This is a genomic window from Type-E symbiont of Plautia stali, from assembly GCF_059731115.1.
In genome coordinates this window covers 2127306-2184976 of record NZ_AP035906.1, presented here as the reverse complement: position 1 = coordinate 2184976, position 57671 = coordinate 2127306, and the positions used below count along the sequence as shown (strand labels likewise).

Genomic DNA, 57671 nt, shown 5'->3' with positions numbered 1-57671 from the left:
CCGGCCACGGCTGATCTTTCACCATCCACACCGGGCAAGGGCATTTGCGTAGTAGATGCCAGTCTGTCGGGGTAAAAATCACTGCTTCCAGGCGATCGTGCTGATGGGCCATTTTCAACACCAGGTCGTGCTGGTGCGCCATCACTTCCTGAATGATCGCTTCATAAGGGCGGTTATGCCACACCACTTTAATTTCAATATCAACACCGGCCTCAAGATAGGCGTGGGCCTGTTGACGAATCCATTCAGTACGCTGACTGATCACACCTTTACGCATGTTGGATCGCTCATCAGGCGACAACAAGGTGGTCATTTCATAGGAGAAGTCGTAGATAGGCAGGAAAGCTTTGATTTTTCCGCCGATACGTTGATTCAGATACACCGCACGACGCAGCGCGGGTTGATCGTCCTGTTGGGCGTCAATCGCCACCAGAATATTTTGGTACCGGGACATAAGGCAATCTCCTCAAACCAAAGCAAGTTGGATTAAAGATAGCCTAAGTTGGCGCAGGGCAGAAGGGGAAAAGTTGTTGCCGGATCAATAAACTAACATTTATCGACCCGGCATAGAATCACGCAGCTTGTTCAGTCTGACCCGCCAGTTCCGCCAGCAACGCATGGTTCTCGATAGTGATATATTTGCCTTTAACGGCCAGCATGCCACTTTTCTGGAAGCGGCCCAGCAGACGGCTAATGGTTTCTACGGTTAGTCCCAGGTAGTTACCAATGTCACCACGCGTCATGGTCAGGCGGAATTCGCGTTGTGAGAAGCCACGTTGACCAAAGCGGCGTGACAAATTCCAGACAAAGGCCGCCAGACGCTCTTCCGCGTTTTTCTTGGAGAGCAGCAGGATCATATCCTGATCGCCTTTAATCTCACCGCTCATCAGACGCATCATCTGCTGGCGCAGTGCCGGCATTTTACCGGAGAGATCGTCGAGAGTTTCGAAAGGAATTTCACACACCATCGCTGTTTCCAGCGCCTGAGCAAAACTCGGGTGGTGCGCGCCGACAATCGCATCAAAGCCCACTAAATCCCCTGCCAGATGGAAGCCGGTAATCTGCTCGTCACCCTGTTCAGTAATGGTATAGCTTTTGATGGTGCCGGAGCGGATAGCGTAAAGCGATTTCAGTTCATCACCGGCTTTGAACAACGTCTGACCTTTCTGAATCGGCTTTTTGCGCTCAATGATATTGTCCAGCTGATCCAGCTCATGCTCGTTCAGTGTGAAAGGGATACACAACTGGCTGATACTGCAATCCTGACAGTGAATGGCACAACCGCCAGACTGAATACGTCGAATGCTGCGTTTTTCCGGGATCATATAGGTACGCTCGATGATTATTGACTGCCGTCAATTTTAACATTTTTACGCGTTAAGGGAACTCATCCGAGCAGTAATTCCCCTTAAACCCCCACTAACGTAGGGTATACCTGAGTTTGCGCAAGGTTTACCTGACATTATTTTTTGACCTGGAACGTTTTGTTGCCATATTTACATCTGGTCATAACTTGTCTCAGCGCAAAAAGTGACAGATGTGATGCCAAAAATCCTTTGCTACTATTTTGTTTTTGAGCGGCAACTTGCGCTCAGCTAACCACCAGGCGTGAGAAAACACCATGAACCTAGACGATGAAGACCTTTTCCGGGATGCCATGGGCGATGTGACGCCACTGAAAGATTGTGCCAATACCCAATGGTTGCGTTCCCCTTCGACCAAAGCGCCGCGCCCGACGCAAGCCAATGACGAACAGGAAAATTTCCTCACGCGGGGCTTTCTTGACATCATCCCGCTGACGACACCGCTGGAATACAAAACAGAAGGGATTCAACAAGGTGTGTTGGACAAGTTGCGGCTGGGGAAATATCCCCTGGACGCCAGCCTGAACCTGCTGCGTCAGCCGATAGAAACCTGTCGAAAGTCATTGTTCAGTTTCATGCTGCAGGCACGCAAGCAGGGGCTACGCAATCTGCTGATTATCCACGGTAAAGGCCGTGATGATGAAGCCCATGCCAATATCGTACGCAGTTATCTGGCACGCTGGCTGACGCAGTTTGACGAGGTGCAAAGCTTTTGCGTGGCGCAGCCCCAGCACGGAGGTGCCGGGGCACTGTATGTCAGTTTAAGAAAAACGGATCAGGCGCGGCTGGATAATCGTGAGCGCCACGCCAAACGCAGTCGCTAATCAGGTGTGAAATTTGCGAATGGTCGCCAGCAACACTTCGGCACTCAGGCTGAGATGACTGCCGCTGCGGGTGATAATCCCCACCGGCTCTCCCGGCCCAGGGGAGTTAATTGGCAGTGCAATAACGGCATTATGGCTAAGATCTTCCTTGATAGCGCCTGAGGGGACAAACCACACATAGTCATAACGCAGGGCCAACTGACGCGCCAGCGAAGTGGATGAGGTTTCAACACAATTCGCGGGAAGCGCACAACCTTGCTCGTCCAGCATATGTTGAGCGATACGACGCGGGGCGGTGCCCTCCGGCGATATCACCACCGGCCACTGCATCGCGCGCGATAACGTGACGTTGTCACTGAGGAGTGGGTGTTCCGGACGTACCACCAGTTTAAGCGACTCAAGGAATAGCAATTCATAACTCAGACCCGCCATCATTTCACTGTCGGCCATGCGCCCAATGCCAATATCAAACTCACCCGCGCGCAATCCGGCCAGCAGAACATTATTATGTAATGTCGCCACTTGTACCGTGGTGTTCGGTTGTTGCTCGTGAAAGCGATCGAGAATCTGTGGCAGCATACCCATTGCCGCTGTGGTGAGTGCGCCGAGGCGAATCACGACCGGTCGGCCGGGTTGTGGGGTGTTAAAGCTTTGGCCTGCATGGTTAAGCGCATCCAGCACTTTTACCGCATGGACAAGAAATTGCTCGCCGAGCGTCGTTAACTGGGCACCGAGACGACCACGTTCAAACAGACGCGCGCCAGCCAGTTCTTCCAGCTCATTCAGGGTTTTTGAGAGCGCAGGCTGGCTGAGATTGAGTGTCTCTGCCGCGCGCCCCAGCGTGCCTTGCTGCGCGACCGCAACAAAGGTGTGTAAATGGCGCAAGCGAATGCGCTGATTGAAAAGGGAATTTTTGTCCATAGCCTCAAACATAATGACTTTTACCTGATGGCGGCAATGGGAAAACTGGAATTATGTTAACTTCACTGCAAAATTATATTAACAAAATCCCTGGTATTGCTAACCTGATGTTTTAAAAAGAATTAGTAAAAATCAGCGCCAATGCAAAATTATCACCTATTGCAATATCAAGCGCTTAATCTCGCATAATTTGAATAATTCTCACTTACACTTAAAAATCCTGCCCGTTATTGTTAACGATGAGCTATCATTAGCGCCGTTTTTTTTACCAAAACTGATGATTAAACGATGAATGTGCAGGAGTTGATCCGTGACCACCGTTGAAGCCGTAGATGTTCGCCAGCTGATTAATCAGAGTGCGCTTAGCCGTTGGCAAAAACGCCTGATTGCGCTGTGCTTCATCGTTGTTGCGCTGGATGGCATGGACATCGCGCTGATGGGCTTTATCGCTCCTACATTGAAAGCCAGTTGGGGCGTCACTAATCATCTGCTTGGCATGGTGATCAGCGCTGCGCTGATTGGCCTGGCCTTAGGTGCCATGGTGGCAGGGCCATTGGCCGATCGCTACGGGCGGCGTGTGATGATACTGCTCAGCGTGGGTTTTTTTGGCTTGTGGACGCTGGCCACCGCCATGGCGCAAAACATCGATCAAATGATGTTATTCCGTTTTCTCACCGGGCTTGGCCTCGGTGCAGCCATGCCAAACGTTGGAACGCTGGTAGTAGAGTATGCACCAGAGCGTCGACGTTCATTCATTATCACCGTGGTGTTCTGCGGTTTCACCTTTGGTGCCGCATCGGGCGGATTTGCAGCTTCCTGGCTGTTGCCTCGCTATGACTGGCACTCCGTGATGTTGATGGGTGGCGTCTTGCCGCTGATTGTTTTGCCTTTCCTGCTGCGCGGCTTACCGGAATCCGTGCGCTTCCTGATTAGCCGTCGCGCACCTGCTGCACGTATACATGCCATTTTGGATCGCATGCTGCCTGGCGTCGTTGAGCCGAACAGCCATTACCAGTCCACTGAACAGGTTGTCGTGCGGCGTGGCGCAGTGGCGACGGTGGTTTCCCGGCGATATCTCTTCGGCAGCCTGATGTTATGGGGCGGCTACTTTATGGGGCTGTTCCTCGTCTATCTGATTGGCAGCTGGATGCCCTCGCTGATCAACACGCTGGGAATGTCGGTGACGGAAGCCGCCATCGTTACGGCGATGTACCAGGCGGGCGGCACGGTAGGTTCGCTGTTTGCGGGCTGGCTGATGGATCGCATTAATGCCAATATCGCGCTGGCGGTGATCTACTTCTGTGGCGGCATTGCGATTGTCGCGCTCGGCTTCTCCCCGGCGGAAGTGGGATTAATGAGTGCCATCGCCTTCTTTAGCGGCTTCTGCTTTAACGGCGCCAATACCGGCATGAATGCGCTGTCCGCCAGCTATTACCCTACGCACGCGCGTGCGACCGGTTCCAGCTGGATGCACGGTGTGGGTCGTGTCGGTGCGATTATGAGTGCTTTTGTCGGCGCAGAGCTTCTTTCGCTCGGGTGGTCGTTCAGCCAAATCTTCCTGTTGCTGGCGATTCCAGCGGTGCTCACCACGATCATGCTGGCCCTGAAATGTCGCTTTGGTGACCCGTCAGACCGGGCTGAGTGACAGGGCGGTCACAGTTCCACGAAATTCCTCCACGGCGATAAAGGGTTGATCTACATTAGCAACAACCCTTAACGCCGAGGTGATGACCATGGAAAACTTTCTCACCAGCGATGCGATTCGCACGCTGTTCTCACAAGCGATGTCCAGTATGTATCAGCAGGAAGTGCCGCAATATGGCACCCTGACGCAACTGGTCACGGCCGTGAATGAACGTACGCTGGAAGCACAACCCGCTTTAAAAAACCGCCTCGCTGCCGCCGATGAACTGGACCGTCTCAGCGTGGAACGTCACGGTGCGATTCGTGTGGGAACGGCAGAAGAACTCAGCACGCTGCGCCAGATGTTTGCGGTGATGGGGATGGAACCGGTGGGATATTACGATCTCTCCCAGGCGGGCGTGCCGGTTCACTCCACCGCTTTTCGTCCGGTTACGGACAGCGCATTGCGCCGCAATCCGTTCCGCGTGTTTACCTCTCTGTTACGTCTTGAACTGATTGATGATGCCGCGTTGAGAGAGAAAGCCGCCGCGATTTTAGCCGCGCGCGATATTTTCACGCCGGGTTGTCGCGCATTGATCGCGCAACACCAACAGCAGGGCGGTTTAAACGCTGCGGACGCGGCGCTTTTTGTCAAAGAGGCGCTGGAAACCTTCCGCTGGCATGCCCACACCACTGTGGACAGCGTGACCTACCGCGCACTGAGTCAGCAACATCGATTAATCGCCGATGTAGTGTGCTTCCAGGGGTGCCACATCAACCATCTGACCCCACGCACGTTGGATATAGATCGCGTGCAAACCTTAATGCCCACGCGCGGCATCGATCCTAAAACCCTCATCGAGGGCCCCCCCCAACGTCAGGTGCCGATCCTGTTACGTCAAACCAGCTTTAAAGCGCTGGAAGAGGCAGTGCATTTTAATGACGGCACCCCCGGCACACATACTGCGCGCTTTGGTGAGATCGAGCAGCGCGGCGCGGCGCTAACCCCCAAAGGTCGCACACTCTACGACCGTCTGTTGGCGGAAGCGGGCACCGGCAGTGATAACCAGCATCATCAACAGCATCTGAGCGCGGTGTTTCGCGATTTCCCAGATGATGAAGATACCTTGCGCGAACAGGAACTGGCGTGGTTCCGCTATCGTTTGACCGCTAAGGGCACCCAGCATCCTCCGCAAACGGGAGAAACTCTGGTTCAACTGCTTGCTGAAGGGCGCGTGCTGGCAGAACCGATAGTGTATGAAGATTTTCTGCCAGTGAGCGCAGCGGGGATATTTCAGTCTAATTTAGGCGACGAAACGCACGCACGTAGCGCGGGCAATGCCAGCCGGGCGGATTTTGAAGCCGCGTTAGGTGCAGCGGTGCAGGATGAGATGGCGTTGTATCAGCAGATGCAGCAGCGCAGTCTGGCTCGTTGCGGGATACGTTAAGGGCATAAGAAAACCGGTCTGTGAAGTGGCATCAGCACTTCAGCAGACCGGCTTCATTTCTTTTGATTTTTATTGCAAGCGCGAATCACGCACCAGCGTGTACTTCCCGGCACCCAAGAACATGATGGCGAGTGCGCCCAGCAGATAAAGCGCCTCTGTTTCCAGAGACCAGGCGCCAACATCTGTGCGATGCCAGACTGCGCCCATTTTTACCAGCAAGGTCGCAACAACCATGTTCACCGCAATAATGAAAGCCGCAGGGCGCGTCATTAAACCGATGATCACCATGACAGGTGCCACTATTTCCCCGATGTAAGCACCGTAAGCGATGAAACCTGGCATGCCTTTAACGGCCAACATATGAGCGATCCAGTCGACGCCATGCATCACCTTGAATTCGCCATGAAATAACAGCAGGCCGCCAAACGTCAGACGTAACAGCAGTTTACCGAAGTCCGGGTGATCGCTCATCCGATTGAACATCTGGTTGATACCACCAAACATCGCGCTTCTCCGTCTCGCCAGGTTAACTTGTAACCTTAATGCAATTCGCCATGCCAGGGTTAGCCAAATAATTTGATGGAGATGTTCAATGGATCGAAAGCATATTCGGCTTAATCTGCAAATGCTTTCAGAACATGGACATTCGCTCAAGGCCTGCAAATAATGGAACCAAGCTTGATCTGGGAACCCGAGATGAAAAACGAACGACGTCTGAGGATCATGACCGCAGAGGGTGAACTCAGAGGCCTGATTGACGATGATCTTTTTGTCTTCAAGGGAATACCTTACGCCGCGCCACCTGTGGGCGCACTGCGCTGGCGTCCGCCACAGCCGGTTGCACACTGGCAAGAAGTACGTGAAGCCACGCAATGGGGTGATGCCAGCTGGCAAAACCGGGATTATTGCGTGGCAGTGGGTGGCGGCGATCCGGGCCGGTTCAATGAGGATTGTCTGTACCTGAATATCTGGACCCCAGACGTTGAGCCCTCCCGTCCCTTGCCGGTGATGGTGTGGCTGCACGGCGGAGGCTTTACCATCGGCGCGGGTAGTCTTGATCCCTATCGTGGCAAAGCCTTAGCCGCGCAGGGCGTCGTCGTGGTCACGCTCAATTATCGTCTTGGCCATTTTGGCTTTTTCGCCCATCCGGCGCTGGATGCTGAATACCCGCAAGAAGCGGTGGTAAATAACTTTGCCTTGCTGGATCAAATCGCTGCGCTGCAATGGGTTCAACGCAATATTCCCGCCTTTGGCGGCGATCGCCACAATATCACACTGTTTGGCGAATCATCGGGGGCGCGCAGCGTGTTGTCTTTGTGCTGTTCTCCGCTGGCTGAAGGGCTGTTCCACAAAGGTATTGTCCAGAGTGCATACAGCTTGCCGGATGTGCCGCGCAGGAGGGCGCAACAGATCGGTAAACAGGTTGCAGCGCATTTTGGCCTGCCGGATCACGCCTCTGCCGAACAGCTTCGTCAGTTACCTGCCGATCAATTCTGGCCGCTGCAACGTCCACTGGGATTAGGTCCGGTGGCAATCAGCGGTGATGCAGTGCTCCCCAAACCGATGCTCGAAACCTTTATGGCCGGCAAACAGCATCGGGTGCCGTTGATGGTGGGAAGTAACAGTGATGAAGCCAGCGTATTGGATTATTTTGGTGTTGATCCTGCAACGGTGTTACAACAAATTCGTCGCAAAAATCGCCTGAGTTATGGCCTGATGAAATGGCTATACGATATTCACGACGATACCTTACTGGGCCGGGCAGTGGCGCGAGACATGGCGTTTACCGTGATCCCGTTACTGGTGGCGCAGTCTCAACACAGTATTGGCATGCCTGCCTGGCGATACTGGTTCGACTATGTGTCAGAAAACGCCCGCGACCTCTATCCACATGGCACCTGGCACGGCAACGAAATCCCCTATGTATTCAACACGCTGACCTCACTGAAACCGCTGCCTGAACGGGATTACACTGCCGCAGACAAGCGCTTCGCTGACATGGTCAGTACTTATTGGGTGACCTTCGCCCGGGATGCCAGTGAGTTTAGCTATCGGCTGCAGGGCAAAATCGACTGGCCAGTGTGGCGTCCCCGTGAAGACCTGACATTAGCCCTCGGTGATCAGGGTAAACCGCAAGCGGTGTTGAAGGCGCGTTTTATGCGTGGGCGGCTGCGTTTGTTCCGTCTGATGATGCGCAGTCACGTTAAGCTTTGATGAGCAGGCTAATAGTGAAATTGCGCAAATGAATTTATAAGGCAAATTTTCGGCTAATCCATTGATTTTCAGTAATAACATTTCCTATCCGGCTTAAGCAGACAGCAATTAATTAGCTTATTAAACCGTTACATTTTCCCAATCCACTGCCGATAAACGCAATATGCCCGATTTTATCGGGCCTCCTACGCGTTTCACACCAAGGGATTATGTATGGGAATCTTAAAAAACTTCACTATCCGCGCCGTCATGCTGACTATTCTCGGGCTGTTCTGCCTGCTGTGGTGCGGTGTCGGATTATTTAGCGTGCACTCGCTCAATGCCCTCGGCGAAGGGAATGAGATAGACCGTGAGCTGGTTAATCAGATGACGGTACTGAGTAAAGGCAACGATCAATATTTTCGTGTGGTGACGCGTCTATCCCGCGTGATGGAAGGGCGTGCATCGGGCGCGGCAGTGAGCGCGGATGCCTTCGCACCGGTGCAACAGGCGCTGGAGAGTATGAAAGCGCAGCTGGTGCAATTCAAAGCGATGGCACCTGGCCCGATGGACAGTGAAACGGTTAACAGCGTTATCGCCAGCTGGCAGAAATTGCTGGATGAGGGGATCGCGCCGCAGGTGTCGCTGGCACAGCAGAGCACCGTTGAAGCTTACCGCACACAGGCTAATAACGTGACGCCCGCCCTCAGCCGCGCCTTTGGCACCAGCGCGGAGGCGTTTAATAAAGCCGCAGGCATTAAGCTGGATGAAACCCGTGTCACCGTCGATAAGCTCACTAACATTACTAAGGTGATTATTTTGGTTGCTGTGGTGTTCGGTCTGGTGATTTTGCTGTTCACCGACCGTTATCTGGTAGCGATGCTGGTGAAACCACTGGAGCGCGTACGTAACCATTTTGCTGTGATTGCCCAAGGCGATCTTAGTCAGCCCGTGGAAGATTTCGGCCGCAACTGTGTCGGCAAACTGGTACCGCTGCTGCGTGCGATGCAGGACAGCCTGCGTGAAGCCGTGAGCGCCATTCGCAGCGGAACCGAGAATATCTATCGCGGCGCGGCAGAAATCTCATCCGGTAACAACGATCTCTCCTCCCGTACCGAAGAGCAAGCGGCCGCGCTGGAGCAAACTGCGGCCAGTATGGAGCAGCTCACGGCAACGGTGAAATTCAACGCCGACAACGCCCGTCAGGCCAGTTCACTGGCAGAAACGGCTACCGGCACCGCGCAGCAGGGCGGCCGTCTGGTAGGGGAAGTGGTCACCACCATGCAGGGTATTTCCGGCAGTTCAAAGAAAATCGCTGAGATTACCAACGTAATCAACAGCATTGCTTTCCAGACCAACATCCTGGCGCTTAACGCCGCCGTTGAAGCCGCGCGTGCGGGCGAACAAGGCCGTGGTTTTGCGGTCGTGGCCAGTGAAGTGCGTAATCTGGCACAGCGCAGTGCCGGGGCGGCGAAAGAGATCGCCACGCTGATTGAAGATTCCGTCCAGCGCGTGGATAAGGGCTCTGCGTTGGTTAGCAGCGCAGGCAGCACCATGAACGATATTCTGAAGTCGGTGCAGGATGTGAATGAGATCATGAAGCACATCGCGGCCGCCTCCGAAGAGCAGAGCAAGGGCATTTCGCAAGTTGGCACCGCCGTCACGGAAATGGACAGCGTGACTCAGCAGAACGCCTCGCTGGTGGAGCAGGTTTCTGCGGCGGCCAGTGCGCTGGAGCGTCAAACGGAAGAGTTGCAGGCTTCTGTCGCGAAATTCCGTCTGTCGGACAGTGCGCCGTTAGGTAAAGCTCAGGCCGCGCCAGCCAGCACCGTTCTGCGCCGTCCGCTGTTAACCAGTACGCCTGTCGTTCAATCGAAGTCGGCCAGCGCCGATGAGTGGGTTTCATTCTGAGGCTGACACAACCACGCCACCAGATCCGGCAGGAACGGTGGCGCATCCTGTTCTGCGCACTGTAAAAGGCTGTACGCTGCCCCGGTGGCCACGCTGTCGGCAAACGGGGCAATCAAGCGACCATTCGCCAAATCATTTTGCACCAGTGTCACATCCGCCACCGTTGCACCAAAACCCTGAATCGCCGCGCTGATGGCCAGATCCATAGTAGCAAAGTGCTGATTGCGTGCCATCGGCACAGTGGCCGCTTGATCCGCCAGCCACATTTGCCAGTCGCGGGAATCATTGGTGGGATGCAAAAAAGTAAACCTCGCCAAATCGCTGATGCCCACGGGTGGCGTGATGTTGCTGCCCAGGACCGGTGTCAGTCGCTCATCAAATAAACGAATGGAACCGGCAGGCGGCGTGCCAAACACAATCGCCGCATCATAATTTTCCAGCTGTGAAGCGTGGTCCAGCGTGGTGGTCAGTGCCACATGGATTTCCGGCCGCTGTTGCTCCAGCGCCACCAAACGTGGCACGAGCCAGCGCATGGCACAGGTGGGCGCTTTCAGGCGAATTGAGGCATTGCTGCGGCTGGCTTTCTCGGTGGCATTCACCAGCATGGCATAACCTTGTTGCAGTTCGGGCAACAGCGCCGCGCCTTGCTCGGTAAGATGCAGACCACGCGCATGGCGTGCAAACAAGGGAAATCCCAGCCAGCTTTCCAGCGTGGCGATTTTACGGCTCACCGCACCCTGCGTAATGCATAATTCGCTGGCGGCGCGCGTCAGGTTAAGATGGCGTGCGGTGACCAGAAAAGCATGGATGGCATTCAACGGCAGGGCGGAGCGGGACATAACGACCTCAAGCTATGATTTTTAATCATGGCTATTATGACAACAATTCGCTTGTCGACTCAAGCGTCTCACCGTTGAATAGAAATCTACTTTCCTTACGTGGTTATGCAACCTTGTGGAGCAACGATGACCTTGAATAGCAGTGTTAACATCTCTTCCAAACAGCCCGATGTCGGCACGACGATTTTCAGCGTCATCGGCCAGCTGTCAGCACAACATACAGCCATCAACCTGTCGCAAGGTGCGCCGAACTTCCCGTGCGATCCGCATCTGGTGGAGCTGGTCAGTAAAGCCATGCGCGAAGGTCATAACCAATATGCCTCTCTGACCGGTTTACCGGCGCTACGTGAAGCGCTGGCTGAAAAAGTCGAGACGCTTTATGGCCAGCGCTATGATGCGGGCAGCGAAGTGCTGATCACCGGCAGCGCCAGCCAGGGTATTTACATGACGATTTCGGCGCTGGTGCATCCTGGTGACGAGGTGATCTTCTTTGAACCGGCGTTCGACAGCTATGCGCCGGTGGTGCGTTTACAGGGCGCAACCCCGATTGGCCTGAAGTTGCAGGTGCCGGATTTTGCGATCAACTGGGATGAACTGCGCGCCACCATCACGCCGCGCACCCGTATGATCATCATCAACACGCCGCACAACCCAAGTGCGCAGGTGCTGACGCCAGCCGATTTGGAGCAGCTGGCGGCCTTAACCCGCAACACGGATATCGTGGTACTGTCCGACGAAGTGTACGAACACATCCTGTTTGATGGCCGTGCCCACTGCGGCATGGCAACCCATCCGGAACTGGCACAGCGCAGCGTGATCGTGTCTTCATTCGGCAAAACCTTCCACGTCACAGGCTGGCGCGTCGGTTATGCGTTGGCACCGGCCGCGTTGATGGAAGAAATTGTGAAGGTGCATCAGTTCATGATGTACGCCGCCGATACGCCAATGCAGGTAGGTTTTGCGCACTATCTGCAGAATCCGCAAAACTATCTGCAGCTGTCACCGTTCTATCAGGAAAAACGCGATCGCCTGCTGTCATTGATGCAAGATTCGCCGTTTAAGTTGCTGCCAAGCGCAGGTTCCTTCTTTATGTTGGCCAGTTACGGACATTTCAGTGACGAAAGCGACAGTGAAATGGTAAAACGTCTCATCGTCGATCACGGTGTGGCCACCATTCCGTTGTCGGCGTTTTATATGGACGGCACTGACAATAAATTAATTCGCCTGTCATTCGCGAAAGACGACGCAACACTGCAGGCTGGCGCGGAAGCGCTGTGCCGGGTTAAAGGGTAATTAGGGGAAGAATAATGAAAAAGTTAAACGCACTGTTTGTGGCGCTGGGTATGCTGACTTCTGCACACGCACTGGCACAGGAAACCTTACGCTACGGTCTGGAATCACAATATCCGCCGTTTGAAAGCCGCAACGCACAGGGCGAGCTGGAAGGTTTTGATATCGAACTGGGTAAAGCGATTTGCGAAGTTGGCAAATTCGACTGTAAGTGGGTGGAAAGCAGCTTTGATGCGCTGATCCCGGCACTGCAGGCGAAAAAGTTTGATGCGATCAACTCGGCGATGAACATCACCGAAGCGCGTGCCAAAAGCATCGATTTCACCAAGCCCATCTACCGTATTCCGACCATGCTGATCGTGAAAGAGGGCGAGAAAGTCCTGCCAACGGCCGAGTCGCTGAAAGGCAAAAACATTGGCGTGCTGCAGGGTTCAATCCAGGAAACCTACGCTAAGAAGCACTGGGAGCCGCAGGGCGTGACCGTGACCTCTTATCAGGACCAGAACCAGGTTTATAACGACATGGTGGCGGGCCGCCTTGACGGCACGCTGGTGATGTCAGCTGCGGGTCAGTCTGGTTTCCTCGATAAGCCACAGGGCAAAGGTTTCGCCTTTGTTGGCAAGCCGGTTGAAGATGACACCATCCTCGGTTCCGGTATCGGTTTCGGCCTGCGTAAGGGTGATGCCAAGCTGAAAGGTGAACTGGATGCGGCTATCACGAAAGTGCAGGCTGACGGCACCATCACCAAGCTGGCGGCGAAATTCTTCCCTGGCATTGATGTGACCGCAGCGAAATAACATCAAGCGCTACTCTGGCGCGCTGCGCCGTGAAAACCGGATTAAATTAAGGCTGCCATTGTTCATCTATGGCAGCCTTTTTCGTTTACGTCGAAGTGGGTGGCATTACCTCCCAACGGTTGCCGGGCCATCCCTGTGCCTCTGACAGCATTAAGATCTGCCGGTAAATTTCTTGCTTATTTCGCCGCCAGATAACACAGCGCTTCGGCCACCTGATAGGATTTCACAAACGAGGGCACCGGCAAAAACTCGAAGCGTGAATGGAAATTGTGTGCACCGGTAAAGAAGTTCGGTGTCAGCAATCCTTTTGCCGATAAAGCCGCACCGTCTGTGCCGCCGCGCATCGGGATGACTTTCGGCTCCACACTCACTTGTTCGAGCGCCGCAAATATCAAGTCAATCGCACGACGGTCTTCCCCAATCGCATTGCTGATGTTGCTATAGGTATCGTTGATGGTGAGTGAAACATGCCCGGTGGGATAAAGCGCAGCAATCTCATCAGCCACTTCCACCAGCTGCTGTTTTTTCTGATCGAAACCCTGTAAATCAAAGTCGCGAATCGAGGCTTTCAACACCGCACGGCTGGCGTTGGCATTGATATCGTTAAACCAGATATAGCCTTCGCGTCCTTCGGTATGTTCTGGCGTGGCCAGGCGATCGAAACGTGAAATAAAGTCGTGCGCCATCAGGAGCGGATTCACCAGCACGCCTTTACCGGACATCGGATGCGCCGGCACGCCGGTAAACACCAGTTCCGCCGCCGCCGCATTGAAGTTCTCATACACCACTTCGCCCAGCTCACAGCAGTCGATAGTCCAGGCAAAATCAACGTTAAAGCGTGTCTCCAAATCCAGCGCTTTGGCGCCGCGCAATCCAATCTCTTCATCCGGCACAAATGCCACCACGATGTCGCCATGATCGCCTTTGAGGTTTTCCATCAGCGTCATGACCACCGTCACCGCCGCTTTATTATCGGCGCCGAGCACGCTGGTGCCATCGCTAAAAATAATCTCCTGGCCGTGATAGGGAGCGATCTCCGGATGTTCCGCTACGCGCAGCCAAATATCTTGCTGCGCGTTCAGACACAAATCATCGCCGTTAAACGTCAGGGTTTGCGGGTGGATATCCGGTGATAAACCCACGTCAACCGTGTCGATATGGGTAATAAAGCCAATGCGCGGTGCATCAGGCCGATTGCCCGGTTTTACTGCGGTCACCGTGGCATGCTGATCGATGACGATATCCTGCAGCCCAAGCTCACGCAGTTCCTGCGCCAGCAGCTCCGCCATCGCATGTTGTGAAGGGGTGCTGGGCAGCGTGGTGGATTTAGCATCGCTCTGGCTGGAAACCGCCAGATAACGGTAAAAACGTTGGGTCAGTTGGCGCGCGAGTTGGTCTGTCATCACATTTCCTTATTAGCTTTGCGCGATGTGCATTACACACCTCGGATAAATCGTGTTATTTATCAATACATACCGATGCGGGCTCATGGAAGTCAACAAAAACGAGGATCACAATGAAAAAGATGATGGCAAAGTTCACACTCAGCGTGTTGTGTTTAGCGGTAGCAGGCGGGGTATCGGCAAAAACGCTGGTTTACTGTTCTGAAGGTTCGCCTGAGAATTTCAACCCACAGCTGTACACCTCGGGAACCAGTGTGGATGCCAGCGCAGTGCCGATTTTCAATCGCCTGGTAGACTTCAAGCCCGGCACCACAGAACTGGTGCCAAGCCTGGCTGAAAGCTGGGATATCAGCCCGGACGGCACGGTATACACGTTTCACTTACGCAAAGGGGTTAAATTCCAAAGCAACAAACTGTTTAAACCCTCGCGCGACCTGAATGCCGATGATGTGATCTTCTCGTTTATGCGTCAGATGGATCCCAAAAACCCCTACCACAACGTCTCCGGTGGCAACTACAGCAATTTCGATAGCCTGGAACTGGCGAAGCTGATCAAGAATATAGAGAAAGTGGATGACAATACGGTGCGCATCACGCTGGCGCATGCGGAAGCGCCGTTCCTCGCGGATTTGGCCTGGTACTTCGCCTCCATTCACTCTGCGGAGTATGCCGATCAGATGCTGAAGGCCGGTACGCCAGAAAAAGTGGACATGGAGCCGATCGGCACCGGGCCATTCGAGCTGGTGCAATATCAAAAAGACTCCCGCATTCTCTACAAAGCCTTCCCGGATTACTGGCAGGGCAAAGCGAAACTGGATCGCATTGTCTTTTCCATCACCCCAGATGCCTCAGTGCGCTATGCCAAGCTGGAGAAAAACGAGTGCCAGATTATGCCGTTCCCTAATCCGGCCGATCTGGAAAAAATGCGCACCAATCCTGACCTGACGCTGGAACAGAAATCGGGACTCAACACCGGTTTCCTGTCGTTCAACACCACTAAAGCGCCGCTGGATAACGTTAAAGTCCGCCAGGCGCTGGCGATGGCGATTAACAAGCAGGCGATTATTGACGCGATCTTCAAAGGCACCGGCACGGTGGCGAAAAATATTCTGCCGCCGGATGTCTGGAGCGCCGACAAGGATCTGAAAGATTACGATTATGATCCGCAGAAAGCCAAAGCGTTGCTGCAGGAAGCGGGCATCAAACCCGGCACCGAAATCTCACTGTGGGCGATGCCGGTACAGCGTCCTTACAACCCGAATGCGCGACGAATGGCGGAGATGATTCAGGCCGATTGGGCGCAGGTGGGCATCAAAGCCAATATCGTTAGTTATGAGTGGGGTGAATACCTTAAACGCGTGAAAGGCGGCGAGCACCAGGCAGCACTGATGGGCTGGACCACGGCGACCGGTGACCCGGATAACTTCTTCGGCCCGCTCTACAGTTGCACCTCGGCAAACGGCGGTTCCAACTCCTCCAAATGGTGCTATCAGCCGTTCGAGAAGATCATCACCGAAGCGCGTGCTGAGCAAAACCATGACAAGCGCGTCACCCTGTATCGCGAAGCGCAGCAGATGATGCATGACCAGGTGCCTGCCGTGATGATCGCCCATTCGACAATTTTCGAGCCGGTGCGCAAAACGGTGAGCGGATATACCGTCGATCCGTTTGGCAAACACATTTTCTATCCGGTCGATATTAAGAATTGATGATGGCAGCGGGCAGTCCAAAACGGCCCGCTAGATCGCCAAAATCCTGACGATTAAGGCTTCCAGCGTTGATGCAACGGCTCTTCCAGCGCGTTCATTTGCTTAAGCAAAAACGTCATAAACACATTCAAGGCGGCACTGCGAGGTCGCCCTGATTGCGCCTGTAGCTGCAGGTTGCGCTGACTCAACTGATCAATCCCCACAGAACGTAATATCAAGCCGTGCGTTTCCGCCTCTTGCAGCACGGTAAAGGCGCTGCAAATGGTCAGGGCCAGCGGTGTACGTAGCAGGAAGTGGAACAGCGTTGAGAATGTATCGCAGGTGATCACCGGTTCAATCAAATTGCCGCTCATATGGCTCGCCAGCTCAAACAGCTGGCGCACCGTGGTGTTTTGTTGCGGCAACGCCAGCGGATAGTGGCTGACATCGTTCAGGGTCACGTGTGTTGCGCTAGCCAGCGGATGGCTCTGATGCATCACCAGCAGCACCGGCGCTGGCCAGGAACCGATCACCTCCACACCGCGTTCAGCGTGCAAGCTGAATTGCAGTGCCAGATCGCATTCACCACTGCGCAATAACTCGGCGACACCTTGCGTACTCGCCACTTTGATATCAAACAGCACGCCGGGATTATCCTCACGGAAGGCGGCAATCATGCGCGGCAGCAGCGTAAAGGCCAGCCCATCGGTACAGGCCACGCGAATCTGCGTGCGTCGAACGGCCTTTAATCCTTTGATTTCTGCCAGCGCGTATTCCATCTCCAGCATATTTTTGCGCACGTGATGGGCGTAAATTTCACCGGCTTCATTCAGCACCATACCGCGCGCATGGCGATCGAACAGTGGTACGCCGACCTGATTTTCCAGTCGCTGGATCTGCCTGCTGATGGCCGACACCGCCACAAACAGCTGTTCACTGGCCGCGCTGAGCGAACCGGTATTGGCGACAGCCAGAAAATAGCGGATCTCGTTGCTTATCATGCGAATGCCTCATGCTGGTGCATGCCTCGAAATCGGGCAGTGGAGCTTTGCCAAAAAAGCAAATCATACTCGATAAATTGATAATTGTGGCAAAGCAAGGTTTCCGCAAAGATGACAAAACCAAAATACCAATAAAAGACATGCAAACATGACAGCTCAAGAAGCGGTACAACAAGCCACCGCCTGGTTTGACAGTGGGGAATTTCAGGAAACATTGGCCCGCCGAGTGGCGCAACGTACTGAAAGCCAGCGCCAGGATCGTGACAACGAATTACAGCGTTATCTGCAGGATGAAATTGGCCCACAGCTGATTGCGCTGGGGTTTACGCTGCACTTTATCGATAACCCTGAAGCCGCCCATCGTCCGTTCCTGGTGGCGGTGCGCATCGAAGATCCGGCACTGCCGACCTTGCTGAGCTACGGCCATGGCGATGTGGTGTTCGGCGATGACGAAAACTGGCGCGAAGGCCTATCGCCGTGGCAGTTGGTGCAAGAAGGCGATCGCTGGTACGCACGCGGCAGCGCGGATAACAAAGGGCAGCACTGTGTGAATCTGGCTGCGCTGGAGCAGGTGTTTAAAGCGCGTGGTGGACGACTCGGATTCAACTGCAAAATGCTGTTTGAGATGGGTGAGGAGATCAGCTCACCGGGTCTGGCTCAGCTGTGCCAGCACCATGCAGAACTGCTGAAAGCCGATCTGTTTATCGCTTCCGACGGCCCGCGTCTGAATGCGGTACGACCCACATTGTTCCTCGGCTCTCGGGGCGCGGTAAATTTCCGTCTCACCGTTACCGCGCGTGACAACGCCTATCACTCCGGTAACTGGGGCGGTTTATTGACTAATCCAGGCACGCAGCTGGCCAACGCCATTGCTTGCCTGGTGAACGCAAAGGGCGTGCAGCAGGTCGAGGCACTGAAACCCAACTCTCTTACTCAACAAGTGCGCGATATCCTCAGCGACATCGAAGTCGGCGGGATGCCGGGCGATCCAGAGATTGATACTACCTGGGGCGAGCCGACGCTCTCTCCGACAGAACGACTTTACGGCTGGAATACGCTGGAAGTGCTGGCGTTCCTGACCGGCAATCCTGCACGTCCGATGAATGCCATTCCCGGTGAAGCCACGGCGGTGTGCCAGCTGCGCTTTGTGGTCGGCACCGATTGGGAAAACCTCGCACAGCATGTTAGCGAGCACCTGGCGCAGCACGGTTTTGGCTACGTCAAAGTGGAGTTTATGCGCGGCTCACCAGCCACGCGTCTCGATCCCACCGATCCGCTGGTGGATTGGGTGCTGGCGAGCATGGCAGAGACCAGCGGCAAAAAACCGGCGCTGCTGCCGAATCTGGGCGGTTCACTGCCCAACGAAGTGTTCTCAGACATTCTCGGCCTGCCAACCTTGTGGGTGCCGCACTCTTATCCGGCCTGCGGTCAGCATGGCGTCAACGAACACATGCTGAAGTCGATCGCGCGTGAAGGTCTGCAAATCATGACCCGACTGCTGTGGGATCTGGGCGAGCAGGGCAGCGAGCTGGTGGCTAAACACCGGAAGCACGCCGGAGGTGTCGCATGAGTACGCTTAACACGGCTGCCCCATTGAGTAGCACCAAACCGAATCTGCATAAAACGCTGTTTGCTACCTGTATTGGCAACGCTCTGGAGTGGTTTGATATTGCGGTGTACGGCTTCTTTGCCAGCTACATTGCGCATGCGTTTTTCCCCACCAGTGATCCCTCGGTCTCTTTGCTGCTGACCTTTGGCAGTTTCGGCGTCTCCTTCCTGATCCGTCCGCTGGGCGCGATTGTGCTGGGTAACTATGCCGACCGCCACGGGCGTAAAAAGGCGCTGCTGCTGTCGATTAACCTGATGATGCTGGGCGGCGCGGTGATCACCTTTATGCCGAGCTATGGCACTATTGGTTTGATTGCGCCGTTGCTGATTCTGCTGGCGCGTCTGGTGCAGGGTTTCTCTGCGGGTGGCGAATTCGGTAGCTCAACGGCGTTTCTGGTCGAGCATTTCCCGGAGCGCAGGGCGTTTATCGCCAGCTGGCAGTTTGCCACGCAAGGCGCGAGTACGCTGCTGGCCTCGGCGTTTGGATTGGGGTTGACGCAGATCCTCACCGAAAGTCAGATTCAGGATTGGGGATGGCGTGTTCCTTTTGCCTTCGGTCTGCTGATTGGTCCGTTGGGGATCTACATCCGCCGCCATGTGCATGAGCCTGCCAGTTTTGAAGCGCAAGCGCCGGAGGCCGCACCGCTGAAACGTCTGTTCGGGCGTCAGAAGGAGCTGATGCTACTGGCGATTGGCCTGATGGTGATCTCCACCGCAGTAAACTACATGCTCAACTATGTGCCAACCTACGCCACCAAAAACCTGCATCTGCCAGGTTCCGCCGCGTTCACTGCGACCTTGCTGGCAGGGGTGATCCTGACGGTGGTGACGCCGCTGATGGGCTTACTGGCGGAGCGTGTTGGTCGCGTGCCGTTGATGTGGGGTTCGCTGATCCTGTTGATCATCACTATTTATCCGGCGTTTAAGCTGGTGGTGAATCACACCACGCCGACCACCTTGATTATTTTGGTGTGCTGGATGGCGCTGCTGAAATCGATCTATTTCTCGACGGTACCGTCGGTGATGGCCGACTTGTTCCCAATTGGTACTCGCGCCAGTGGGATGGCGATCAGCTATAACGTCGCGGTAACGGTGTTTGGTGGTTTTGCACCGCTGATTTGTACGCTGCTGATCACTGCCACCGGCACCAGCCTGGCACCCGGTTATTACCTGATGGCGATGTCGGTACTGAGTGGATTAGCGTTGCTGCGCAGCCAGAAGCGCATCGCTTAAAGGCGGTTTAGCGGATTAGCTTTGCCCCCTATCTAAAAGCGAAGAGCTTAGACATACCGGAGCTGCGCAATCCATTGCGCAGCCTGAAGAAATGCGCCAGTTATGGCGCGACTTCACCTCATGACGATACCTGGCTGGTAACCTATTCAGCCGGGTATTTCATTCAGGAGAACTGCAAATACGCCACGTGGGTCTGCAGATACTCTTCCAGTCCGTGACGTCCATCCGCACCACCAATACCCGATTTGCGCCAGCCTGCATGGAACCCTTGCATCGCCTCGAAGTTCTCGCGGTTGATGTAGGTCTCACCAAACTTCAACTGACGCAGCGCAATCATCGCCGTGTTCAGATTTTGCGTGTAAATCGAAGAGGTCAGGCCATATTCACAATCGTTAGCCAGCGCGACGGCTTCATCAAGGGTTTTAAAGGTCATCACTGGTAATACCGGACCAAAGATCTCTTCACGCATGATCTCCATCTCCTGACGCACACCGGTAATAATCGTCGGTTCGAAGTAGAACCCTTTATCACCGGCGCGTTTGCCGCCCAGCACTACTTTTCCGCCTTCAGACACTGCTTTGGCGACTTTCTGCTCCACGCGTTCCAGCGCGGCGGCGGTGATCAGCGGGCCCATGTCGATATCGGTTTGTTCGGCCGGATTGCCAAACTTAACCTGCTTCATTGCGGCAGTCAGAGCGGTGATAAAGCGATCATAAATGCCTTCCTGGACATATACGCGTTCCGCACAGTTGCACACCTGTCCGGTGTTGATCACGCGTGAGCTGACAATCGCCTTCACAGCGAGATCCAGGTCCGCATCATCCATGACAATCGCGGGGGCTTTGCCGCCGAGTTCCAGCGACACCTTGGTGACATTTTTCGCTGCGGCTTGCATGGTGGCAATGCCCGCGCCGACGCTGCCGGTCAGGCTCACCAAACCGACTTTCGGGTTCGCCGCCAGCTCCTGACCGACTTCAGGACCATAACCAAACACAAAGTTGATCACGCCCTTCGGCAGGCCAATCTCATGCACAATCTGCGCGAAAATCGCCGCGTTGTTAGGGGTGAGCTCACTGGGTTTGATGGCAATAGTGTTGCCGGTAATCAGCGCCGGAGCGGCTTTACGCGCAATCAGGAAGAAGGGGAAATTCCACGGCAGGATACCGGTGGTGACACCGATGGCTTTCTTAAATACAAAGATATTTTCATTTGGACGATCGCTATTGACGATTTCACCTTCATAACGACGCGCCCATTCGGCCATGTAATCCAGATAATCGGCGGTGAAAAGCACTTCAGTTTGCGCCAGCCCCTGCGTTTTACCGCCTTCCGCCACAATCGTGGCCGTCAATTCGGGTTCACGCTGGCGGATACCGGCGGCAATTTTACGCAACCAGTTGCCGCGTTCTACTGCGGGCAACGCTTCCCAGCCGGGTTGTGCAGTTTCTGCGGCCGCAATTGCCTGTGCTGCATCTTGCTGAGTGCCTTGCGGCACGCGTGACAGCAGCGCTTCAGTCGCCGGATTGATGACCTCAATCCATTTATCGTTCTGATCGTTTACAAACGCGCCATTAATGTAATGTTGATGGTGTGTTGTCATCTGTAGGGTCTCCGCGATCGGTTTCGTTATCAGGGTGTGAATCGAGAGTGAAACAGATCAAGGTGTAGCACCTTTTTGTCAGTGCCAGAGCGGATGACGAGATGGCAGAGAAGGGAAGAACGGTACGACAGACGCAGCATTCCTGATGAAATGCCGCGTATTCAGCGTGTTAGCTAATCATCCTTTTCAGCAAAAATATCAGGAGCCCGGCACCGCCGCGCCGCTGGCGATAAACCAGGCGAGGAAACTGACGCCAGCAATGATGATGGCAATAGGGAAGAGCAGTCCGATTTTCATAATTATCCTGATCGTTAAGCGAGTTGAACAATGGCGCGGTGGGTTTTCATCATACTGAACAGCTGGAATTGGCTGGCGTCATCCACCTCGCGCAGATGTTCGCCTTTCTGATACCGAATGCGGTGAACATGCCCGAGTTGACGCCACACCACGATGGCCGAGGCCAGCAGGGCGCAGTTCTCTTCGCTCTGGATGCAGTCAAGTGTGGCGTAACGCTCTTCATCCAATCCATTAATGAACACGTTTAACGCCTGGGGCGGCACAATGGCGCGGATATCATCCAGCATCACGCGGCTCACCGGCTGCGACAACAGCAGCGTCAACCTTTTGCTATTCATCTCATTCCTTCGTTGCGATGATTTTTCCAACGTTATACGGAATTCGCCACGTGGGGGAAAGCTCATCGGGCGGCTTTGCGTGACTGCCATGTTAAACAGCAGGCTGGCAGTCAGTCAAAAACTGTGTCGATCAACACAACAAAAATAAAAAATATCCCCAATAATAAGTGACTTATAAAAACCAGCCCGATTGATGCCCGCAAATGCAATTTTGTGATCCTCATGTTGAAGACCCGCCGAATTTTGCCAGCAGCGCGCGCTTTCCGGCAGCCATCCAAAGGCTGATGAAAAGCTGCACACCGTAGACTGCTGCTAATCGGGAAACTGTCGGTTTCCTGTGGGCCTCAACCTTACGAAGGAATAACAATGAACAGTGCCATTCTTGCCGGTATTTTATGGCATCTGGTGGGTGCCGCCAGTGCCGCATGTTTTTATGCTCCGTTTAAGCAGGTAAAAAAGTGGTCATGGGAAACAATGTGGTCAGTGGGCGGCGTGATGTCATGGCTGATTCTGCCATGGGCGGTCAGTGCCGTGCTGCTGCCCAACTTCTGGGCGTATTACGGTAGTTTTAGCTTCTCGCAGCTGCTGCCGGTGTTTCTGTTTGGTGCCATGTGGGGCGTCGGTAATATCAACTATGGCCTGACCATGCGTTATCTCGGCATGTCGATGGGCATTGGTATTGCCATCGGTATCACCCTCGTGGTGGGCACCTTGATGACGCCGCTGTTGCAGGGACGCTTTGTAGAGCTGTTCAGCTCGCCGGGCGGACGAATGACGTTGTTAGGCGTACTGGTGGCATTGGTGGGTGTGGCGATCGTTTCACGTGCCGGTTTGTTGAAAGAGCGTGCACTCGGCATCAATGCAGAAGAGTTTAATCTGAAGAAAGGGCTGGTGCTGGCGGTACTGTGTGGCATCTTCTCCGCCGGGATGTCTTTCGCGATGGATGCGGCGAAACCGATGCATGAAGCGGCAGCCAATCTGGGTATCAATCCGCTGTACGTGGCCTTACCCAGCTATGTGGTGATCATGGGCGGCGGTGCGCTGGTTAATCTGGCTTACTGCTTTGTGTGTCTGGCGATCAAACCGGAACTGTCAGTACGTCGCGATTTCTCAGTGGCAAAACCGATGCTGATGGCCAACGTGGCCTTTGCCGTGCTCGGTGGCACCATGTGGTATCTGCAGTTCTTCTTCTACGCCTGGGGCCACGCGAAAATTCCTGCGCAATATGACTTTGTCAGCTGGATGCTGCACATGAGCCTGTATGTACTGTGCGGTGGATTAGTGGGTCTGGTGCTGAAAGAGTGGAAAGCGGTGGGGCAGCGCCCGGTGCGCGTGCTGTCGCTGGGTTGCGTGGTGATCATCATTGCCGCCAACATCGTGGGATTGGGCATGGCCAACGGCTAATGAATTGGCCGCTTTAGAACAAGCCTGACACGCGGCAAGGTGCGTCAGGCTTTTATTTTGTCGCTCAGTGAGGCGTGCTGAGGAAGAAAACGCTGGCGCCAGGCACTGGGTGTCAAACCAGTATCCCGCGTAAACACCACCGAGAAGTAATTGCTATCATCAAAGCCGCAGCGCGCGGCCACTTCACTGATTAAACAATCCTGCGTGCGCAACAAATATTTTGCCTGGCACAGCTGTAGCTGCCGCAAATAGTGTCCCACCGTCATGCCGGTTTGCTGACGAAACAGCTGCTTCAGTGCACGCTCATTTAATTCATTTTGCTGGCAAAAATGGGCCAGGTCGAATGGGCGGTGCAGTGCACCCTGTAAGGCAGACATCAGCAAATCAAGCTGTTCACCCTCCGGCAGCGCCCATGGACGGTCGGCGGCATAACCATGGCGACGCAAGATCAGTGCCAGCTGCAGAAACAGGGCTTCAGAGAGCTGGATCGACAACGAATCGCTTTTACGGCTCTCCCGCTCGAGCTGGCTGATCACGCCACGCGCCAGCGCCATGCCGCGCGTGGTTAAGCGCCAGCAGCTGGGTGCATCATCGTCCTGCGGGGGCAGCAGCTGGCTCCAGTCCAGACTCAGACGAAAGCGATCGCGGCAGTAAAGAATGTTATCCAGCGCCAAATCGTTGACGCTGTCATAACTGTGGCAATCATTGTCGCGGATATAGAACACATCGCCGCAGGTAATCAACCACGGGCGATCGTTGAGCACGTGCAAGCCGTTGCCGCGCCAGACGATCACAATTTCACTGAATTCATGACGATGCGGGGGGAAGGAGGGTTGAGGCATGCGTTCGGCCACCGCAATCGGCAGATTGGTGGCCGGGAAATAGTCTTCGCGCGTCAAAATCAGCGACATGGGAACCACTCCAGTTACATCATCTGCTGGCGCTCCGCTCGGGGCGCGCAGCCAAATTCCCGCCGAAACAGCGTGGAGAAATGGTTGCTGTCACCAAATCCACACTGATAGGCGATGTCCGTTATGCGCATATCGCTATGGCGCAGTAAATGCCGGGCCTGCAATAAGCGCAGCCGATTCAGGTAGCGCTGCGGCGTATTGCCGGTTTGCTGCTTCATCTGACGATGTAGGGTGCGCAGCGAAAGCGAGAAGCGATCGGCCAGCGCTTCCCACTCAACATCTTCACTGTAGTGCTCATTGAGCCAGTCAAGCAACCGATGCAGGCGCGCTTCCTGATCCTGCGCCTGATCGTTGTGACCGGCTTCGCGCAACAGCACAAGCAGCTGCAAGAACAGCTGTTCCTGATGCGCCTGACGCTCCAGCGACCAGACCTCCTGCTGTTTCATTTGCGTCACAATCTGCAGCGCCTGCGCCATCACCTTGTGATTGATACGCCAGTGCGACAGATAGTTACCGTTTTCATCGCCGGGCAGCAATGACTGTAAACCAGAGAGAAAACGAAACGCTGCCGGGCTGCGGTACAGCACATTGGTCAGGCACAAATTCTCGGTCTGCTCATACAAATGGCGATCGTGATCGCGCACAAAGCATACGCAGCCGGCACACAGGGTCTGCGGCTGGCCATTAAACACGTGAATACCGGAACCTTGCTCAACCAGCACGATTTCATGGAAATCATGATGATGTTCGGGAAAGGCCTGCTGCGGTACGCGCGGCTCAATAGCAATCGCGTAGTTTCCTTCCGGAAAGAAATCAGCACTGTGCAGAATGGTCATGATGCGCCTCTCGATTAACAATTTTGTAACCGAGTCTACGCAGGCGCTGTGCACCTTACCTTGAAATTTAAACCGCACAGCGCAGGAAAATGGCGAATTATTCAAGATCGGCCAGGTGATTGATGGAATTGCGGTAAAGCTCACAACTCTGTTGTTCCCCGGTTCTGTGAGCTTTCTCACGATCATCTTTGCCAGCCTGCCATCGACTATCACGCGCTGGCAGTAAGGGGAAGGTGGCAAGGCGCCTGTATTCATACGCTAAAGCCATCTCATCACAGGAAGAAACGCCATGAGTATGCGTAACATTGTTGCCATTGATTTAGGCGCATCCAGCGGGCGCGTGATGCTCGCACAATGGACCTCTGCTAACCAGCGCATCACCCTGCGTGAAGTGTGTCGTTTTGCCAACCAACGTGTTCGTCGCGCCGGTTACGACTGCTGGGACCTCGACAGTCTGGAGCAGGCGATTCGCGCAGGGCTGGCGCAGTTAGATGATGAGGGCATCGTGCTGGACAGCATCGGCATTGATACCTGGGGCGTGGATCTGGTGCTGCTGGATGCCAACGGCGATCGGGTGGGCGAAACGGTCAGTTATCGTGACTCGCGCACCGATGGATTGATGGCGCAAGCGATCAATGAGCTGGGCAAAGCCGCCATTTACCAGCGCACAGGTATCCAGTTTCTGCCCTTCAATACCCTGTATCAGATGCGTGCGCTGCACCAGCAACAGCCGGACTGGCAGGTACAGGTCAAGCATGCACTGATGATCCCGGATTATCTGCATTATCGTCTGACCGGCAACATGAACTGGGAGTACACCAACGCCACCACTACGCAGATGCTGAACATTGAAACTGGCGAGTGGGATAGCGAGTTGCTGTCGTGGGCAGGGATCGAAGCCGACTGGTTCGGCAAACCGACTGCACCGGGCAACACCGTCGGCAACTGGATCAATGCGAGCGGTAAAAAAATTCCGGTCGTGGCCGTGGCCACGCACGATACCGCCAGCGCGGTGCTGGCCACGCCGCTGATGCAGGAAGATGCCGCTTATCTCAGTTCTGGCACCTGGTCGTTAATGGGCATAGAAAGTCTGCAACCCAGCGTCAACCGCACGGCGCTCGACGCCAACATCACCAACGAAGGTGGCGCGGAAGGCTATCGGGTGTTGAAGAACATCATGGGCCTGTGGCTATTACAGCGCGTATGCAGCGAATTGCACATCTCAGATCTCTGCGCATTGATTGACGAAGCAAAAAATGAATCCGCCTGTCGTGCCCTGATCAACCCTAATCATCCGCGTTTTATTAATCCCGCCAGCATGGTGCAGGAGATTCAGGATGCCTGCGCTGAGCAGCATATGCCGATTCCACAAAGCCCTGCAGCGCTGGCACGCACCATTTTCGACAGCCTGGCGCTGCTGTATCGCCAGGTGATAGGCGAACTGGGCAACCTGCGCGGAACCGCGATTCGCCAGTTACATGTGGTCGGCGGCGGCAGTCAGAACCCATTACTGAACCAGCTATGTGCCGATGCCTGCGAAATGCCCGTATTAGCTGGCCCAATTGAAGCCTCAACGCTGGGTAATGTCGGCTGCCAGCTGATGGCGTTGGGTGAACTGCGTGATGTGGCCGAATTGCGTCGCTGCATCGATAAAAATTTCCCGTTAGAAACGTTTGCACCTCAGAACGCCAGCATCTTCGCTGCCCACCAGGCACGCTTTGCGGCACTGAGCCAACCTGCTAAGGAACTTGCATATGACAAAGCTGATTGAACAAGCCTTTGAATTGGCGAAACAACGCTACGCGGCGTTGGGTATTGATGTGGACAAGGTAATGACCCAACTGGATGGCATCCCGGTGTCGATGCACTGCTGGCAGGGGGATGATGTTCGTGGCTTTGAAAACCCGAATGGCGAACTGACGGGCGGTATTCAGGCCACCGGCAATTATCCGGGACGCGCTCGCAACGCGGATGAGCTGCGTGCTGACATAGAAAAAGCCATGTCGCTGATCCCCGGCACCAAACGCCTCAACCTCCACGCCATTTATCTGGAAAGCGATTCGCCAGTTGAACGCGATGCCATTGAGCCGAAGCACTTTAGCGGCTGGGTAGAGTGGGCGAAATCCTACAAATTAGGACTGGATTTTAACCCCAGCTGCTTCTCACACCCGCTGAGCGCCGACGGCTTTACGCTTTCCCATGCCGATAAAGGGATTCGCCAGTTCTGGATCGACCACTGCAAAGCCAGCCGCCGTATTTCAGCGCACTTTGGTGAACAGCTCGGGACACCATCGGTGATGAACATCTGGGTGCCGGATGGCATGAAAGATCTCACCATCGATCGTCTGGCACCGCGCGAGCGTCTGGCCAGCGCGCTGGATGAGGTGATCAGTGAGAAGCTCGCCCCCCGTCATCATATCGATGCGGTGGAAAGCAAACTGTTTGGTATCGGCGCAGAGAGTTACACCGTCGGCTCCAACGAGTTTTGCCTCGGCTATGCCGCCAGCCGTCAAACGGCGCTGACGCTGGACGCCGGACATTTCCATCCTACCGAAGTGATCTCCGACAAGATTTCCACCGCCATGCTGTACGTGCCGCGCCTACTGTTACACGTCAGCCGTCCAGTACGCTGGGATAGCGATCATGTGGTGCTGCTGGATGATGAAACGCAGGCCATCGCCACTGAGATTGCCCGCCACAATCTGTTCGACAAAGTGCATATCGGCCTGGATTTCTTTGACGCCTCGATTAACCGCATCGCAGCCTGGGTGATTGGCACCCGCAACGCCAAAAAAGCGCTGCTGCGCGCACTGCTGGAACCCAGCGATCAGCTGCGAAAATGTGAGCAGGAAGGGGACTACACCGCGCGTCTGGCACTGCTGGAAGAGCAGAAATCTCTGCCATGGCAGGCGGTCTGGGAGGCCTGGTGCCTGCGCCATGATGTGCCCGCCGATGCCAGCTGGCTGAGCGAAGTGCGCCACTATGAACAACAAACATTGCGTCTACGTTAAGGGATCAACTATGCAAAATATTCTCTCTTCGTCCTTTGTTCAGGACATGGTGAAAGCCACCAGCGATATGTGGTTAAAAGGCTGGGATGAGCGCAATGGTGGCAATGTCAGCCTGCGTTTGCTGCCGGAGGAAGCGCAGGCCTGGTCAGCTGATTTTTATGCCGAACCGCGCTGTATTGAGTTAACCAAACCGGCGCCGGCGCTGGCTAACGACTGGTTCCTGGTGACCGGTTCAGGCAAGTTTTTCCGTAATGTTCAGCTTGATCCCGCCGACTGTCTGGCGCTGCTACAGGTGGACGATAAAGGGTTGTCGTACAAAATCCATTGGGGTCTGAGCAACGGCGGGTTGCCAACCTCGGAACTGGCGGCGCATTTCCAGTCGCACAGCGTGCGTAAGCAGGTTTCCAATGGGAATGACCGCGTGATTATGCACTGCCATGCCACCAACTTTATGGCGTTGAGCTACGTGGTGAATCTGGATTCCGCCCGTTTCACGCGTTTACTGTGGGAAGGCAGCACCGAATGTCTGGTGGTGTTCCCGGATGGCGTCGGCATTCTGCCGTGGATGGTGCCTGGCACTGACCAGATTGGGCAGGCCACCGCCGATGCCATGGCATCGCACAGCCTGGTGATGTGGCCGTTCCACGGCATTTTCGGTGCCGGTCCGAATCTGGATGAAACTTTTGGCCTGATCGACACGGCCGAGAAGTCTTCAGAAGTGGTGGTCAAAGCCTTGTCGATGGGCGGGATTCGCCAGAGCATCACCACCGAACAGCTGGTGGCACTTGGAGAACGCTTCAGTGTGCAACCGTGGCAAGCGGCATTGGATGCGGAGCGCAGCGATGTTGCGTAAAGCCTTTGTGATGCAGGTGCATGCGCACTGCCATGACGAATATTTGCGTCGACATTCGCCAATCTGGCCTGAGCTGGAACAGACGTTGAAAGCTCACGGTGCGCACAACTATGCGATTTGGCTGGATGCGGAGCGTAATTTGCTGTTCGCTAGCGTGGAGATAGAGTCGGAAGCACGTTGGGAGGCGGTGGCGAACACGGAAGTGTGCCAGCGTTGGTGGGCATCGATGAAAGATCTGATGCCGTCGAATGCGGACAACAGCCCGATCAGCCACGCGTTAAGACCGATGTTTTTTATGCCGTAAGGCTTTAAAACGTTGCGCTTTGATATGAGTCAGGGGCGGCGGGGAGGTCGCCCCTGTATTTAGGGGGATAAAACATTACGGCCAGGCAAGATATTATGGGTTCAACGCGCAGTAGCCTGCCAGAGCGGGCCAGATGGCCATCTGCGTATCGACTATTCCATCGAGATCGTCACGGCTTGCGCCTTCACGGGCGCGCACTGACATGCCCTGCAACACGCAGGCCAGATAGCTGGCCAACGTACCGCTGTTGGCACACTGCGGCAATTCGCCACGCTGTTGCCGGACATCCAGAAATTGCTGCAAAGCCCGTTCCTGTGCATGGTGCTGCTTAGCCAGCATCTGTGCAATCTCGTCTGAGCCTGAAGAGAGCGCACTGGAGGTGCAGATAAAGAAACAGCCAGCGGGCTTATCACACTCGGTAAAACAGGCTGCAGTAGCACGAAAATAGGCCTCAATCGCGGCTTTGACATCGAGTGTTTCATCCTTAAGCACCTGATTACGCTGCGCGCTGAAGGTATCGATGTAGCGCTGCATTGCTGCGCGGAACAAGCCTTCCTTATTCTCAAACTCCGCGTAAAGCGTCGGCGCTTTCGCCCCCGTCGCGTTCACCAAATCTGACAGCGAGGTGCCTTCATAACCGTGTGCCCAAAACAACATTAATGCTTTATCCAGCGCATCGTTGCGATCAAACACTTTGGGGCGACCACGCGTTTTGCGATTAAGCGTGTCGGTCATTTGCGTCATAGGGACACCTCACTGCATGAAGAACATGTGATTAAATTACCGATCGCTAACTAAATATGCAAGCGCAGCCGACATTCCCTCTCATTCACTTTGCCCGTTTGTGCTTTACCTGCGGCACAACACTCATATCGATAAGTGAAAAAGGGCGCTAAAGCCCATAATCACGCCACTTCTTAATAAAATAATGACCGTTAATAAAATGATTGACGAGATACCCGCTTCGGCGCTAGCATTTAATTAACGGTTGTTAACTTAATTCAGCCGACCCCTTTCATCTGCATAAGAGAGACGATCATGAAAAGCATCAAAATGGTATTAGCCGCAGTCGCACTGTCATCCATCGCGTTTGGTAGCATGGCTGCTGAACTAGTGAACCAGGCTCCATTGAACCAGCAACAAATTGGTGTGGTGAGTGCATCAGGTAGCACTAACCTGACTTCACTGGAGAATCAGCTATCGGAGAAGGCGAGTGCTGCCGGAGCAAAGTCGTTCCGCATCACTTCGACCTCTGGCAACAACAAGCTAAATGGCACAGCGGTAATTTATAACTAATCACCAAAGCGCAAAGAATGGCGCAGGGGCGCACTGATGTGGGCCCCTGGTCGTGAAGCGAATTATCCGTTAGAGCGGAGTTGCGGATACCGACGGAAGATGGTGATACACCAGAACAACGCAACCAGTCCAATTAACCCCCCCACGTTACCCACATCCGACATTTTCATATGCAGGCTGACCTGGTTACCCAACAGGGCACCCGCACCAATCCCGATGTTATAAATACCTGAGAACAATGACATCGCCACATCGGTGGCATCCGGTGCCAGTGACAGCACACGAACCTGCATCGCCAGGCCGATCATCATCATTGCCATGCCCCAGAAAATGCACAGCAGCGAAATGGCTGCAGGGCGCACGGCGGCAAACAGCAACAGCCCCATACTCAACGTGATGATGCCAATCGCGGCGAGTAACATCGCTGAGGGGAATTTGTTGCCCAGCGTACTGAACAGCACGCTGCCGATAATCCCGGCTGAACCGAACAGCAACAGCAGTAAAGTCGTGAAGTTCTCATCCGCATTCGCGACCACCTGCATAAAGGGTTCGATGTAGCTGTATGCGGTGTAGTGCGCGGTGACCACCAGCGTCACCAGAATATACATTGCCACCAGCGCCGGACGGCGGAACAGCATCGGTACGCTACTCAGTGAGCCTGTGTGCTCGCTCGGCAGACGTGGCAGTATCCGCACCAGCAAAATTAGCAGCACCAACGCTGACAAGCCGATCATGCCGAAAGTGGTGCGCCAGCCGAGGTATTGCCCAACGATTCGGCCAATGGGCACGCCCAACACCATCGCCAATGCCGTACCGGTTGCCAGCATACTCAACGCCTGGGTTTTTTTGCCAGCCGGAGCAACACGAATCGCGAGTGAAGCAGTAATCGACCAGAATACCGCGTGCGCCAGTGCGATGCCGATGCGCGAAATCACCAGCGAGGTGAAATCCCATGCCACGGACGAAAGCACATGGCTGGCGATAAACAGAATGAACAACACCGACAGCAGCAGACGGCGTTCTATATTCCGCGTCAGTAGCATTAACGGCAGGGATAACAGCGCAACGACCCATGCATAAATGGTCAGCATAATACCGACATCAGCGGTCTTCATGGCGTAGCTCGCCGCTATATCCGACAACAGGCCAACAGGTACAAATTCAGTGGTATTAAAGACAAAGGCGGCAATCGCCAGCAGCACAACGCGTAGCCAGGCTGTTTTACGTGAGACGGTAGTTGGTTGCATGGGGTTCAAATCGATCTGACAGCGAGTGAGGGGGCGAAACGAGCCCGGTTAAGTGACCTGCATCACAAATTGGGGCTATTGTGGAGCATTAGTGAGCGGATGAAAACCATGAGTACCGTTTTTATTCCTGATTATTTTTTATCGCTAAAGGTCGTGGTAATAGCCTGAGGTTATTATCCATTCTTGCTTTTTGTCTCAGGGAGGCATGGCGGGTAAGAACAACCAGGGCGTAACGCTTTACGATCCAGTGATGACCAAGTCGGCTGTTTCTTTATTAGAACGATGTGACAGCCGTACTTAACATAACCCTGTAAGCGCTACGCCATTGTCAGACCAGCATTATCAGAGTTGCACCATATGTTTTAGCGCCACGCTATGCTGAGTGGTCAGGCTTTTTTTTACCGTCACCGGACAACAATGTTCACATCCAAGGGCACTGGAATAGAATTTACGTGCTTGTTGAATGGCGGCCGTGGCGGTGTAGAAAGTGCCGAGAAAGCGCCGTGCACCATCTGATGGCAGGAACGGGCAGCCTGTTGCATGTACCACATGGTTGTCGTTATAGCCTGCATGCTTATCGACGTAATAATAGAGTTGCATCTAACGTCCTCATTGCTGTGAAAAAAGAAAATCTAACTATTGTTGGAATAAAATGGATTATAGCGACGAATTGTCGTTTTGTTTTAAGTGGGACTATTTGAAAGCGAGATTCTGACGGCTTAAGCGAGAAGCGGGGCGCGGCGGCCCCGTCGTTTAGATGAAAGGTATTACAGTTTTCGGCACTGTAAACGCCAGCCGACGAACAAGGCCAGCAACAGCAGCACACTGATGAACAGCGTTACGCCCGCCCAGCCATAGCTGTGCCAGAACACGCCGCCTAACGTACCCGCCACGCTGGAACCTACGTAATAGCTGAACAGATAGAGTGACGAGGCCTGGCCTTTGGCACGGCGTGCGCGTGGGCCAATCCAACCGCTGGCAACGGAGTGCGCGGCAAAAAAGCCCGCCGTAAACAGCATCATGCCGGGCAGTATCAGCCAGAGTGAATTGAAGGCGGTGAGCAACAATCCAGCCAGCATAATGGCGGTGGCGGCAATCATCACCGGACCACGGCCAAAACGACTGGTCAACGCGCCTGCTTTGGGCGAGCTCCACGAGCCAGTCAGATAAACCACCGACAGCAGTCCCACCACCGCCTGGCTCAACGACCAGGGCGCGCTTAACAAACGGTAGCCGATGTAGTTAAACAGCGTCACAAACGCACCCATCAACAGGAAACCTTCTGCAAACAGGAACGGCAAACCCTTGTCGCGCCAATGCAGGCGGAAGTTGATAAATAAACTGCGCGGTCGCAACGAAGCGGGACGGAAATGACGTGATGCCGGCAGAATCTTCCAGAACATCAGTGCGCCTGCTAGCGAGAAGCAACCGATCACCCCAATGGCTACACGCCATGAGAAGAAATCTGTCAGCACCCCGGTGAGCAAGCGTCCGCTCATGCCGCCAATTGAATTGCCGCTGATGTACAGCCCCATCGAGAAGGCAATAACACGGGGATGAATCTCTTCACTTAAATAAGTCATACCGACCGCTGCCACACCGCTGAGAGACAACCCAATCAGTGCACGCATCATCAAAATGCCTTGCCAACTGGTCATGGTGGCCGAAATCAACGTGCAAATGGCGGCGAGCATTAAGGCAGTGACCATCACCGACTTACGCCCGATGGCATCGGATAGCGGGCCGGTCACCAGCAAGCCCAGCGCCATCAAACCCGTTGAGAGTGACAATGAAATACTGCTCTCGGCGGGAGAGACGCCAAACTGCTGTGACAGCACGGGCAAAATTGGCTGCACACAATACAGCAGCGCGAAGGTGGCCAATCCAGCGGAGAATAATGCCAGCGTGACGCGCATAAACTGCGGCGATCCACGTTCAATCCATTCGGAGGAGGCTACGGTTGAATCAGGCTTAGCGGACAACTCGTCTTCACGAATTGTCACTGCCTGGGAAGAGCGACTCACGGAATATCCTTAGATGAGAAACGGTCTGATTACTGTAGGAAAATGGGAATAGGTTGTACAATATATTAATAATCTCAAATGAGACGTTTAAAGTATGAATATTGAGTTGCGCCATCTGCGATATTTCATCGCCGTTGCGGAAGAGCTGCACTTTGGCCGCGCGGCACAGCGGCTGAATATCTCCCAACCGCCGCTCAGCCAACAGATTCAGCAGCTGGAGCAGGAGATTGGCGCACAGCTGTTTACCCGCACTAATCGCAGCGTGCAGATCACACCTGCTGGTCAGTTGTTTTTACAGGATGCGCGCGTCATTCTGCTGCAGGTTGAACAAGCCGCCAGTAGGGCAGCGCGTGTGCACAGTGGACAGGAAGGCGAGCTGCGCATTGGTTTCACCTCTTCCGCACCCTTCACCGGTCTGGTCTCGGATGCGCTTTATCAATTTCGTCAGCGTTGGCCGGAAGTGCACATTTCGATGCAGGAAAATAACACGCGTCAGCAGTTAGCACCGCTGCACGAAGGTCGGCTGGATTTGGGGGTGATGCGCAACACGCCGTTACCAAGCGATTTACAGCATCGGGTGCTGTTACGCGAGCCGTTGTGCGCGCTGGTGCACTGGGCACATCCGCTAGCGGATGCCGAATCGATCTCTATTCAGGCACTGGCCAACGAGCCCTTTGTGTTTTTTGATCCACAGGGGGGTACCGCGCTGTACGGAGAAACACTGGCGCTGCTGCACCGTTATCAAATCAAACCCTTTATTACTCAGGAGGTGGGCGAGGCGATGACGATTCTCGGTCTGGTCGCCACCGGCTTGGGTGTTTCCATATTGCCGGCCTCATTTCGGCGTGCGCGACTGGCTGATGTGGTGTGGATTCCCCTGCAGGAGCACGATGCCATTTCTGAAGTCTGGCTGGTCTGGTCAGCCACGCGGCAACCCACTGCGCAAATGCACAATATGATGCAATTGATGATGCAAAATGCCGAAATTTAAATCGTCTGATGATCATTGGCCCGATCTTTATGTGCGATAAATCACATTTCTAATCAAATATTTGACGCTGCCTGCCAATCTGCATCACCATAGCTGCTGTTTATTTAGAAGCGCGAAAATATCCGGGAGCAGGGCGTGAATCTGGACAGTCAGCCTGGCCACATTGACCAAATAAAACAGACCAACGCAGGTGTGGTTTACCGACTGATTGACCTTTACGGCCCGATTTCGCGTATTGAGCTTTCTAAACGTGCCCAGCTGGCACCCGCCAGCATCACCAAAATTGTGCGTGAAATGCTCGATGCGCATCTGGTGCAGGAAACCGAGTTCCAGGATCCAGGCAGCCGTGGCCGTCCGGCCATTGGTTTGATTCTTGATACCCTCGCCTGGCACTATCTTGCCATCCGTATTCAACCGGGACAGATCACGTTAACGCTGCGCGATCTGAGCAGCCGTGCGTTGCAGGAAGATCGACTGCCACTGCCTGCCAGCGCTGACCAGCCGCTGCTGCAAACGCTGCAGCAAATGGTTAATGACTTCTTCGTCCGCCATCAGAACAAACTTGAGCGTCTTACCGCGATTGCCATCACCTTACCCGGTTTAATTAACGCGGCATCGGGTGTGGTGCATCGCATGCCGGGCTATGACGTGCAGGAAATGCCGTTAGGTGAAACACTTTCCTCGCTCACGGGTTTACCGGTATTTGTGCAACATGACATCTCCGCCTGGACGCTGGCCGAAGCGCTGTTCGGTGCTTCGCGCGGTGCGCAGGATGTTATTCAAATAGTGATTGATGAAACGGTTGGTGCGGGTGTGATCAGCGGGGGCCAGCTTTTGCACAAACGAGGTCGTGCGCTGGTAGAAATTGGGCATACGCAGATCGATCCTTACGGCCAGCAGTGTTACTGCGGTAATCATGGCTGTCTGGAAACCGTGGCCAGCACAGGCAGTTTATTGCAGCTGGCGGCCCAGCGTTTATCTTCGCAACCCGACAGTTTGCTGCATCGGGAACCGCTAACCATCGCCAGTTTATGCGCAGCCGCGCAGCAGGGCGATCGACTGGCGCGTGATGTGATTGCCGGTGTCGGCCACCACATTGGTCGCATGTTGGCAATGATGGTGAATATCTTCAATCCCCAACAAATCCTGATTGGTTCTCCGCTTAATCAAGCCGCTGAGGTGCTGTTTCCTGCCGTTAGCAGCACCATTCGTCAGCAGGCGTTACCCGCATACAGTCATGAGATCCAACTTGCCCCTACCAGCTTTAGCGATCCGGGCACTTTTGGTGCCGCCGCGCTGATCAAAGACTCACTTTATAGCGGCCATTTGCTGGTAAAACTGTTGCAAGGCTAATCACTGCTCGCCTTAAGTTTGCGCTAACGCAATCTGCCATCCGAGACATTTCCTTAAACTGCCTTCTTCGCAGGTTACACATCGCTTCAACGAAGGAGGAATAAGGTGAAAACAATCTTTGTCACCGGTACCGACACCGCGGTGGGTAAAACCGTCGTGTCACGCGCGCTGCTGCAGTGTTTCGCCAAAGCGGGTCTCTGTGCAGCAGGCTACAAACCTGTTGCTAAAAGTGCACAGCACACGCCAGACGGATTGCGTAATAAAGATGCTTTGCTGCTGCAGCAGGCATCGGGTCTTGAACTGCCTTACCAGGCGGTGAATCCCATCACCCTGGAAGAAGATGAAATCAGCACCAGCGCATCCGTGCGAATGGATTATCCGTTGCTGAGCCGCAGCCTTGAGCAGTTACAAAGCCGCGCCGCGCGGGTGGTGGTGGAGGGAACTGGCGGCTGGCGCAGTCTGATGAATGATCTGCAGCCGTTGTCCAGTTGGGTTCAACAGGAACAACTGCCGGTCGTCATGGTGGTGGGCATTAAAGAAGGTTGCATTAGCCATGCTTTACTGACTGCTAATGCCATCGTAGGTGATGGGCTGCCTTTAGCAGGTTGGGTCGCCAACCGTATTAATCCGGGATTAGCACATTACGCTGAAATCATTGATGTTCTGCGTGAAAAGCTAGGCGCACCGCTGCTGGGTGAGTTGCCTTATCTGCCGCGTGCCGAGCAGCGTGAGCTGAGTGGTTATCTGGACATTTCCCTGCTGGATGAGGCATTAATGCACGTTGATAGTGCACAGCCTGCGGCATGATGAAACGAAGCGATGCAAATGATCGGTGGCTGAATCTAAGGTTTCGGGTTCAGCATCCGAGATCGCTCTGCTTAAATCAGCTTATAATCATGCGGTTATAAATTTTTTCCTCAATGTGAGTGCCAATGGCGTGAATCATGCATCAGCCATGCTGATGAATATTCTGCCGGAGCACACACATGTCGCACTCCCCTAAAGGTTTATTGTATGGGCTTGATGCCCGTATTGGTCCTGTTCCCGCCTTTTTCGCTGCGTTGCAGCACGTCCTTGCCAGCGTGGTAGGGATCATTACGCCGCCACTGATTATTGGCTCAATCCTCGGATTGCAGACTTACATTCCGTATCTGATCAGCATGTCTTTGCTGGTTTCCGGTTTAGGGACATTTCTGCAGGCGCGTCGCTTTATGGGGATTGGGGCGGGCATGATTTGCCTGCAAGGCACCAGCTTTGCTTTTCTCGGAGTCATCTTATCTGGCGGTTTGATGGTGAAAGCGCAGGGCGGTTCACCGGAAGCAATCATGGCGATGATCATGGGCTGTAACTTCGTGGCAGCTTTTATTCCGATGTTGATCAGCCGTTGCGTAGCGCCGTTGCGGAAAGTGCTGACGCCAGTGGTGACCGGCACGGTGATTACCTTGATCGGCATCAGCCTGATAAAAGTGAGCATCACCGATTGGGCAGGCGGCCATAATGCTGCTGACTTTGGTGCGCCAGGAAATCTGGCGCTGGGCGGGCTGACGCTGCTGGTGATCATTGTGCTTAACCGTTCGCAGAATCGCTGGATGCGCCTTCTCGCGGTAGTGGCAGGTATCGTGGTTGGCTGTCTGGCGGCGGCACTGACCGGCCATCTGCCCATCAAACCGATGATGTCCAGTCACTGGCTGGTTTTGCCTTCATTTTTCCGCTTTGGTTTCGATTTTAGCTGGAGCATTTTCGTGCCGATTGCGCTGGTGTCGGTGATTTGCGTGATTGAGGCGGTAGGGGATTTGACGGCGAATTGCCTGATTTCGCAGCAACCCATTGAGGGCGACGGTTTTCAACGTCGTTTGCAGGGCGGCATTTTGGCTGATGGGATTAGCTGTCTGTTCGCCGCGATGTTTTCGGCATTCCCTAATACTACCTTTGCGCAGAATAACGGTGTGATTCAGATGACCGGCGTGGCCAGCCGTTATGTTGGCATGGTGATTGGCGTGATGCTGTTGCTGTTGGGCGTGTTTCCGGTGATCGGCAATGTGCTGCAGCAAATTCCAGCGCCAGTTCTCGGCGGTGCCACTCTGGTGATGTTTGGCAGTGTGGTGGCGGCAGGCATTCGGGTGATGACGCAATCCACGTTGGGACGCCGTGAGATGTTGATCGTCGCGGTGTCCTTTGGTATTGGCTTGGGTGTGGAAGCGGTACCCGAGGTGTTGAAGCAGTTGCCACCGTTAGTGAGTAATTTGTTTGGTCATGCGGTGACCACGGGTGGCATTCTGGCGATGCTGTTGAATATCGTGCTGCCATCGGAGCGGGGAGATGAGCGGGTTGTCGGTGCGGTGGAGGAAAATCACTGATTTTGCGTTAGGAGAGGTGGGGATCTAAACCGCTGTCTGTGAGTTTGTGCGTACGTCGGAAGAGGCGGCAGATCGTAAAGACGCCATAAACCATCCCTGGGGCTCGGCCCGCGCCATCCCTGGCGCAGGACGCTTTACTCCTCTGCCGCCTCTTCCAACGTGTTAGCTGTCGTGCGGTTTGTCTGGACTCGGGCTGCCGTGCACTGTGCCTTAAGATTCAGCCATTGTGCGATTGGTTAAGGATTCAGTCTGCGGCGCGTACGTCCCGAGCTGAGATAGTCCGCGATATAGTCTTGCGAAATCTCACCGCTGTAGCGTCCTTCCTCATCGACGATCGGCATCCAGACGGTGTTGTGTTCATACAGCTTGGAAAGCACCACGCGCAGATTTTCTTCGGCCTTACCCGTCACTTTAAAGGTATGCAGCATCTCCTCGCAGCGTCCGGCGGCATTACGCGCTTCGCGACGTTTCACAAAGCCCAGCGGCTTGCCATCATTATCTACCACGGTGACAGATCGCATGTCGTTGTCATCCATGGTGGCGAACGCCTCCTGCAACGGCGTGCTGCGCTGCACGGTGATGGTTGGCTGCTGATCGGTGACGTCGCCCGCCTGCACCAGCAGCAGGCGTTTCAGCGTACGGTCCTGGCCAACAAATGATCCAACAAAATCATTGGCGGGTTTTGCCAACAGCTCATCGGGACTGGCGCACTGTACGATTTTGCCCTGTCCAAACACCGCGATGCGGTCACCCAGTTTGAGTGCTTCATCGATGTCATGGCTTACCAGCATTACGGTTTTCTTCAACTGGCGCTGCATTTCGAGAAACTCATTCTGAATCACTTCACGGTTGATTGGGTCGACAGCGCCAAAAGGTTCGTCCATCAGCAGTACTGGTGGATCAGCCGCCAGCGCGCGGATCACGCCGATACGCTGCTGCTGACCACCTGACATTTCTCGTGGATAGCGATGCAGGAATTTGCTGGGATCGAGCGCCACCATGCTCATCAACTCGGTAGCACGTTCGCGGCAGCGCTTTTTATCCCAGCCCAGCATGCGCGGCACTACGGTAATGTTCTCTTCAATGGTCATGTTAGGGAACAGACCAATCTGCTGAATCACGTAGCCGATATTGCGGCGCAGCGTCACGGTATCTTGTCCGCTGGTGTCTTCACCGTTGATCAAAATTTTTCCGCTGCTGGCTGGGATCAGACGGTTGATCATTTTCAGCGTGGTGGTCTTGCCACAGCCGGAGGGGCCGAGCAGCACGCACATCTCTCCGGCAGGGACTTCCAGGCTGACGTTATCTACGGCGTTAAAGGCGGTGCCGTTTTTTTGTGTAAAGGTTTTCGTCAGGTTTTCCAGTTTTATCATTATCGAATCCCCTTAGGAGTCAGCGCCGACTGCAAACGGTGCAGTAGCCAATCAAGCACAATCGCTAATAAACAAATCATTAGTGCACCGGCAATCAGCATGCGCACATCACTGCCGCTGATACCATCCAGCAGCTGTAAGCCTAATCCGCCTGCGCCGATGACTGCGGCAATCGCCATCACGCCAACGTTCATGACCACCGCAGTGCGGATACCGCCGAAGATCACTGGCAGCGCCATTGGAATTTCGACCCAGCGCAGGCGCTGCCAGAAAGTCATGCCTATGCCGCGACCGGCTTCACGCAGCCCTGGCGACAGGTTTTCCAGTGCGGTATGGGTGTTACGCACAATCGGCAGCAGGGAGTAAAGGAACACCGCGCAGATAGCAGGCAATGCACCAATACCCTGACCGATCATGGAAAACAGCGGAATCATCAGACCAAACAGCGCGATGGTTGGAATCGTCAGTACGATGGTGGCGATACCGAGCACCGGCGTCGCGAGCCATTTAAAGCGCACAATCAAAATGCCCAGTGGCACGCCAACAATGATGGCGAATCCCACTGCCACCAGCACCAGCCAGGTATGCTGCCAGGTTAAGGCCATCAGGGTGTGCCAGTTACTCATGATGTAATGCAAAGTCTCCATGACGCCTCCTTACAGCATGTTTTTCGATTGCAGGAAATCACGCGCCACCTGCTGCGGTGACTGATGATCGATATCAACACGTTTGTTCATCTCGGTGATCGCTTCGTCGGTGATCAGCGGTGAGAGTTGATTGAGGGCCGCATCCAATCCCGGATGGCTTTTCAACACATCCTGACGTACGACTGGCGTGACGTTGTAACTCGGGAAGAAGTGTTTATCATCTTCCAAAACCTTGAGATCAAAGCCTTTGACTCGCCCATCGGTGGTATAAATCAAGCCCGCATCGACAAAACCATCACGTACCGCGTTGTACACCAATCCCGGATCCATCTGGCGAATCTGCGGGCGATCCAGCGGCATGTCGTAGGCTTTCTGCAACGGCTTCAGGCCATCGGAACGGCCGGAGAACTCTAAGTCGAGCCCGAGTTTCCAGTTGTGGTCGGGGTCGGTTTTGCGCACCTGTTCCAGTTTGGCAACCAGCTGTGACATGGTGCTGATGCCTTCTTTATCGGCGCGTGCACGCTGCATGGCAAATGCATAAGTGTTGTTCATTGGCGCGGGATCGAGCCACACCAGACCCAGTTTGGCATCGAGTTGTTTAACGGTTTTATAAGCCTCTTCAGATGACATCGGTTTGTTGATGTGGTTGAAGATGATCAGCGAGGTACCGGTGTACTCCCAGGTCATATCGATTTGCTTGTTGATCATCGCATTACGACCAATCGTGGTGGCGATATTGGTTTTAGGGACCACCTGAAAACCTTTCTTTTGCAGCCAGAGCACGGTCATGGCAGACAAAATATGCTGTTCGGTAAAGCTCTTGGTTGCCATCACAATCGGCGTGGCCGCAGCGGCGGTTTGGCTGATGGCCAATGTCGCGGCCAGTGCCAGCGCCGTGTGTTTCACCCAGCGCGTTAAGTTATGCGTTTTACCCATCACTTAGCTCCTTGTGTTAAGCCGCAGAGTGCGGGCTGAGGAATCGACCCAATGCTGCCAGCAGCAAATCGAGGATCAACGCAAACAGGGCGGTGGCCACGGCGCCGAGGATCAACGTAGGGAAGTCATTGAGGTAAATGCCGGGGAAAATCAGTTCGCCAAAACTGCTGGCACCAATCAGGAAGGCCAGCGGTGCCGTACCGACATTGATGGCGGTCGCAATGCGCACACCCGCCAGAATCACTGGCAAGGCATTGGGAATTTCTACCTGACGCAGACGTTGGAATTTGGTCATGCCGATGCCGTTGGCGGCTTCAATCAGCGAAGGCGGCACCGCGCTTAATCCGGAATAGGTATTACGCACGATAGGTAGCAATGAGGCGAGGAACAGGGCGATTAAGGCAGGGCGATCGCCAATCCCGACAATGACCATGGCCAGTGCGAGAACAGCCAGCGGCGGCAAGGTATTCCCGACGTTAAAGATCTGCATCACATATTCCGCCCAACGACGAGCAAACGGGCGGCTGAGCAAAACCCCGCTCGGAATGCCAATCAGCAGGGCGAAAAACATTGACCAAAACACTAAAAACAGATGCTGCTGACCCAGATAAATTAAGTCCTCTTGCCGGTCGCGCAGCGTATTCAACCCGATTCCCCAAACCAGCAGGGCAATCACCGCGACGATGGCCAGTAGTGCCAGCCCGGCTCTACTAACGAGCGATGCATTTTGCATGCGAGAGTCTCCCTGATTCGACAAATTGTTCGATCTTGTTATGTCATTTCACGGTTGAGGACGTAGTGGAGAACAAACCACATACGAAAATCCTTCACGCTAATAAATTGCAGATAAAATGACTGTTAGATAGTGCTTTTCCAGTGAATAACTGGAAAGTGCTGTTAAAAGCTATAGCAATGCTTAGCGTATTGCGCCAGTTTTCACGGCAAAATCAGACAGATAGAAGGGCGGGTAAAACCTTCTTAACCCGCATGAAATAAGGCATCATCTAACAATAAAAAAAATTCATCGAATTGTGTGACGTTGTCACACAATGGGCGCACGCAGAGGAAACTCGTCTGATGGAAAATCAGCTAGCCTTGAGAGAAAAAAGGGAGACGTATGACTGAAACTGCAGAATTGAACACGGAACATCGCCACTGGATCCTTATCGCCTGCATGCTCGCCATGTTTATGGCCGCGATTGAAGTCACCATTGTGGCGACCGCGATGCCGACCATTATTGCTGAACTCGGCGGTTTCTCGCAGTTTGGCTGGGTCTTCTCTATCTATTTGCTGACTCAGGCCGTGAGCGTGCCACTCTATGGTCGGCTTGCTGATATGTGGGGGCGTAAACGACTCTTTTTCATTGGCGTCTCGCTGTTCCTGATCGGTTCGGTATTGTGCGGTTTTGCGCATACCATGACGTGGTTAATTCTGTTTCGCGCGTTTCAGGGCCTGGGTGCAGGCGCAATTATGCCGCTCACCAGCACCATTGTGGCCGACATCTACTCCCCGCGCGAACGTGCCAATGTGCAAGGCTGGCTCTCCAGCGTCTGGGGTGTCGCGGCTATTATTGGGCCGCTGAGTGGTGCCTGGCTGGTGCAGCACTTTAACTGGTCGGTGATTTTCTGGGTCAACGTGCCGATTGGTCTGTTTTCCATGCTGCTATTAGCGCGTTTCTTACCGGCGCGTGAACATCACAAAGGGGCAACGCTGAATCTTACCGGCAGCTGCTGGCTGATGATTTGCGTTACGGCGCTGTTAGTGGCGCTGTTGCAGGCGGATGCCCTTGGTTACTGGTTACTGGCATTCCTGTTATTGGCATTGCTGGCGGGCTGGCAATTAAAACAGCATGAACAGCGAGCTGAGGCACCCCTGTTTCCTCTCGCCATCTGGCGCAGCCGGTTAATTCTGGCAGGCAATGCCGGTAATTTGATCATCGGTGCCACCATGATGGGCATCAGCGCGTTTCTGCCAACCTGGATTCAGGGTATTACTGGCGGTACACCGCTGCAGGCGGGGAGTGCGTTGGCGATGATGTCGATTGGCTGGCCGTTAGCCAGCACGCTGAGTGGTCGATTGATGTTAGTCACGTCCTATCGCTTTACCGCGCAGCTGGGAGCCTTATTATTGATTGCGGGTAGCGCGCTACTGCTGCTATTGCGTACCGACAGTTCAATCATGCAAGCCGGGCTGACTGCTTTTGTCATTGGCACGGGTATGGGCATGACCAGCACCACCTTCCTGGTGTCGGTGCAAAACCATGCGCACTACGACATTCGTGGCATTTGCACCGCGTCAATTATGTTTAGCCGCATGCTGGGTTCAGCGATTGGTACTGCGCTGATGGGCGCGGTACTGAACTTCAATCTTGCGCAGCGTCTGCCACAGGCCAGTGATCCGATGCAGCAAATCATGTCACATGAAAGCCGTCAGTCACTGTCCGAAGCGACGTTGCATCAGTGGACCGGGCAGATTGCTGCTTCGCTGCATTGGGTGTTTGTGGTGGCGTTAGTGATTGCGATGCTAACGTTGTGGATTGCGTGGTTGATGCCGCGTCAGCGGCCAGAGGCAGAATAGAAAAGGGCGGCCATCAGCCGCCCTTTCAGTATTACTGCGCGGGAGCATCCTGTGAACTGCCTGCGCTAGCCGGGACATTGCTTTCACTGTCTCGGCCGTTTTTCTTATACACGATTTTCTGGCTGTCATTTTCGCAGTGACCCACTACCTGGCCGCCCGCTTGATCGGCCTGATCGTTAGGCACGATATCCAGCGTAAAGTCCGATTCGGCCACGCCGTTACTGACGATCTTCTTACTGATATCCGCTTTAACGGTTTCACAGGAAGCCTGCGCCAGCATCGGCAACGCCAGCATTGCCATCAACATCACTGCATTACGTTTTTTCATCACACTCTCCTTGGTTCTGAATTCCCTAGAAAACTATAGCAGCAACATAGAATTAAGGTGCGACCGTACGGCCGGTACGACGATCAAGGCAGCGCAGGGTGTTCGGTTCCCAATACGCATTGACGTTGTAGCTCTTCTCGCAGCTATCTCGGGTGTCAAAAGCCTTATCGGTTTTATCGAACTCTTTCTCTACGCGCGTATTCACTTTATTGCGTAGGTTTTTCGTGTCGTTCCACTGTTCTTTGCTTTGACGCGCGGCTTCGTTGCTGGAAGCACTGTTGCCGTTCTCAATGATCAGGCGGTCGGTTTGGGCCGATGCCAGCGGAGCGGTCAGCAGCGCACCGGCGGTTAACGCCAAAGTCAGCAGGAGAGAAAACAGGTTTTTCATTGTGATTTCCTTTAGTTAACACCAGCACAGCCAGAAACCCGGCTGTCACAACCATGAGGGCTAGTATATCATCGCTGCAACTTTGCTCACCAGCGGTGAGCCTTTTGTTTAGGCGAGAGAGAGATTTTCTATGCTGGTGAAAACCACTTTACTGTTTTTTTTGACTGCGATTGCCGAAATTGTTGGCTGTTTCCTGCCGTGGCTGTGGCTGAAGAAGGGAATGACCGCGTGGCTTTTACTGCCTGCAGCGGCGAGTCTGGCGTTGTTTGTCTGGTTGCTGACGCTGCATCCGGCAGCGAGCGGTCGTGTGTTCGCGGCTTACGGGGGTGTCTATGTGGTGACGGCGCTGATTTGGCTGCGCGTGGTGGATGGCGTCAAGCTCAGTACATGGGATTGGATTGGCGCGCTTGTAGCGTTTAGCGGCATGTTGATTATTGTCGCCGGTTGGGGCCGGGCGTAAGCGATGGGCGCAACCTGTGCGCCCGTGACAATATTCAGCCTTTATGCACTTTCAGACCCGCAAGCGTCTGGGAGACCGGCATGATTTCCAGCGTATTGATATTGACGTGTTTAGGCAGTGTCGTGACCCAATACACCGCTTCAGTGACATCTTCCGCTGTCAGCGCGGTGGTGCCTTCGTAAACGGCATCCGCACGCCCATCATCGCCTTTGAAGCGCACATTAGAAAACTCGGTGCCACCCACTAAACCCGGCTCGATATCGGTGACGCGCAGCGCGGTACCGTGCAAATCGGTACGCAGATTGAGGCTGAACTGGCGTACGAATGCTTTGGTCGCGCCATAAACGTTGCCGCCCTGATAAGGCCAGCTGCCCGCGATGGAGCCGATGTTTACGATGTGACCGACATTGCGCTCCACCATGGCCGGCAGCACGGCACGCGTCATGTACACCAAACCTTTGTTATTGGTGTCGATCATGTTTTCCCAGTCTTCAATATTGGCTTTATGCGCGGGCTCGATCCCTAATGCCAGACCGGCATTATTCACCAGCACGTCGATTTCACGCCACTCTGCGGGCAGCGCAGCGATAGCTTCATCAATAGCGGCGCGATTACGCACATCCAACTGAACGGTATAAAGGTTGGCACCCAACTCCTCTTTCAGCGCTTTCAGACGCTCTGCGCGGCGTCCGCTGGCAATCACTTTATGACCATTAGCGATGAAGCGACGGGTGATGCTTTCACCAAAACCGGCGGTGGCGCCAGTGACAAAAATAATCATCTCACTGTTCCTTAAACAATTGTACGTCAATGTTAACCAATTGATTTTAAATTTAAAAACCAACAATGAAACTCTACGAATTATGGGCGGGGGAAGCGAGATCATTTAGTATGTGCCTGGTTGAGCAAATTTACCCGGCTGTACTCAGCTCTCCAATCCATAAACCGTATACATCATAAACCATCTATGCAGGCTCATGGTCGTTGTGCGTTGCGATAAATGTGGGATTAGCCGCTGTGGAGGGCATTTAACCTGCAGCTTTGAGGAGGGCGGAGGCACGGACACAGCACTGCACGTGGGTCAATCCATGCTAACAGGTTGCATGCTTTGGTTGATTCAAGACATGCTGCTGCTTTTATGACTCACCGAGCCTGACGTGTGCTATCAGAGGTATTCAATTCATAACCGGATTCGGCCTGCTGTTTGCTCAGCGTTGCGAACGAAAGCGAACCTGGCATCGCGGTTTATCACCACGATACCAGGCGCGTGTTTTGGCTCAGTGAATCAGAAAGAACTCCAGTTATCCTCTGGGGAGCTTCCCGCTGTTGCCAGCGCTGTACGCGATTTCAGCGGAGAGAGAACCGGCTTTTTCACGTGGCTTTCAGATTTGGATATCACCGCATCAGCGTTATCCATCAATTTGAACGTGCTGACCAATTCTGCCATTACGGCGGCCTGCTCGGACATGGATTGAGCTGCGCTGGCGGACTCTTCAACCAGCGCCGCATTCTGCTGCGTGGTGGTGTCAATTTGCCCCATCGCGATATTGATTTGACCAATACCATCGCTCTGCTCGCGGCTGGCATGGGCAATCTCTTCAATCAGCTGCGTCATATTGTGGATATCAGACACAATACTGGTCATTCCGTGATCGGCTTTCACAACCAGCTCCCTGCCTGACGTCACGCGTGCAACCGTGTCATCAATCAGTGTTTTGATCTCGCGCGCGGCACCCGCGCTGCGCTGCGCCAGACTACGCACTTCACTGGCAACCACCGCGAAGCCTCTTCCAGATTCTCCCGCTCGCGCAGCTTCAACAGCAGCATTCAGTGCCAGAATATTGGTCTGGAAAGCAATGCCGTCAATCACCTTAATAATTTCGGACATTTTCTGCGAATCGTTCGAGATTTCCTGTATGCGTGTCGAAACATCGTTCATTACGGCACCGTTGTCTCTGACCGCGGAGGCCACGCCACTGACAAACTGGCGCGCCTGCTCAGTATTACTGGCGGTATTGCTCAGCGTTGAAGTCAGCTCTTCTAACGTGGCGGCCGTTTCCTCCAGGCTTGCTGCCTGTTCATCGGTACGAGAGGCCAGATCATTGTTGCCACCGCTGATTTCACTGGAAGCAAGCGCGATGTTGTTGGCACCTTCACGCACGCGCAGCAGCACGCCCGAGAGTTTTTCAACAAAGCGGTTGAATGCCGCTGATATCTGCGCCAGCTCATCTCCGCCGCGCACCTCCAGGCGACGCGTCAGATCACCTTCCCCTGAAGCAACGTCTTCCAGGGCGTCGCGTAAAATGGCGAGGCGACGCAACTGCTGGTTGAACACCAGCCCGGCAATCAGCGCGGTAATAATCAGACTCACCAGGGTGATGAGGATGCTTTCCCGCTGTAATGTCGTCAGAGATGCCGTCACTTCATCACGATCAACGGCAATCACCAGTGACCACGGCGTCCCTTTGACGGGAGAGGCATAAACGAACTGCTGTTCACCGCCGATAGTCAGTTCAGCATGTCCGCCCTGACTGGCCAGATTTTGGATGACTTTGAGGTCGAGTGAAGGTGACAACTCAGTGACCGGCTTGAGAATAAGGTCTGACTTCGGCGCGGCAATCAATTTACCGCTGCTGTCCACCAGGAATGCAAAGCTCTTCTCCAGTGGATGAATCGCATTCACCGTATTGGAGACGGTATCCAGGTGCAGATCGCTGCCGATCACACCCAATGTTTTTCCGTTATCGACAATCGGCTGAGCAAAAGTAATGGTCAGCTTGCCGGTTGACGCATCAACATAAGGGTCCAGCAACACCGGATGGCCAGCTTTAACCGTTTCCAGATACCACGGACGCTGGCTGCCATCATAGGTGGCTGGCATAGGGTGGACGAACACATGGGAATGAGGCTCAGGATAGACGATATAGGCATCATCAAACTCGCCAGCTTCGATCGCCGCACGCAGAAAAGGGACCGCATCGTCATGACGACCAAAAGCCGTTTTGATCGAACCGGTGATCCGTTGTTTCTCTGCCGCCCAGCCAGCCAGTTCCGCCGCATGAACGCGGGAGAGTTGGCCAATGTGCTCATCAATGCTTTCAAGTGTCTTTCCACGCACGGTGGTGTAGGTAAAAGTGGCAAGTGCGATAAGGGATACTGCCGTGATGACCACGCTGATAGCGATTAAACGCGAGCGTATTGTTTTAAACATGTTTGACCTTCCACCCAACTGGATCACATTAGAGGTTTGTTTTTTCCAGAATGCGTCCTGCGTCACTGAAAATACGGAATACGTATTCAGTTATCGGTAACCCCATCTAAAACTGTAGGGAAACGATTGCGCGGTGGAAGAGTATTAAGGCACTAAAAAGGGGAAGGGAGTTAGCGCGCCCGTCATCATGATAATGAGAGACGGGCACACTTTCCTTAACGAAGCGAGCGCTCGAATGCACTCGCTGATACCGCTTAATTTAACGCGACGAGGGACAGCTGATGCGAGTCGGTATAACGGTCAGTGGCCAATGGCATCGCATCCTCATCAACCTGAAACTGCGTCACCGACTGCTGCAAATTCACCACCTGCTGTTGCAGTGAGCTGGCAGCGGTAGCCACTTCAGCCACCAGTGAGGCATTCTGTTGTGTTACGCCATCCATCTGCTGGATAGCGATATTGATCTGCGAGATGCCGCGCGTCTGTTCGCCGGATGCCAGCATCACTTCATCCATGATATCGACCACTTTTTTCACATCGAGCATCACTTCATTCATGGTGACGCCAGCATCTTTAACCAGTCCTGAACCCTGCTCAATGTTGCTGAGCGAGTCATTGATCATCAGGCCAATTTCCTTCGCGGCGGTGGCGCTGCGCTGAGCCAGCACCCGAACTTCCGAAGCGACCACGGCAAAACCGCGTCCTGCTTCACCGGCGCGCGCGGCTTCTACCGCAGCGTTCAGGGCCAGCAGGTTGGTCTGGAAGGCTATGCCGTCAATCACACCGACGATGTCGCCGATTTTTGCCGAGCTTTTCTCAATGGAACTCATGGTGGTGACCACTTCAGACACCACTGTTGCACCACGCGAAGCAGAATCTGAAGCCTTCTGCGACAATGCGTTAGCTTTGCGCGTGTTGTCCTCATTGTTTTTCACTGTCGCCATAATCTGCTCCATACTGGATGCCGTCTCATCCAGCGAGGCCGCCTGTTGCTCAGTACGGCTGGAAAGATCGATATTACCGGTGGCGATCTCTTCTACGCCGGAGCCGATTGCATCGGTGCCACTGCGGACCATCAACACCATGTTCGCCAGGCCATCGCGCATACGCTGGACAGCGGCAAACAGTTGCGCAATTTCATTTTTACCGGAGATGTCGATGCGCGCACGTAAGTCGCCTTCGGCGATGCGATCAAACACGTTGATCACATGATTGAGCGGCTTAACGATAAGATTGGTCATCACCGACCAGGCCAGCGCGGCCAAAACCAGCGCACAGGCGATACAAAAATACAGCGTAAACGCCATATGCTGAACCCGATCGCTGGAGTCACTGTATGCGACATCAATACTTTTAATTTTAAAGGCCACCAGCGCTTTAGAGGCTTTATCAAAGGCACCGTATAACGCCGTTGATTTCCCTGCACGCTGGCGGTATTCATCCAGTTTGCCTGCTTCGAGCGCGGCAAAAGCCGGATCGATAAACTCTTTCATCAGCGCATCGCGTGTAGTGGCCATTTCAGCCGCAATTGGCTTCTCTGCTGAGGATTGTGGATATTTCAGATATTCCTGCCATTTCGCACTGGCGTTATCTATTTTTCCTCTGGCGCGCTCTAGCGCGACTTTGGCTTTTTCGGCATCGCCACTGCCCACCAGTGATTCATATAAACGCAAATCCAGTCGTCCACGTAATAAAAGTTCTGAGCTTTCATTGAGCGCCACCAGGCCCGGCAAAACTTCGGTATCAACGGTGGCAAAGGATTTATTGCCAGACTGTACGGCAAATAACCCTAAAATACCGACGAACAGCAATAATGCTGTTAATGAAAAAACCATGATGCTGAGGGCGGTGCGGATCTTTATTCTATGAAACATAACTATTCCCTGAGAACGTTTAATTGAAAAAGATGAAGGCGTAGTAACAATGATTTTTTTATTAAAAGGGGAAGTCATGAGTGTGACTTCCCGTCAACAGGCGGATTTAACCCAAATACTAAGGCTTAGCGGTCTCGGCTAAGAAGGTCTGCAGTTTTTTATTATAAAACTTTGCTTGCATCATAGTGCCATGACCGCTGGTTTCAGCACTGGCCGGAATGAGCAGTAACTCCGCTTTCTTTATCTTGGGCAATTCACTTTGCAAAATGCCGGTTTCAACCGGATTACGTTCATCATCTGCTGAATTAATGATCAGCATTGGTGCGGTAATACGGTTCAACCCAGGCATGGCATTATAATTTGCCGACGAACCCCAGATATAAATGAAATCGTTGGCATCCGCGGTGACAGGCGCAGCAAGACGTGCATCCACCAGTTGGTCTGCCAGCGCGCGCGTCGGAGCTTTATGTTGATAAGCGAGCGTACCGCCGGTGGTGGCAATGCTGAACATGATATTGGCGGTTTTAAGCGTAGGGGGTTGCTGTTGATAGTTGCCTTCAGCCCAGGCAGGATCGCCTTTGATCGATTCAATCAGCATGCGGCGAAGCATCCAGTTGCGTCCGGATAACTCATTCGGCTGCGACGCCATCGGGACCAGTGCATCCATCATGCCGGGATATTTTTCACCCCACAGCCACGTCTGCATCCCGCCCATGGAATAGCCCATCACCAGGCGTAAATGCGAAATGCCCAAACCTTCTTTAATCAGCCGATATTGTGCTGTCACCATATCGTCGTAATCGTAATGCGGGAAGGCCATTCTCAAGCCATCAGAAGGTTTGGATGATTTTCCTGAACCAATGCCTTCCGGGATGATAATAAAATACTTGCTGGCATCCAGCGCCTGTCCCGGGCCAAATAACTCCCCGGCAAATCCCGGTGCCAGTAGGGCACTCAGAGGTTGATTGGTTCCGTGCAGTAATAATACCGCTGGTTTATTCTTATCACCTAAAGTAATGTAGTGAATGCGCACATCTTTTAATTTTTCACCGCTATTAAAGCTAAATTCTTTTGCGATCCAGTCAGCTTCTGTCGGCGTGGGTAATGAACTGGCTGCGTGCGTTATGGGTGATACAGTTAACAGAATGGCACTGGCCACTCCTGATATCATGCGATTAAACATAAACGTCGCTCTTAAGTGATGATATTCCCTGGAAGGCTGATATTAGTTTTAATAGAGATAAATCCCAATTAATATCAACGGGATTCAAGGAAAAGCAGACAATAATCTTCTTTTTTGAGTTTTAATAAGATGATTTTTATGCGGTTGTTCTTATGCTGATACATCCGCATGCCATGATGATGTTTAATATTTCTGTATTAATTCTCTTATTTCATCTGTCTCATCGTATTCCCTCTCATTTGTTTTCATTATCAGCGCTTCTTAGCACACCCAAATCCTTCCTCTGCCACACCGGAATCTTCCTGAAGTAAAATCTGTGCACTACAAGCGTGCGGCGCTGCACTTAAATGGCGCGCAGTTCGTGTTGTCATTACGCTTATTTACTCAGACATCTCGTACCTGACACGCTTTTTATCCCCATGCAATCGGTTGCTTATTTTAGCAACCGATTGCGCATTCGATTGCGGTTCCAAAGGGACATGAAATTGAATGCGTGGTGGGTAAGTTGTTGATAGATAGAACTATTTTTATAATTCCTCATTGGCATAGCGTTTGCAATAAACCTTGAAGGCAACTCATTGCACTTTTACTTATCAAGGAACCGTTATGCCTTACGCCTCTGAAACCCTATTGCGCGCCAGCTTTTTTGATTTCACCGCACTGGCTTCTCAGCCCGATGATATCGCTGCGCATGCGCGCTACCTCGAAGACGGCTTGCTGACGCTGCGCGAGGGTAAGGTGGTGTCGCTTGAAAACTGGGAGATTGCAGAAGGGCGCACTGATACCGCCAGGGTAATCGATCTGCGCGGCAAGCTGATCGTGCCGGGCTTTGTGGATACACATACTCATTATCCGCAAACAGAGATGATTGGCGCATTTGGCGAACAGTTGCTGGAGTGGCTAAACCAATATACTTTTCCGGTTGAGGGCCAATATCACTGCCCGGATCACGCGGCACAGATGTCTGCCTTCTTCCTGCAGCAACTGTTATCCAATGGCACCACCACGGCGCTGGTGTTTGGCACGGTGCACAAACAATCGGTCGATGCGTTGTTCCAGGCCGCGCAACAGCTGGATATGCGTCTGATTGCCGGAAAAGTGATGATGGACCGCAACGCCCCCGCGTATCTGACTGAAACACCGGAAGAGAGCTATCAGGACACGCGTGAACTGATTGAACGCTGGCACCAGCGTGGGCGTTTAAGCTATGCCTTGACGCCACGTTTCGCGCCCACCTCCTCGCCAGAACTGCTGGAGAAAGTCCGTCAACTGCGCAGCGAGTTCCCGGATACCTGGCTGCACACCCATCTGAGCGAAAATCAGCAGGAGATCACGTGGGTCAAATCGCTGTTCCCGGAGCGGGACTGTTACCTCGACGTTTATCATCACCATCAGCTCACCGGAAAGCGCAGCGTGTTTGCACACTGCCTGCATCTGGAAGAGAACGAGTGGCAATGCCTGCACGACACCGATTCCTCTATCGCATTTTGTCCGACGTCGAACCTGTTTCTTGGCAGTGGCCTGTTCAATATTAAACGCTGCTGGCAGCAGGGCGTGCGCATGGGCATCGGCACCGATGTCGGCGCAGGCACCACCTTTAATATGCTGCAAACCCTCGGTGAAGCGTACAAGGTTGGGCAGTTACAGCAGTACAAACTCAGCGCCTGCGAAGCCTTTTACCACGCGACGCTGGGCGGCGCGCATGCACTGGATATCGACGATAAAATTGGCAATTTCAATCCCGGCAAAGAAGCGGATTTCGTGGTGATCGACCCGGCGGTTTCGCCGCTGCAAAAGCTGCGTAGCGGTAATAGCAAAGATATCTGGGAACGCTTATTTGTGATGATGACGCTGGGAGACGACCGCAACATTGCGCAAACCTGGGTCAGCGGCAAACCGGTGTGGCAGCGCGAGCGAGAAGAGGCAACGGTATGATCCAGTTTCTGCTGAATAATCGGCTGGTCACCGAAACGGCCTTAGACCCGAATCTGACCGTGCTTAACTACCTGCGTAGCCATCAACAGCGGCGGGGAACCAAAGAGGGCTGCGCATCAGGTGACTGCGGTGCCTGTACGGTGACGCTGGGAAAAGTGGTGGCGGGGCGAATGCACTATCAGGCCATCAACAGTTGCCTGACGCTGGTTAGCAGCCTGCAAGGCAAACAGCTGATCACCGTGGAGGATTTGAAACAGGGCCGTGAACTGCACAGCGTGCAGCAGGCGATGGTGGATTGCCACGGCTCGCAATGCGGCTACTGTACGCCGGGCTTTGTCATGTCGCTGTTCACTTTGCAGAAAAATACACAGGGCTGGAATCCGCAGCAGGCTGAACAAGCGCTGGCAGGCAATCTGTGTCGCTGCACGGGCTACCGGCCAATTATGGCCGCCGCACAGCAAGCTTGTGAGCAACCCGCAGAAGATAATTTTACGGCGGATGAGTCGGCACTGGTTCAGCGCTTACAGGCGTTGAATAACCGGGAAGTACAAATACTGGAAGCCAACGGCAGCCGCTGTTTCGTACCGAAAACACTGGCACAGCTCGCGGCACTGTATCAGCAGTATCCTGAAGCGCAATTGTTGGCCGGCGGCACCGATCTCACATTGAAAATGACTCAGCAGTACCAACGCTTACCGCTGTTAATCGCGTTAGAGCAGGTTGAGGCGTTAAGCGCCTGTTCTGAGGATGAGCAGGATATTCATCTGGGCGCTGCTGCACCGCTTCATTATTGCTACCATTTCCTGGCGGCGAGAATTCCTGCCTTCAGTGCCACACTGGAGCGCTTTGCATCATTACAGATCCGCAATCAGGGTACGCTCGGCGGCAATATCGGCAATGCTTCGCCGATCGGTGATTCTGCGCCCATGTTGCTGGCACTCAATGCGCGATTGGTGTTGCAGCAGGGAGAAAGCCTTCGTGAAGTCCCGCTGGACCAGTTCTTCACTGGCTACAGGCAAACCGTGTTGCAGCCAGGGGAATTCATTCACTCAATAGTGATACCGAAAGTGACGGTGTCACCTGATTTCGTGGCATGGAAAGTGGCAAAACGTTTGGATGATGATATTTCGGCGGTGTTTATCGCCATCAACATTCAGCTTAAAGAAGGCGTGGTGGTGCAGGCACGACTGGCCTTTGGCGGCATGGCCGCAACGCCCAAACGGGCAACCGCAGCCGAGGCCGCCCTTAATGGTCAGCCACTGAATCAAGCTTCCATTGAGCAAGCCTGCGCGGCGCTCAGCCAGGATTTCCAGCCGTTAAGCGATTTCCGCGCTAGCGCCGACTACCGCTTGCAGGTCGCGCGCAATCTATTGCGTCGTTACTACGCACAAACCTGTGGCGAACTGACCCTTACCGAGGTGGCGCGCTATGTCTCATAACCGACCCGAAGTCAGCGAAACGCTGTTAAAAAGCCAGTTTGCCAGCGACATGAAAACCGGTGTGGGCCGCAGTCAGAAGCATGAAAGCGCCGATAAACACGTCACGGGCGAGGCGATCTACATTGATGACCGGCCGGATCTGCCTGGCCTGTTGCATCTTTGCCCGCGTCTCAGTGAACATGCTCATGCACGTATTACACATGTCGATGTACAGCCTTGCTATGCCGTGCCCGGCGTGGTGAGCGTGCTAACCTGGCGCGATGTGCCGGGCCTGAATGATGTCGGCCCATTAGAACCGGGCGATCCGTTACTGGCAATGGATACCGTGGAGTATCTCGGGCAGATTGTGATTGCGGTGGCAGCGGATTCACCCGAAGCCGCGCGCGCCGGTGCTGCCGCCGCCATCATCGAATATCAGCCGCTGCCGGCGATCCTGGATGTGCGCGAAGCCCTGGAGCAGCGTCACTTTGTGCAGCAACCGCACGTGCATCAACGGGGTGATGCTGAAGCGGCGCTGGCGCGTGCGCCGCATCGTATTCAGGGTGAATTTCATATAGGCGGTCAGGAGCACTTCTATCTGGAAACCCAGACCGCGTTAGTGATCCCAGGTGAAGACGACAGCCTGCAGGTTTTCTCATCGACCCAGAACCCGACGGAAGTGCAGAAGCTGGTGGCCGAAGTGATGGATATCACCATGAACAAAGTCACCATTGATATGCGCCGGATGGGCGGCGGGTTTGGCGGTAAAGAGACGCAGGCTGCGGGTGTGGCCTGCTTGTGTGCGATTGCCGCGCGCCAGACGCGGCATCCGGTAAAAATGCGTCTGGCGCGACGCGATGATATGCGTATCACCGGTAAGCGCCATCCCTTCTTTGTCCGTTACGATGTGGGCTTTGATGATGAAGGTCGTTTCTGTGGTGTCAAAATCGATTTAGCGGGAAACTGCGGTTATTCCCTCGATCTGAGCGGATCGATCGTCGATCGCGCGATGTTTCACGCAGATAATGCCTACTATCTTGGTGATGCGCTGATCACCGGTTATCGCTGCCGTACGCACACCGCGTCTAATACTGCCTATCGCGGTTTTGGCGGGCCTCAGGGCATGGTGGCGATTGAGCAGATCATGGACCATATCGCCCGCGAGCGCGGTTTGGACCCGCTCGAACTGCGTAAGCGCAACTATTACGGCAAGCAGGATCGCAACATCACCCATTACCATCAGCAGGTGGAGGATAATCTGCTGATGGAGATAACGGAACAGCTGGAAGCCAGCAGCGATTACGCCACGCGTCGCGCGGACATCACAGCGTTTAACGCCAGTCATCGTTATATGAAACGCGGTCTGGCCTTAACGCCGGTGAAGTTTGGCATCTCCTTTACCTCCAGCTTCCTCAATCAGGCCGGTGCCTTAATTTTGATCTACACCGATGGCACGGTGCAGCTCAATCACGGTGGCACTGAAATGGGTCAGGGACTGAATACCAAGGTGGCGCAGATTGTCGCGGAAGTGCTGCAAATCGATATCAGCCAGATTCAGGTCACGGCGACCGACACCGGAAAAGTGCCGAACACCTCACCCACGGCGGCTTCCAGCGGGGCCGATCTTAACGGCAAAGCGGCGCAGAATGCCGCGCAGATATTGCGCGATCGCATGACGGAAATGCTGTGTCAGCAGCATCACTGCACGGTCGACGCCATCTCCTTTAGCAATGGCATTGTGCGCGTTGGCGAGTTGCACTTTACCTTTGCGCAGGTGGCGCAGCAGGCGTGGCTGAATCAGGTGCCGTTATCCGCCACCGGATTTTACAAAGTGCCCGGCATCCATTACGACCGCAATGCCGGACGCGGCAAACCCTTCTATTACTTCGCCTATGGCGCGGCGTGCTGCGAAGTGCTGGTGGATACCTTAACCGGTGAGTATCGTTTGCTGCGCGCGGATATCCTGCATGACGTTGGCGCCTCGCTCAATCCGGCGCTGGATATTGGGCAAGTGGAGGGCGGTTTCGTGCAGGGCATGGGCTGGTTAACCTGCGAAGAGCTGGTGTGGAACGATCAGGGCAAGCTGCTGACAGACGGCCCGGCGAGTTACAAAATCCCCGCCATCAGCGATGTCCCACATGATTTGCGCGTCACGCTGGTAGAGAACCGTAAAAACCCGCAGGACACGGTATTCCATTCGAATGCCGTGGGTGAGCCGCCGTTTATGCTGGGCATTGCGGTGTGGTGTGCGTTACAGGATGCCGTAGCCAGCGTGGGTAACTACCGCCGCCATCCGCTGCTGGATGCACCCGCCACGCCGGAGCGCGTTTTCTGGGGCCTGCAGCGCCTCTCAGGAGCGGATGATGATTTATCAT

At 54.1% G+C, this 57671-nt stretch carries 52 protein-coding genes (3 of these 52 running past the window's edge); 26 read left to right on the top strand and 26 right to left on the bottom strand.

Annotated elements, in window-relative coordinates; all coding sequences use genetic code 11:
• A protein-coding gene (uspE, locus tag AC6I8L_RS10010; protein ID WP_034830915.1) for a universal stress protein UspE crosses the window boundary here: on the bottom strand, positions 1-454 show its start. Its footprint begins 503 nt before the window's first position; only the first 454 of its 957 coding nucleotides appear in the window; its start codon is at positions 452-454; its stop codon lies beyond the left edge, outside the window.
• Between the two features lie 118 nt (positions 455-572).
• Entirely contained in the window at positions 573-1325 is a 753-nt protein-coding gene (gene fnr / locus AC6I8L_RS10005) for a fumarate/nitrate reduction transcriptional regulator Fnr (protein ID WP_034830913.1), read from the bottom strand.
• 296 nt (positions 1326-1621) lie between these two features.
• Here fnr and smrA point away from each other — a divergent pair, with 296 nt between their 5' ends.
• On the top strand, positions 1622-2188 hold the full coding sequence (smrA, locus tag AC6I8L_RS10000; protein WP_058962089.1) for a DNA endonuclease SmrA: 567 nt from the start codon (positions 1622-1624) through the stop codon (positions 2186-2188).
• Here the strand turns inward: smrA and AC6I8L_RS09995 are convergent, their stop codons facing one another.
• Positions 2189-3109 carry a LysR substrate-binding domain-containing protein gene (locus AC6I8L_RS09995; RefSeq protein ID WP_038650097.1) on the bottom strand — a complete coding sequence of 307 codons (921 nt, stop codon included), beginning with the start codon at positions 3107-3109 and terminating at the stop codon, positions 2189-2191.
• Positions 3110-3419: 310 nt separating this feature from the next.
• Between AC6I8L_RS09995 and AC6I8L_RS09990 the strand changes: the two genes are divergently transcribed.
• Together AC6I8L_RS09990 and hglS are read left to right on the top strand one after the other, a co-directional pair.
• Positions 3420-4754 (top strand): MFS transporter, encoded by a 1335-nt coding sequence (locus AC6I8L_RS09990; protein ID WP_058962088.1) that lies wholly within the window; start codon positions 3420-3422, stop codon positions 4752-4754.
• An 88-nt stretch (positions 4755-4842) separates the two neighbouring features.
• On the top strand, positions 4843-6180 hold the full coding sequence (hglS, locus tag AC6I8L_RS09985) for a 2-oxoadipate dioxygenase/decarboxylase HglS (protein ID WP_479398604.1): 1338 nt from the start codon (positions 4843-4845) through the stop codon (positions 6178-6180).
• A 69-nt stretch (positions 6181-6249) separates the two neighbouring features.
• Here the strand turns inward: hglS and AC6I8L_RS09980 are convergent, their stop codons facing one another.
• Entirely contained in the window at positions 6250-6684 is a 435-nt protein-coding gene (locus AC6I8L_RS09980; protein ID WP_034830906.1) for a DoxX family protein, read from the bottom strand.
• A gap of 192 nt (positions 6685-6876) precedes the next feature.
• Between AC6I8L_RS09980 and AC6I8L_RS09975 the strand changes: the two genes are divergently transcribed.
• Both AC6I8L_RS09975 and AC6I8L_RS09970 read left to right on the top strand, forming a co-directional pair.
• Positions 6877-8394: a carboxylesterase/lipase family protein gene (locus AC6I8L_RS09975; protein ID WP_058962096.1), complete on the top strand. Its 1518-nt coding sequence runs from the start codon at positions 6877-6879 to the stop codon at positions 8392-8394.
• 213 nt (positions 8395-8607) lie between these two features.
• On the top strand, positions 8608-10284 hold the full coding sequence (locus AC6I8L_RS09970; protein ID WP_058962087.1) for a methyl-accepting chemotaxis protein: 1677 nt from the start codon (positions 8608-8610) through the stop codon (positions 10282-10284).
• Here AC6I8L_RS09970 and AC6I8L_RS09965 read toward each other — a convergent pair.
• Complete coding sequence (locus AC6I8L_RS09965) at positions 10242-11123, bottom strand: LysR substrate-binding domain-containing protein (RefSeq protein ID WP_058962086.1); 882 nt, start codon at positions 11121-11123, stop codon at positions 10242-10244. The genes AC6I8L_RS09970 and AC6I8L_RS09965 overlap by 43 nt on opposite strands.
• A 126-nt stretch (positions 11124-11249) precedes the next feature.
• Between AC6I8L_RS09965 and AC6I8L_RS09960 the strand changes: the two genes are divergently transcribed.
• Positions 11250-12416 carry a methionine aminotransferase gene (locus AC6I8L_RS09960; RefSeq protein ID WP_058962085.1) on the top strand — a complete coding sequence of 389 codons (1167 nt, stop codon included), beginning with the start codon at positions 11250-11252 and terminating at the stop codon, positions 12414-12416.
• Positions 12417-12430: 14 nt separating this feature from the next.
• On the top strand, positions 12431-13210 hold the full coding sequence (locus AC6I8L_RS09955) for a transporter substrate-binding domain-containing protein (protein ID WP_058962084.1): 780 nt from the start codon (positions 12431-12433) through the stop codon (positions 13208-13210).
• A gap of 176 nt (positions 13211-13386) precedes the next feature.
• On the opposite strand, the gene pepT is transcribed toward AC6I8L_RS09955, so the two are convergent.
• On the bottom strand, positions 13387-14613 hold the full coding sequence (pepT, locus tag AC6I8L_RS09950) for a peptidase T (protein ID WP_058962083.1): 1227 nt from the start codon (positions 14611-14613) through the stop codon (positions 13387-13389).
• A 113-nt stretch (positions 14614-14726) separates the two neighbouring features.
• Between pepT and AC6I8L_RS09945 the strand changes: the two genes are divergently transcribed.
• Positions 14727-16322, top strand: a complete 1596-nt coding sequence (locus AC6I8L_RS09945) for an ABC transporter substrate-binding protein (RefSeq protein ID WP_058962082.1) — start codon at positions 14727-14729, stop codon at positions 16320-16322.
• A 53-nt stretch (positions 16323-16375) separates the two neighbouring features.
• Here AC6I8L_RS09945 and AC6I8L_RS09940 read toward each other — a convergent pair whose 3' ends face one another.
• Positions 16376-17302: a LysR family transcriptional regulator gene (locus tag AC6I8L_RS09940; RefSeq protein ID WP_058962081.1), complete on the bottom strand. Its 927-nt coding sequence runs from the start codon at positions 17300-17302 to the stop codon at positions 16376-16378.
• Positions 17303-17450: 148 nt separating this feature from the next.
• On the opposite strand from AC6I8L_RS09940, the gene AC6I8L_RS09935 reads away from it, so the two are divergent.
• Together AC6I8L_RS09935 and AC6I8L_RS09930 are read left to right on the top strand one after the other, a co-directional pair.
• Entirely contained in the window at positions 17451-18872 is a 1422-nt protein-coding gene (locus AC6I8L_RS09935; RefSeq protein ID WP_058962080.1) for a M20 family metallopeptidase, read from the top strand.
• Positions 18869-20143 carry an MFS transporter gene (locus tag AC6I8L_RS09930; RefSeq protein WP_058962079.1) on the top strand — a complete coding sequence of 425 codons (1275 nt, stop codon included), beginning with the start codon at positions 18869-18871 and terminating at the stop codon, positions 20141-20143. The genes AC6I8L_RS09935 and AC6I8L_RS09930 overlap by 4 nt, the downstream gene beginning before the upstream one ends.
• A gap of 163 nt (positions 20144-20306) precedes the next feature.
• Here AC6I8L_RS09930 and aldA read toward each other — a convergent pair whose 3' ends face one another.
• From aldA to AC6I8L_RS09915, 3 genes are all read right to left on the bottom strand, one after another.
• On the bottom strand, positions 20307-21743 hold the full coding sequence (gene aldA, locus AC6I8L_RS09925; RefSeq protein WP_058962078.1) for an aldehyde dehydrogenase: 1437 nt from the start codon (positions 21741-21743) through the stop codon (positions 20307-20309).
• Positions 21744-21941: 198 nt separating this feature from the next.
• On the bottom strand, positions 21942-22040 hold the full coding sequence (locus AC6I8L_RS09920) for a YoaK family small membrane protein (RefSeq protein ID WP_141399000.1): 99 nt from the start codon (positions 22038-22040) through the stop codon (positions 21942-21944).
• A 14-nt stretch (positions 22041-22054) separates the two neighbouring features.
• Positions 22055-22378, bottom strand: a complete 324-nt coding sequence (locus AC6I8L_RS09915) for a hypothetical protein (protein ID WP_034831195.1) — start codon at positions 22376-22378, stop codon at positions 22055-22057.
• A gap of 366 nt (positions 22379-22744) precedes the next feature.
• Here AC6I8L_RS09915 and rhaT point away from each other — a divergent pair, with 366 nt between their 5' ends.
• Positions 22745-23782 (top strand): L-rhamnose/proton symporter RhaT, encoded by a 1038-nt coding sequence (rhaT, locus tag AC6I8L_RS09910; RefSeq protein ID WP_058962077.1) that lies wholly within the window; start codon positions 22745-22747, stop codon positions 23780-23782.
• Positions 23783-23826: 44 nt separating this feature from the next.
• Here rhaT and rhaR read toward each other — a convergent pair whose 3' ends face one another.
• Together rhaR and rhaS are read right to left on the bottom strand one after the other, a co-directional pair.
• Positions 23827-24693, bottom strand: a complete 867-nt coding sequence (gene rhaR, locus AC6I8L_RS09905) for an HTH-type transcriptional activator RhaR (protein WP_058962076.1) — start codon at positions 24691-24693, stop codon at positions 23827-23829.
• A 14-nt stretch (positions 24694-24707) separates the two neighbouring features.
• The gene (rhaS, locus tag AC6I8L_RS09900) at positions 24708-25529 is read right to left on the bottom strand and encodes an HTH-type transcriptional activator RhaS (protein ID WP_058962075.1); all 822 of its coding nucleotides are present in this window, start codon (positions 25527-25529) and stop codon (positions 24708-24710) included.
• Positions 25530-25818: 289 nt separating this feature from the next.
• Here rhaS and rhaB point away from each other — a divergent pair, with 289 nt between their 5' ends.
• The 4 genes from rhaB to rhaM are packed head-to-tail and all read left to right on the top strand — an operon-like array spanning position 25819 to position 29697.
• Positions 25819-27300, top strand: a complete 1482-nt coding sequence (rhaB, locus tag AC6I8L_RS09895; RefSeq protein WP_058962074.1) for a rhamnulokinase — start codon at positions 25819-25821, stop codon at positions 27298-27300.
• Positions 27284-28540, top strand: coding sequence for an L-rhamnose isomerase (locus tag AC6I8L_RS09890; RefSeq protein WP_058962073.1), 1257 nt, complete (start codon positions 27284-27286; stop codon positions 28538-28540). The genes rhaB and AC6I8L_RS09890 overlap by 17 nt, the downstream gene beginning before the upstream one ends.
• A 10-nt stretch (positions 28541-28550) precedes the next feature.
• The gene (gene rhaD, locus AC6I8L_RS09885) at positions 28551-29393 is read left to right on the top strand and encodes a rhamnulose-1-phosphate aldolase (protein WP_479398586.1); all 843 of its coding nucleotides are present in this window, start codon (positions 28551-28553) and stop codon (positions 29391-29393) included.
• On the top strand, positions 29383-29697 hold the full coding sequence (gene rhaM, locus AC6I8L_RS09880) for an L-rhamnose mutarotase (RefSeq protein WP_058960483.1): 315 nt from the start codon (positions 29383-29385) through the stop codon (positions 29695-29697). The genes rhaD and rhaM overlap by 11 nt, the downstream gene beginning before the upstream one ends.
• A gap of 93 nt (positions 29698-29790) precedes the next feature.
• Here the strand turns inward: rhaM and AC6I8L_RS09875 are convergent, their stop codons facing one another.
• Positions 29791-30441 carry a TetR/AcrR family transcriptional regulator gene (locus AC6I8L_RS09875; RefSeq protein WP_058960484.1) on the bottom strand — a complete coding sequence of 217 codons (651 nt, stop codon included), beginning with the start codon at positions 30439-30441 and terminating at the stop codon, positions 29791-29793.
• Positions 30442-30735: 294 nt separating this feature from the next.
• On the opposite strand from AC6I8L_RS09875, the gene bhsA reads away from it, so the two are divergent.
• A complete protein-coding gene (gene bhsA, locus AC6I8L_RS09870) occupies positions 30736-30993 on the top strand; it encodes a multiple stress resistance protein BhsA (protein ID WP_034831180.1) in 258 nt (85 codons plus the stop codon).
• A gap of 62 nt (positions 30994-31055) precedes the next feature.
• Here the strand turns inward: bhsA and AC6I8L_RS09865 are convergent, their stop codons facing one another.
• The 3 genes from AC6I8L_RS09865 to ynfM all read right to left on the bottom strand — a co-directional run bounded on the left by AC6I8L_RS09865 (position 31056) and on the right by ynfM (position 34264).
• Positions 31056-32240, bottom strand: a complete 1185-nt coding sequence (locus AC6I8L_RS09865; RefSeq protein WP_034831177.1) for a sugar transporter — start codon at positions 32238-32240, stop codon at positions 31056-31058.
• 342 nt (positions 32241-32582) lie between these two features.
• A complete protein-coding gene (locus tag AC6I8L_RS09860; RefSeq protein WP_058960485.1) occupies positions 32583-32840 on the bottom strand; it encodes a hypothetical protein in 258 nt (85 codons plus the stop codon).
• 167 nt (positions 32841-33007) lie between these two features.
• Positions 33008-34264, bottom strand: a complete 1257-nt coding sequence (ynfM, locus tag AC6I8L_RS09855; protein WP_058960486.1) for a multidrug efflux MFS transporter YnfM/SxtP(Kp) — start codon at positions 34262-34264, stop codon at positions 33008-33010.
• A 94-nt stretch (positions 34265-34358) separates the two neighbouring features.
• Between ynfM and AC6I8L_RS09850 the strand changes: the two genes are divergently transcribed.
• From AC6I8L_RS09850 to AC6I8L_RS09835, 4 genes are all read left to right on the top strand, one after another.
• Positions 34359-35255, top strand: a complete 897-nt coding sequence (locus AC6I8L_RS09850; RefSeq protein ID WP_058960487.1) for a LysR family transcriptional regulator — start codon at positions 34359-34361, stop codon at positions 35253-35255.
• Between the two features lie 135 nt (positions 35256-35390).
• Complete coding sequence (gene mlc, locus AC6I8L_RS09845) at positions 35391-36608, top strand: sugar metabolism global transcriptional regulator Mlc (protein ID WP_058960488.1); 1218 nt, start codon at positions 35391-35393, stop codon at positions 36606-36608.
• 105 nt (positions 36609-36713) lie between these two features.
• Positions 36714-37415 (top strand): dethiobiotin synthase, encoded by a 702-nt coding sequence (bioD, locus tag AC6I8L_RS09840; RefSeq protein ID WP_058960489.1) that lies wholly within the window; start codon positions 36714-36716, stop codon positions 37413-37415.
• 179 nt (positions 37416-37594) lie between these two features.
• The gene (locus AC6I8L_RS09835) at positions 37595-38965 is read left to right on the top strand and encodes a nucleobase:cation symporter-2 family protein (RefSeq protein ID WP_058960490.1); all 1371 of its coding nucleotides are present in this window, start codon (positions 37595-37597) and stop codon (positions 38963-38965) included.
• Positions 38966-39201: 236 nt separating this feature from the next.
• Here AC6I8L_RS09835 and osmV read toward each other — a convergent pair whose 3' ends face one another.
• From osmV to osmY, 4 genes are read right to left on the bottom strand one after another with little or no spacing between them, the layout of a single operon-like run.
• Positions 39202-40338, bottom strand: a complete 1137-nt coding sequence (gene osmV / locus AC6I8L_RS09830) for an osmoprotectant ABC transporter ATP-binding protein OsmV (RefSeq protein WP_034823431.1) — start codon at positions 40336-40338, stop codon at positions 39202-39204.
• Positions 40338-40985 carry an osmoprotectant ABC transporter permease OsmW gene (gene osmW / locus AC6I8L_RS09825; RefSeq protein ID WP_034823432.1) on the bottom strand — a complete coding sequence of 216 codons (648 nt, stop codon included), beginning with the start codon at positions 40983-40985 and terminating at the stop codon, positions 40338-40340. Before osmW ends, osmV begins: the two co-directional genes overlap by 1 nt.
• A 9-nt stretch (positions 40986-40994) precedes the next feature.
• Positions 40995-41921, bottom strand: a complete 927-nt coding sequence (locus tag AC6I8L_RS09820; RefSeq protein ID WP_058960491.1) for a glycine betaine ABC transporter substrate-binding protein — start codon at positions 41919-41921, stop codon at positions 40995-40997.
• A gap of 16 nt (positions 41922-41937) precedes the next feature.
• Positions 41938-42654: an osmoprotectant ABC transporter permease OsmY gene (gene osmY, locus AC6I8L_RS09815; RefSeq protein WP_034823434.1), complete on the bottom strand. Its 717-nt coding sequence runs from the start codon at positions 42652-42654 to the stop codon at positions 41938-41940.
• A 384-nt stretch (positions 42655-43038) separates the two neighbouring features.
• Between osmY and AC6I8L_RS09810 the strand changes: the two genes are divergently transcribed.
• Positions 43039-44499, top strand: a complete 1461-nt coding sequence (locus AC6I8L_RS09810) for an MDR family MFS transporter (RefSeq protein ID WP_058960492.1) — start codon at positions 43039-43041, stop codon at positions 44497-44499.
• A 31-nt stretch (positions 44500-44530) separates the two neighbouring features.
• Here the strand turns inward: AC6I8L_RS09810 and AC6I8L_RS09805 are convergent, their stop codons facing one another.
• Both AC6I8L_RS09805 and AC6I8L_RS09800 read right to left on the bottom strand, forming a co-directional pair.
• Positions 44531-44827, bottom strand: a complete 297-nt coding sequence (locus AC6I8L_RS09805) for a DUF1161 domain-containing protein (protein WP_034823436.1) — start codon at positions 44825-44827, stop codon at positions 44531-44533.
• A gap of 52 nt (positions 44828-44879) precedes the next feature.
• Positions 44880-45215, bottom strand: coding sequence for a DUF1283 family protein (locus AC6I8L_RS09800; RefSeq protein ID WP_058960493.1), 336 nt, complete (start codon positions 45213-45215; stop codon positions 44880-44882).
• A 130-nt stretch (positions 45216-45345) separates the two neighbouring features.
• On the opposite strand from AC6I8L_RS09800, the gene AC6I8L_RS09795 reads away from it, so the two are divergent.
• Positions 45346-45675 (top strand): YnfA family protein, encoded by a 330-nt coding sequence (locus tag AC6I8L_RS09795; RefSeq protein ID WP_072226535.1) that lies wholly within the window; start codon positions 45346-45348, stop codon positions 45673-45675.
• A 34-nt stretch (positions 45676-45709) separates the two neighbouring features.
• Here the strand turns inward: AC6I8L_RS09795 and ydfG are convergent, their stop codons facing one another.
• From ydfG to AC6I8L_RS09775, 4 genes are all read right to left on the bottom strand, one after another.
• Entirely contained in the window at positions 45710-46456 is a 747-nt protein-coding gene (gene ydfG / locus AC6I8L_RS09790; protein WP_058960494.1) for a bifunctional NADP-dependent 3-hydroxy acid dehydrogenase/3-hydroxypropionate dehydrogenase YdfG, read from the bottom strand.
• Positions 46457-46960: 504 nt separating this feature from the next.
• A complete protein-coding gene (locus AC6I8L_RS09785; protein WP_064511340.1) occupies positions 46961-48886 on the bottom strand; it encodes a methyl-accepting chemotaxis protein in 1926 nt (641 codons plus the stop codon).
• Positions 48887-49140: 254 nt separating this feature from the next.
• Positions 49141-50760 carry a methyl-accepting chemotaxis protein gene (locus tag AC6I8L_RS09780; RefSeq protein ID WP_058960495.1) on the bottom strand — a complete coding sequence of 540 codons (1620 nt, stop codon included), beginning with the start codon at positions 50758-50760 and terminating at the stop codon, positions 49141-49143.
• A 118-nt stretch (positions 50761-50878) separates the two neighbouring features.
• Entirely contained in the window at positions 50879-51943 is a 1065-nt protein-coding gene (locus AC6I8L_RS09775) for an alpha/beta fold hydrolase (protein WP_058960496.1), read from the bottom strand.
• 606 nt (positions 51944-52549) lie between these two features.
• Here AC6I8L_RS09775 and guaD point away from each other — a divergent pair.
• Complete coding sequence (guaD, locus tag AC6I8L_RS09770; RefSeq protein ID WP_058960497.1) at positions 52550-53878, top strand: guanine deaminase; 1329 nt, start codon at positions 52550-52552, stop codon at positions 53876-53878.
• Positions 53875-55317, top strand: a complete 1443-nt coding sequence (xdhA, locus tag AC6I8L_RS09765; RefSeq protein ID WP_058960498.1) for a xanthine dehydrogenase small subunit — start codon at positions 53875-53877, stop codon at positions 55315-55317. The genes guaD and xdhA overlap by 4 nt, the downstream gene beginning before the upstream one ends.
• Positions 55307-57671 carry the 5' portion of a xanthine dehydrogenase molybdopterin binding subunit gene (gene xdhB, locus AC6I8L_RS09760; RefSeq protein WP_058960499.1) on the top strand. Its footprint extends 2 nt past the window's final position, so 2365 of the gene's 2367 nt are visible here — the first part of the coding sequence; it begins with the start codon at positions 55307-55309; its stop codon straddles the right edge of the window (only 1 of its three bases is visible, at position 57671). Before xdhA ends, xdhB begins: the two co-directional genes overlap by 11 nt.
• Positions 57660-57671, top strand: the 5' portion of a protein-coding gene (xdhC, locus tag AC6I8L_RS09755) for a xanthine dehydrogenase accessory protein XdhC (protein WP_058960500.1). Its footprint extends 771 nt past the window's final position; only the first 12 of its 783 coding nucleotides appear in the window; its start codon is at positions 57660-57662; its stop codon lies off the right edge, out of view. The genes xdhB and xdhC overlap by 14 nt, the downstream gene beginning before the upstream one ends.

What these genes read in the sequence shown, in the direction of transcription:
- fnr (WP_034830913.1), bottom strand. Translation starts at nt 1,325, where the DNA reads ATGATCCCGGAAAAACGCAGCATTCGACGTATTCAGTCTGGCGGTTGT.
- smrA (WP_058962089.1), top strand. Translation starts at nt 1,622, where the DNA reads ATGAACCTAGACGATGAAGACCTTTTCCGGGATGCCATGGGCGATGTG.
- AC6I8L_RS09995 (WP_038650097.1), bottom strand. Translation starts at nt 3,109, where the DNA reads ATGGACAAAAATTCCCTTTTCAATCAGCGCATTCGCTTGCGCCATTTA.
- hglS (WP_479398604.1), top strand. Translation starts at nt 4,843, where the DNA reads ATGGAAAACTTTCTCACCAGCGATGCGATTCGCACGCTGTTCTCACAA.
- AC6I8L_RS09980 (WP_034830906.1), bottom strand. Translation starts at nt 6,684, where the DNA reads ATGTTTGGTGGTATCAACCAGATGTTCAATCGGATGAGCGATCACCCG.
- AC6I8L_RS09975 (WP_058962096.1), top strand. Translation starts at nt 6,877, where the DNA reads ATGAAAAACGAACGACGTCTGAGGATCATGACCGCAGAGGGTGAACTC.
- AC6I8L_RS09970 (WP_058962087.1), top strand. Translation starts at nt 8,608, where the DNA reads ATGGGAATCTTAAAAAACTTCACTATCCGCGCCGTCATGCTGACTATT.
- AC6I8L_RS09965 (WP_058962086.1), bottom strand. Translation starts at nt 11,123, where the DNA reads ATGTCCCGCTCCGCCCTGCCGTTGAATGCCATCCATGCTTTTCTGGTC.
- AC6I8L_RS09960 (WP_058962085.1), top strand. Translation starts at nt 11,250, where the DNA reads ATGACCTTGAATAGCAGTGTTAACATCTCTTCCAAACAGCCCGATGTC.
- AC6I8L_RS09955 (WP_058962084.1), top strand. Translation starts at nt 12,431, where the DNA reads ATGAAAAAGTTAAACGCACTGTTTGTGGCGCTGGGTATGCTGACTTCT.
- pepT (WP_058962083.1), bottom strand. Translation starts at nt 14,613, where the DNA reads ATGACAGACCAACTCGCGCGCCAACTGACCCAACGTTTTTACCGTTAT.
- AC6I8L_RS09945 (WP_058962082.1), top strand. Translation starts at nt 14,727, where the DNA reads ATGAAAAAGATGATGGCAAAGTTCACACTCAGCGTGTTGTGTTTAGCG.
- AC6I8L_RS09940 (WP_058962081.1), bottom strand. Translation starts at nt 17,302, where the DNA reads ATGATAAGCAACGAGATCCGCTATTTTCTGGCTGTCGCCAATACCGGT.
- AC6I8L_RS09935 (WP_058962080.1), top strand. Translation starts at nt 17,451, where the DNA reads ATGACAGCTCAAGAAGCGGTACAACAAGCCACCGCCTGGTTTGACAGT.
- AC6I8L_RS09930 (WP_058962079.1), top strand. Translation starts at nt 18,869, where the DNA reads ATGAGTACGCTTAACACGGCTGCCCCATTGAGTAGCACCAAACCGAAT.
- aldA (WP_058962078.1), bottom strand. Translation starts at nt 21,743, where the DNA reads ATGACAACACACCATCAACATTACATTAATGGCGCGTTTGTAAACGAT.
- AC6I8L_RS09920 (WP_141399000.1), bottom strand. Translation starts at nt 22,040, where the DNA reads ATGAAAATCGGACTGCTCTTCCCTATTGCCATCATCATTGCTGGCGTC.
- AC6I8L_RS09915 (WP_034831195.1), bottom strand. Translation starts at nt 22,378, where the DNA reads ATGAATAGCAAAAGGTTGACGCTGCTGTTGTCGCAGCCGGTGAGCCGC.
- rhaT (WP_058962077.1), top strand. Translation starts at nt 22,745, where the DNA reads ATGAACAGTGCCATTCTTGCCGGTATTTTATGGCATCTGGTGGGTGCC.
- rhaR (WP_058962076.1), bottom strand. Translation starts at nt 24,693, where the DNA reads ATGTCGCTGATTTTGACGCGCGAAGACTATTTCCCGGCCACCAATCTG.
- rhaS (WP_058962075.1), bottom strand. Translation starts at nt 25,529, where the DNA reads ATGACCATTCTGCACAGTGCTGATTTCTTTCCGGAAGGAAACTACGCG.
- rhaB (WP_058962074.1), top strand. Translation starts at nt 25,819, where the DNA reads ATGAGTATGCGTAACATTGTTGCCATTGATTTAGGCGCATCCAGCGGG.
- AC6I8L_RS09890 (WP_058962073.1), top strand. Translation starts at nt 27,284, where the DNA reads ATGACAAAGCTGATTGAACAAGCCTTTGAATTGGCGAAACAACGCTAC.
- rhaD (WP_479398586.1), top strand. Translation starts at nt 28,551, where the DNA reads ATGCAAAATATTCTCTCTTCGTCCTTTGTTCAGGACATGGTGAAAGCC.
- rhaM (WP_058960483.1), top strand. Translation starts at nt 29,383, where the DNA reads ATGTTGCGTAAAGCCTTTGTGATGCAGGTGCATGCGCACTGCCATGAC.
- AC6I8L_RS09875 (WP_058960484.1), bottom strand. Translation starts at nt 30,441, where the DNA reads ATGACGCAAATGACCGACACGCTTAATCGCAAAACGCGTGGTCGCCCC.
- bhsA (WP_034831180.1), top strand. Translation starts at nt 30,736, where the DNA reads ATGAAAAGCATCAAAATGGTATTAGCCGCAGTCGCACTGTCATCCATC.
- AC6I8L_RS09865 (WP_034831177.1), bottom strand. Translation starts at nt 32,240, where the DNA reads ATGCAACCAACTACCGTCTCACGTAAAACAGCCTGGCTACGCGTTGTG.
- AC6I8L_RS09860 (WP_058960485.1), bottom strand. Translation starts at nt 32,840, where the DNA reads ATGCAACTCTATTATTACGTCGATAAGCATGCAGGCTATAACGACAAC.
- AC6I8L_RS09850 (WP_058960487.1), top strand. Translation starts at nt 34,359, where the DNA reads ATGAATATTGAGTTGCGCCATCTGCGATATTTCATCGCCGTTGCGGAA.
- AC6I8L_RS09835 (WP_058960490.1), top strand. Translation starts at nt 37,595, where the DNA reads ATGTCGCACTCCCCTAAAGGTTTATTGTATGGGCTTGATGCCCGTATT.
- osmV (WP_034823431.1), bottom strand. Translation starts at nt 40,338, where the DNA reads ATGATAAAACTGGAAAACCTGACGAAAACCTTTACACAAAAAAACGGC.
- osmW (WP_034823432.1), bottom strand. Translation starts at nt 40,985, where the DNA reads ATGGAGACTTTGCATTACATCATGAGTAACTGGCACACCCTGATGGCC.
- AC6I8L_RS09820 (WP_058960491.1), bottom strand. Translation starts at nt 41,921, where the DNA reads ATGGGTAAAACGCATAACTTAACGCGCTGGGTGAAACACACGGCGCTG.
- osmY (WP_034823434.1), bottom strand. Translation starts at nt 42,654, where the DNA reads ATGCAAAATGCATCGCTCGTTAGTAGAGCCGGGCTGGCACTACTGGCC.
- AC6I8L_RS09810 (WP_058960492.1), top strand. Translation starts at nt 43,039, where the DNA reads ATGACTGAAACTGCAGAATTGAACACGGAACATCGCCACTGGATCCTT.
- AC6I8L_RS09805 (WP_034823436.1), bottom strand. Translation starts at nt 44,827, where the DNA reads ATGAAAAAACGTAATGCAGTGATGTTGATGGCAATGCTGGCGTTGCCG.
- AC6I8L_RS09800 (WP_058960493.1), bottom strand. Translation starts at nt 45,215, where the DNA reads ATGAAAAACCTGTTTTCTCTCCTGCTGACTTTGGCGTTAACCGCCGGT.
- AC6I8L_RS09795 (WP_072226535.1), top strand. Translation starts at nt 45,346, where the DNA reads ATGCTGGTGAAAACCACTTTACTGTTTTTTTTGACTGCGATTGCCGAA.
- ydfG (WP_058960494.1), bottom strand. Translation starts at nt 46,456, where the DNA reads ATGATTATTTTTGTCACTGGCGCCACCGCCGGTTTTGGTGAAAGCATC.
- AC6I8L_RS09785 (WP_064511340.1), bottom strand. Translation starts at nt 48,886, where the DNA reads ATGTTTAAAACAATACGCTCGCGTTTAATCGCTATCAGCGTGGTCATC.
- AC6I8L_RS09780 (WP_058960495.1), bottom strand. Translation starts at nt 50,760, where the DNA reads ATGTTTCATAGAATAAAGATCCGCACCGCCCTCAGCATCATGGTTTTT.
- AC6I8L_RS09775 (WP_058960496.1), bottom strand. Translation starts at nt 51,943, where the DNA reads ATGTTTAATCGCATGATATCAGGAGTGGCCAGTGCCATTCTGTTAACT.
- guaD (WP_058960497.1), top strand. Translation starts at nt 52,550, where the DNA reads ATGCCTTACGCCTCTGAAACCCTATTGCGCGCCAGCTTTTTTGATTTC.
- xdhA (WP_058960498.1), top strand. Translation starts at nt 53,875, where the DNA reads ATGATCCAGTTTCTGCTGAATAATCGGCTGGTCACCGAAACGGCCTTA.